This window comes from Streptomyces sp. NPDC050703 (assembly GCF_040654435.1).
Lineage (GTDB): Bacteria > Actinomycetota > Actinomycetes > Streptomycetales > Streptomycetaceae > Streptomyces.
Map to the genome: position 1 here is coordinate 1 of NZ_JBFAHX010000046.1, position 53,649 is coordinate 53,649.

General features: G+C 69.5%; 51 protein-coding genes and 6 pseudogenes. 35 read left to right on the forward strand and 22 right to left on the reverse strand.

All coding sequences use genetic code 11. From position 1 onward, the window contains the following. Positions 1-228 (forward strand): hypothetical protein (locus AB0I16_RS30195; RefSeq protein WP_363252804.1); only part of this gene is annotated, 228 nt, incomplete at its 5' end. Positions 229-564: 336 nt separating this feature from the next. Here AB0I16_RS30195 and AB0I16_RS30200 read toward each other — a convergent pair. Beyond that, positions 565-777, reverse strand: a complete 213-nt coding sequence (locus AB0I16_RS30200) for a hypothetical protein (RefSeq protein ID WP_363252806.1) — start codon at positions 775-777, stop codon at positions 565-567. Between the two features lie 61 nt (positions 778-838). After that, a complete protein-coding gene (locus AB0I16_RS30205) occupies positions 839-1,618 on the reverse strand; it encodes a hypothetical protein (protein ID WP_363252807.1) in 780 nt (259 codons plus the stop codon). 659 nt (positions 1,619-2,277) lie between these two features. Between AB0I16_RS30205 and AB0I16_RS30210 the strand changes: the two genes are divergently transcribed. Next, positions 2,278-2,937, forward strand: a complete 660-nt coding sequence (locus AB0I16_RS30210) for an RDD family protein (protein ID WP_363252808.1) — start codon at positions 2,278-2,280, stop codon at positions 2,935-2,937. A 263-nt stretch (positions 2,938-3,200) separates the two neighbouring features. Here AB0I16_RS30210 and AB0I16_RS30215 read toward each other — a convergent pair whose 3' ends face one another. Beyond that, on the reverse strand, positions 3,201-3,686 hold the full coding sequence (locus AB0I16_RS30215; RefSeq protein ID WP_363252809.1) for a hypothetical protein: 486 nt from the start codon (positions 3,684-3,686) through the stop codon (positions 3,201-3,203). 127 nt (positions 3,687-3,813) lie between these two features. Here AB0I16_RS30215 and AB0I16_RS30220 point away from each other — a divergent pair, with 127 nt between their 5' ends. Then, the gene (locus AB0I16_RS30220; RefSeq protein ID WP_363252810.1) at positions 3,814-5,007 is read left to right on the forward strand and encodes a DUF3500 domain-containing protein; all 1,194 of its coding nucleotides are present in this window, start codon (positions 3,814-3,816) and stop codon (positions 5,005-5,007) included. Positions 5,008-5,133: 126 nt separating this feature from the next. On the opposite strand, the gene AB0I16_RS30225 is transcribed toward AB0I16_RS30220, so the two are convergent. Further along, positions 5,134-5,517 carry a recombinase family protein gene (locus AB0I16_RS30225; RefSeq protein ID WP_363252857.1) on the reverse strand — a complete coding sequence of 128 codons (384 nt, stop codon included), beginning with the start codon at positions 5,515-5,517 and terminating at the stop codon, positions 5,134-5,136. Positions 5,518-5,711: 194 nt separating this feature from the next. After that, the gene (locus AB0I16_RS30230; protein WP_363252811.1) at positions 5,712-6,473 is read right to left on the reverse strand and encodes a GNAT family N-acetyltransferase; all 762 of its coding nucleotides are present in this window, start codon (positions 6,471-6,473) and stop codon (positions 5,712-5,714) included. A gap of 253 nt (positions 6,474-6,726) precedes the next feature. Here AB0I16_RS30230 and AB0I16_RS30235 point away from each other — a divergent pair, with 253 nt between their 5' ends. After that, the gene (locus tag AB0I16_RS30235) at positions 6,727-7,947 is read left to right on the forward strand and encodes an MFS transporter (protein WP_363252812.1); all 1,221 of its coding nucleotides are present in this window, start codon (positions 6,727-6,729) and stop codon (positions 7,945-7,947) included. A gap of 94 nt (positions 7,948-8,041) precedes the next feature. Here AB0I16_RS30235 and AB0I16_RS30240 read toward each other — a convergent pair whose 3' ends face one another. Continuing rightward, on the reverse strand, positions 8,042-8,185 hold the full coding sequence (locus tag AB0I16_RS30240; protein WP_363252813.1) for a hypothetical protein: 144 nt from the start codon (positions 8,183-8,185) through the stop codon (positions 8,042-8,044). A gap of 582 nt (positions 8,186-8,767) precedes the next feature. Here AB0I16_RS30240 and AB0I16_RS30245 point away from each other — a divergent pair. Continuing rightward, positions 8,768-9,487: a DUF6082 family protein gene (locus tag AB0I16_RS30245; RefSeq protein ID WP_363252814.1), complete on the forward strand. Its 720-nt coding sequence runs from the start codon at positions 8,768-8,770 to the stop codon at positions 9,485-9,487. Positions 9,488-9,901: 414 nt separating this feature from the next. Here the strand turns inward: AB0I16_RS30245 and AB0I16_RS30250 are convergent, their stop codons facing one another. Further along, positions 9,902-11,059 (reverse strand): alkene reductase, encoded by a 1,158-nt coding sequence (locus AB0I16_RS30250; protein ID WP_363252815.1) that lies wholly within the window; start codon positions 11,057-11,059, stop codon positions 9,902-9,904. Further along, on the reverse strand, positions 11,056-11,481 hold the full coding sequence (locus AB0I16_RS30255) for a RidA family protein (protein WP_363252816.1): 426 nt from the start codon (positions 11,479-11,481) through the stop codon (positions 11,056-11,058). The genes AB0I16_RS30250 and AB0I16_RS30255 overlap by 4 nt, the downstream gene beginning before the upstream one ends. A gap of 145 nt (positions 11,482-11,626) precedes the next feature. Between AB0I16_RS30255 and AB0I16_RS30260 the strand changes: the two genes are divergently transcribed. After that, positions 11,627-12,223, forward strand: a complete 597-nt coding sequence (locus tag AB0I16_RS30260) for a TetR/AcrR family transcriptional regulator (RefSeq protein WP_363252817.1) — start codon at positions 11,627-11,629, stop codon at positions 12,221-12,223. A gap of 216 nt (positions 12,224-12,439) precedes the next feature. Here AB0I16_RS30260 and AB0I16_RS30265 read toward each other — a convergent pair whose 3' ends face one another. Continuing rightward, entirely contained in the window at positions 12,440-13,048 is a 609-nt protein-coding gene (locus AB0I16_RS30265; RefSeq protein ID WP_363252818.1) for a CGNR zinc finger domain-containing protein, read from the reverse strand. 82 nt (positions 13,049-13,130) lie between these two features. Here AB0I16_RS30265 and AB0I16_RS30270 point away from each other — a divergent pair, with 82 nt between their 5' ends. From AB0I16_RS30270 to AB0I16_RS30315, 10 genes and pseudogenes are all read left to right on the forward strand, one after another. Then, positions 13,131-13,925, forward strand: a complete 795-nt coding sequence (locus AB0I16_RS30270) for an MBL fold metallo-hydrolase (protein ID WP_363252819.1) — start codon at positions 13,131-13,133, stop codon at positions 13,923-13,925. Between the two features lie 116 nt (positions 13,926-14,041). Further along, positions 14,042-15,127 carry an LLM class flavin-dependent oxidoreductase gene (locus AB0I16_RS30275; RefSeq protein ID WP_363252820.1) on the forward strand — a complete coding sequence of 362 codons (1,086 nt, stop codon included), beginning with the start codon at positions 14,042-14,044 and terminating at the stop codon, positions 15,125-15,127. A gap of 119 nt (positions 15,128-15,246) precedes the next feature. Continuing rightward, positions 15,247-15,795, forward strand: a complete 549-nt coding sequence (gene ssuE / locus AB0I16_RS30280; protein WP_363252821.1) for an NADPH-dependent FMN reductase — start codon at positions 15,247-15,249, stop codon at positions 15,793-15,795. Positions 15,796-15,858: 63 nt separating this feature from the next. Further along, on the forward strand, positions 15,859-17,133 hold the full coding sequence (locus tag AB0I16_RS30285) for an MFS transporter (protein ID WP_363252822.1): 1,275 nt from the start codon (positions 15,859-15,861) through the stop codon (positions 17,131-17,133). Positions 17,134-17,179: 46 nt separating this feature from the next. Then, positions 17,180-17,323, forward strand: a pseudogene (locus AB0I16_RS30290) (IS5/IS1182 family transposase); the annotation flags it as partial. Positions 17,324-18,101: 778 nt separating this feature from the next. After that, the gene (locus tag AB0I16_RS30295; RefSeq protein ID WP_363252823.1) at positions 18,102-19,844 is read left to right on the forward strand and encodes an endo-1,4-beta-xylanase; all 1,743 of its coding nucleotides are present in this window, start codon (positions 18,102-18,104) and stop codon (positions 19,842-19,844) included. A gap of 273 nt (positions 19,845-20,117) precedes the next feature. Next, entirely contained in the window at positions 20,118-21,194 is a 1,077-nt protein-coding gene (locus AB0I16_RS30300; protein WP_363252824.1) for a type III polyketide synthase, read from the forward strand. Beyond that, positions 21,191-21,757, forward strand: a complete 567-nt coding sequence (locus AB0I16_RS30305; protein WP_363252826.1) for a cupin domain-containing protein — start codon at positions 21,191-21,193, stop codon at positions 21,755-21,757. The genes AB0I16_RS30300 and AB0I16_RS30305 overlap by 4 nt, the downstream gene beginning before the upstream one ends. A 13-nt stretch (positions 21,758-21,770) precedes the next feature. Then, entirely contained in the window at positions 21,771-22,976 is a 1,206-nt protein-coding gene (locus tag AB0I16_RS30310; protein WP_363252827.1) for a cytochrome P450, read from the forward strand. Between the two features lie 161 nt (positions 22,977-23,137). Beyond that, on the forward strand, positions 23,138-23,386 hold the full coding sequence (locus AB0I16_RS30315; RefSeq protein ID WP_363252828.1) for an SCO4226 family nickel-binding protein: 249 nt from the start codon (positions 23,138-23,140) through the stop codon (positions 23,384-23,386). A gap of 30 nt (positions 23,387-23,416) precedes the next feature. On the opposite strand, the gene AB0I16_RS30320 is transcribed toward AB0I16_RS30315, so the two are convergent. Next, positions 23,417-24,418: a helix-turn-helix domain-containing protein gene (locus AB0I16_RS30320; RefSeq protein WP_363252829.1), complete on the reverse strand. Its 1,002-nt coding sequence runs from the start codon at positions 24,416-24,418 to the stop codon at positions 23,417-23,419. Positions 24,419-24,706: 288 nt separating this feature from the next. Here AB0I16_RS30320 and AB0I16_RS30325 point away from each other — a divergent pair, with 288 nt between their 5' ends. The 4 genes from AB0I16_RS30325 to AB0I16_RS30340 all read left to right on the forward strand — a co-directional run bounded on the left by AB0I16_RS30325 (position 24,707) and on the right by AB0I16_RS30340 (position 27,750). Continuing rightward, on the forward strand, positions 24,707-25,159 hold the full coding sequence (locus tag AB0I16_RS30325) for a hypothetical protein (RefSeq protein WP_363252830.1): 453 nt from the start codon (positions 24,707-24,709) through the stop codon (positions 25,157-25,159). A gap of 72 nt (positions 25,160-25,231) precedes the next feature. Beyond that, entirely contained in the window at positions 25,232-26,290 is a 1,059-nt protein-coding gene (locus AB0I16_RS30330; protein ID WP_363252831.1) for a hypothetical protein, read from the forward strand. Between the two features lie 294 nt (positions 26,291-26,584). After that, positions 26,585-27,352 carry an SDR family oxidoreductase gene (locus AB0I16_RS30335; RefSeq protein ID WP_363252832.1) on the forward strand — a complete coding sequence of 256 codons (768 nt, stop codon included), beginning with the start codon at positions 26,585-26,587 and terminating at the stop codon, positions 27,350-27,352. Between the two features lie 26 nt (positions 27,353-27,378). Then, complete coding sequence (locus AB0I16_RS30340) at positions 27,379-27,750, forward strand: MerR family transcriptional regulator (protein ID WP_363252833.1); 372 nt, start codon at positions 27,379-27,381, stop codon at positions 27,748-27,750. Between the two features lie 661 nt (positions 27,751-28,411). Here AB0I16_RS30340 and AB0I16_RS30345 read toward each other — a convergent pair. After that, entirely contained in the window at positions 28,412-28,732 is a 321-nt protein-coding gene (locus AB0I16_RS30345) for a transcriptional regulator (protein WP_363252835.1), read from the reverse strand. Next, positions 28,729-29,220: a hypothetical protein gene (locus AB0I16_RS30350; protein ID WP_363252836.1), complete on the reverse strand. Its 492-nt coding sequence runs from the start codon at positions 29,218-29,220 to the stop codon at positions 28,729-28,731. The genes AB0I16_RS30345 and AB0I16_RS30350 overlap by 4 nt, the downstream gene beginning before the upstream one ends. Before the next feature lie 443 nt (positions 29,221-29,663). On the opposite strand from AB0I16_RS30350, the gene AB0I16_RS30355 reads away from it, so the two are divergent. Together AB0I16_RS30355 and AB0I16_RS30360 are read left to right on the forward strand one after the other, a co-directional pair. Then, a complete protein-coding gene (locus AB0I16_RS30355) occupies positions 29,664-30,044 on the forward strand; it encodes a hypothetical protein (protein ID WP_363252837.1) in 381 nt (126 codons plus the stop codon). A 1,119-nt stretch (positions 30,045-31,163) separates the two neighbouring features. Then, positions 31,164-31,745 carry a hypothetical protein gene (locus tag AB0I16_RS30360; protein WP_363252838.1) on the forward strand — a complete coding sequence of 194 codons (582 nt, stop codon included), beginning with the start codon at positions 31,164-31,166 and terminating at the stop codon, positions 31,743-31,745. Positions 31,746-32,720: 975 nt separating this feature from the next. Here the strand turns inward: AB0I16_RS30360 and AB0I16_RS30365 are convergent. Then, positions 32,721-33,083 carry a helix-turn-helix domain-containing protein gene (locus AB0I16_RS30365; RefSeq protein WP_363252839.1) on the reverse strand — a complete coding sequence of 121 codons (363 nt, stop codon included), beginning with the start codon at positions 33,081-33,083 and terminating at the stop codon, positions 32,721-32,723. Positions 33,084-33,190: 107 nt separating this feature from the next. On the opposite strand from AB0I16_RS30365, the gene AB0I16_RS30370 reads away from it, so the two are divergent. The 4 genes and pseudogenes from AB0I16_RS30370 (at position 33,191) to AB0I16_RS30385 (ending at position 37,914) form a co-directional block, all read left to right on the forward strand. Further along, positions 33,191-33,595 (forward strand): STAS domain-containing protein, encoded by a 405-nt coding sequence (locus AB0I16_RS30370; protein ID WP_363252840.1) that lies wholly within the window; start codon positions 33,191-33,193, stop codon positions 33,593-33,595. 483 nt (positions 33,596-34,078) lie between these two features. Then, positions 34,079-35,791 carry a SpoIIE family protein phosphatase gene (locus AB0I16_RS30375; RefSeq protein WP_363252841.1) on the forward strand — a complete coding sequence of 571 codons (1,713 nt, stop codon included), beginning with the start codon at positions 34,079-34,081 and terminating at the stop codon, positions 35,789-35,791. Between the two features lie 68 nt (positions 35,792-35,859). Continuing rightward, positions 35,860-36,908 (forward strand): annotated as a pseudogene (locus AB0I16_RS30380) (transposase); the annotation flags it as partial. A 547-nt stretch (positions 36,909-37,455) separates the two neighbouring features. Next, a complete protein-coding gene (locus AB0I16_RS30385; RefSeq protein WP_363252858.1) occupies positions 37,456-37,914 on the forward strand; it encodes a CBM20 domain-containing protein in 459 nt (152 codons plus the stop codon). Here AB0I16_RS30385 and AB0I16_RS30390 read toward each other — a convergent pair. Then, positions 37,839-38,624 (reverse strand): annotated as a pseudogene (locus AB0I16_RS30390) (hypothetical protein); the annotation flags it as partial. The gene AB0I16_RS30385 and the pseudogene AB0I16_RS30390 overlap by 76 nt on opposite strands. 674 nt (positions 38,625-39,298) lie before the next feature. On the opposite strand from AB0I16_RS30390, the gene AB0I16_RS30395 reads away from it, so the two are divergent. The 6 genes and pseudogenes from AB0I16_RS30395 to AB0I16_RS30420 form a co-directional block, all read left to right on the forward strand. After that, complete coding sequence (locus AB0I16_RS30395) at positions 39,299-39,433, forward strand: hypothetical protein (protein WP_363252860.1); 135 nt, start codon at positions 39,299-39,301, stop codon at positions 39,431-39,433. A gap of 142 nt (positions 39,434-39,575) precedes the next feature. Beyond that, positions 39,576-39,950 (forward strand): hypothetical protein, encoded by a 375-nt coding sequence (locus AB0I16_RS30400; RefSeq protein ID WP_363252843.1) that lies wholly within the window; start codon positions 39,576-39,578, stop codon positions 39,948-39,950. Between the two features lie 362 nt (positions 39,951-40,312). Beyond that, entirely contained in the window at positions 40,313-41,245 is a 933-nt protein-coding gene (locus AB0I16_RS30405; RefSeq protein ID WP_363252845.1) for a hypothetical protein, read from the forward strand. Positions 41,246-41,565: 320 nt separating this feature from the next. Then, the gene (locus AB0I16_RS30410; RefSeq protein WP_363252846.1) at positions 41,566-42,174 is read left to right on the forward strand and encodes a transposase; all 609 of its coding nucleotides are present in this window, start codon (positions 41,566-41,568) and stop codon (positions 42,172-42,174) included. A gap of 54 nt (positions 42,175-42,228) precedes the next feature. Beyond that, positions 42,229-43,092, forward strand: coding sequence for a viomycin phosphotransferase (gene vph, locus AB0I16_RS30415; RefSeq protein ID WP_363252847.1), 864 nt, complete (start codon positions 42,229-42,231; stop codon positions 43,090-43,092). 188 nt (positions 43,093-43,280) lie between these two features. Further along, positions 43,281-43,924, forward strand: a pseudogene (locus tag AB0I16_RS30420) (leucine zipper domain-containing protein); the annotation flags it as partial. 2 nt (positions 43,925-43,926) lie between these two features. Here the strand turns inward: AB0I16_RS30420 and AB0I16_RS30425 are convergent. The 3 genes and pseudogenes from AB0I16_RS30425 to AB0I16_RS30435 form a co-directional block, all read right to left on the reverse strand. Then, positions 43,927-44,585, reverse strand: a pseudogene (locus AB0I16_RS30425) (transposase family protein); the annotation flags it as partial. A gap of 238 nt (positions 44,586-44,823) precedes the next feature. Beyond that, positions 44,824-45,153 carry a hypothetical protein gene (locus AB0I16_RS30430; protein ID WP_363252848.1) on the reverse strand — a complete coding sequence of 110 codons (330 nt, stop codon included), beginning with the start codon at positions 45,151-45,153 and terminating at the stop codon, positions 44,824-44,826. A 10-nt stretch (positions 45,154-45,163) separates the two neighbouring features. After that, on the reverse strand, positions 45,164-45,736 hold the full coding sequence (locus tag AB0I16_RS30435; RefSeq protein ID WP_363252849.1) for a hypothetical protein: 573 nt from the start codon (positions 45,734-45,736) through the stop codon (positions 45,164-45,166). A gap of 411 nt (positions 45,737-46,147) precedes the next feature. Here AB0I16_RS30435 and AB0I16_RS30440 point away from each other — a divergent pair, with 411 nt between their 5' ends. After that, positions 46,148-46,675: a hypothetical protein gene (locus AB0I16_RS30440; RefSeq protein ID WP_363252850.1), complete on the forward strand. Its 528-nt coding sequence runs from the start codon at positions 46,148-46,150 to the stop codon at positions 46,673-46,675. Positions 46,676-46,988: 313 nt separating this feature from the next. Then, the gene (locus tag AB0I16_RS30445) at positions 46,989-47,240 is read left to right on the forward strand and encodes a hypothetical protein (RefSeq protein WP_363252852.1); all 252 of its coding nucleotides are present in this window, start codon (positions 46,989-46,991) and stop codon (positions 47,238-47,240) included. A 134-nt stretch (positions 47,241-47,374) separates the two neighbouring features. Here AB0I16_RS30445 and AB0I16_RS30450 read toward each other — a convergent pair. The 3 genes and pseudogenes from AB0I16_RS30450 to AB0I16_RS30460 all read right to left on the reverse strand — a co-directional run. Then, positions 47,375-48,217 (reverse strand): annotated as a pseudogene (locus tag AB0I16_RS30450) (IS5 family transposase); the annotation flags it as partial. Positions 48,218-48,226: 9 nt separating this feature from the next. Next, on the reverse strand, positions 48,227-48,652 hold the full coding sequence (locus AB0I16_RS30455; RefSeq protein ID WP_363252853.1) for a hypothetical protein: 426 nt from the start codon (positions 48,650-48,652) through the stop codon (positions 48,227-48,229). 4 nt (positions 48,653-48,656) lie between these two features. Then, positions 48,657-49,646 (reverse strand): DUF6192 family protein, encoded by a 990-nt coding sequence (locus AB0I16_RS30460; RefSeq protein WP_363252854.1) that lies wholly within the window; start codon positions 49,644-49,646, stop codon positions 48,657-48,659. 1,068 nt (positions 49,647-50,714) lie between these two features. On the opposite strand from AB0I16_RS30460, the gene AB0I16_RS30465 reads away from it, so the two are divergent. Next, on the forward strand, positions 50,715-51,545 hold the full coding sequence (locus AB0I16_RS30465) for an endonuclease domain-containing protein (RefSeq protein ID WP_363252859.1): 831 nt from the start codon (positions 50,715-50,717) through the stop codon (positions 51,543-51,545). Positions 51,546-51,606: 61 nt separating this feature from the next. Here the strand turns inward: AB0I16_RS30465 and AB0I16_RS30470 are convergent, their stop codons facing one another. Next, positions 51,607-52,002: a hypothetical protein gene (locus AB0I16_RS30470; protein ID WP_363252855.1), complete on the reverse strand. Its 396-nt coding sequence runs from the start codon at positions 52,000-52,002 to the stop codon at positions 51,607-51,609. Next, entirely contained in the window at positions 51,996-52,616 is a 621-nt protein-coding gene (locus AB0I16_RS30475) for a helix-turn-helix domain-containing protein (RefSeq protein WP_363252856.1), read from the reverse strand. Before AB0I16_RS30475 ends, AB0I16_RS30470 begins: the two co-directional genes overlap by 7 nt. Positions 52,617-53,649: the final 1,033 nt, after the last annotated feature.

Genomic DNA, 53,649 nt, shown 5'->3' on the forward strand with positions numbered 1-53,649 from the left:
CCCCATCTCGGCGGCCCGGCGGCCCGGCGGCCCGGCGGCCCGGCGGCCCGGCGGCCCGGCGGCCCGGCGGCCCGGCGGCCCGGCGGCCCGGCGGTCCGGTGGTCCGGCGGCCCGGCGGTCCGGTGGGCCAGCGACGGGCGGCTCGGCGGTACGGTGGCGGTCCGGTGCGGGCCGCCGGAGACACCGGCGATCGCCGCGTCCCCCGTCCCCAACGTACGGGGGTCTTGATCCGGTCGCGCTGCCCGGCCGGTGCAGGCAGCGGCAGGCCCGCAGCCCTCGCCCCCGGACCGCATCCCTCAGCGGCCGGCGTCGCCGACCACCGCCCGGCATGGACGGCCGTCGCCGGCCGTGCACAAGCCTCCAGGGCACGGTCGGCGCACGCCGGGCGACCAGACCCGCCAGCCGGTGCCACCGCCACTCGGACGAGTTAGCGCCGTCCAATACCGCGCGGTCGAGCGGAACCACGGCTTGCTGCGGCTCCTTCGCCGCCTGGCCCACGGCTACAGGACCCATCCGTACCGCTCCGGCAGGAGCCGAATGCCTATCGCGGGGCGCAGCCCGGAGTCAGGGCACGCGGAGGTTGCCGTATCTGAGGTTCGGTTCCCCGCTGGCGTACACGCGCGGGGAGGTGAACACTCCGGCCAGCTCCATGTCGGCGATCGTCCTGCGGGGAAGACTCAGCCCATAGTGCTCGCCCACCAGCCGGTACACGTCCCGGATGTCCGGCACACGCAGCCCCCACTCGTCGAAGCAGGCCCTGACAGGAACCGAAATCAAGACAGGGCACGGGAGGTCGCGGCACTGCCCCCGCCGGGCATCGTGCCGTGCAATGGGTGCCCTACGCGGTCCCACCGGTTCCCCTGGAGACGATGGGGCGTCCGGTGTGCGCGTCCAGAAGCAGACGGTCGTCCACGGGGCGTTTCAGCTGCACGGTGACGTGTCGCATCCGGGCCTGCTTGGTGCAGTTCGCCTCTGCTCGGTGGCCTTTCACGGACGCCGACAGCACGACACTGCCGCTTGTCTCCAGCACCTTCACCACGGCTCCGTCGTCACAGGCTCCGTGCAGAGCGATGACCGTCACCGACCGGCCGTCAGCAGCTGTCTCCACCAGCCGGTCGACCGGATACCCGGGGACGTCAGCAGCCGGTTTGATCGGAGGGGTCGGAGGGGAGGGGAGCGTGGTGGCAGTGACAGCGGCCCGCTTGAGCGGCGAGGCATAGCCGGCCAGCTCGAAGGCCCAAGCCGGCACCGTCGCCGGCCCCCGGCTGGTTGCCATCCGCATCGTGCTGAGCTTCGCCCCGGTCACCGTCAGGTGTGGCCCGCCACCGCGGCGGTCACGGGCCAGGGCACGGTACGCGGTGCCGGCATCCATGAGCGGCCGAGTCGAAGCAGCGCCCGCGGACCAGGTGATCGCCCCTTCCCTCGGCCCGCTGCCGGCCAACGTGCCGCGCAGCACGAAGTTCCTGTCCTCAAAAGCCTTCCTGTCGGCAGGACTGCGCAGGCCACCCCGTGGCAGCTGTACTTCCTCCGCCACGGGGTCATAGCCCTCCCGCCACGCGGTGCTCGCGTTCGAGCCGTCCCAAGCGGCGGCAACGCGCCGGGCCCGCTCCGCGAGCACGTCCGTATCGCTGCTCCCGGCTGCTCCGTGCCCGCCGCACCCGGCAACGGCCAACAGGCTGACGGCGGACAAGACCGCCCCAGCACGCGGACCGACAGTAGGTGATGTCCTGATAGGCATGTGGCTTCCCGGTTGACCTGAGCGGCAGCAGACGTCTCGTTCCTTGGACGTGACCGGACCGGAGAACGTTCACCGCTCCCGGGGGGCGGCCGAAAAGCGTCAGCACACGGCGTGTAGACCCGAACGGTCAGCACACTTGCAGGCCCGAACGGATGGACCGTGACGACGAGCGGCTGCTGCGCGACCGGGTCTACGACACCGACAGGTCCTACCGCCCGACATGCCCAACTGCTGGAGAGGCGGTACGTCGAGGATGCGCTAACCACCGCGCCCGGGCATCGTCCGGGACGACGTCTGCGAAGGCGACCCGCCGGCAGCGGAAGTTCCGGCCCATGCTGGGGCGATACATCGCGATCACGCGGAGTCCGTGACCGGCTGTCCTCGCCGCACCGGGGCCGAGGAGGTCAAGGAGGTGAAGGAAGCCGAGGAGGTCAAGGAGACCGAGGGGCCCGCTGGAGTGCCACGGTGAACGCCTTTGTAGCCTGAGTGACCGACAGGTGACGTTGTGTCACGCGTGCGCGATGGCCAGGAGTTGTGACGTGAGCCACCCCTATCCCCAGCAGCCCCCGGAAGGCACGCCCCAAGTGCCGTACGGCTATCCGGCAGCACAACCGATACCCGGGGCCCCGCAGCAGTACCCCCACCCGCAGTACCTCCACCCCCAGTCCCCCCACCCCCAGTACCCCCAGTACTCCCAGTACCCCCACCCGCAGTACCCGCATCCCCAGAACCCGGAGTACATGCCGTATGCGGGGTGGTGGCAGCGGGCGGAAGCGTTCCTCCTGGACTGCCTGATCAACTTCGGGCCGATGTGGATCCTCGTGGGGATCGCGGAGCTGACCGGCGAGCGCAATTCCGGCGAGGGCCTGGACCTGTACCTGGGGTACGCGGCCGCGGCCTACGCGATCGGCGCCTGTATCGTGCAGGCGGTCCGCGAGGGCCGTACCGGGCAGAGCGTGGGCAAGACGGCCCTCGGCATCCGCGTCATGCGCACCTCCGACGGGCTTGCGCCCGGCGGCCCCCTGGCCTTCGCCCGCCGGCTCTGCCAGTTCCTCAACTACCCGGCGTTCTGCCTGGGCTGGCTGTGGGCGAGCTGGGACGACAAGTCCCAGACGTTCGCTGACAAGATCACCGGCACCGTGGTCATCAGTGCCGACGCCCCCGCGCCGCATCCCGCTCCCTGGAGCGGGGGTGCGTAGACGACCTCATCCGGGCGCCGGCGGAGATCATCACGACAGGGCCGTCGGACGCCGCGCACGGTCGGACAGCCGGGGCGACGAAGGCCGGGCCGCGGCTCCGGCGCCGGGCTGTCCGGTCCTCGCCCGGCGACTCGGGCCGGCGGGCCGGACCGGGACGGGCGAACAGCGAGTCGCGTCGCCGGCCGTCAGAATCCGCTGACGGAGCAGACATGCCAACGGAGAGATCGACGTGGAGTCGGTCCGAAGAAGACTCCCCTGATCGATCAGGGCCGGAGCAGGCTCCGGCCCGAGTCGGGTGGGAGGGCGGCGGCAGCTGCGGCATAGTCCTCCAGGATCTGCAGCAGGTGAGGGAGCGGGACCAGCTCGCGTTCGCGCCGCACGAACGGGCCAATCGCCTCCCACGTGCGGACGACTCTGTCATTGAGCGTCCGCAAGTAGCGGTCGTCGATGATGCCCAGCCTCTTCAGGATCACGAAGTTGTGCAGAAAGAAGGCGACGTCGTAGACGGCCTCCTGAGCCTCCGCGGGCAGGCCGGAAATACCAAGATCAGGGTCGTGTTCGGCCCCGAGCCGCTGGATGACGTACCTGTGGTGTTGATGGAACGTCGGCGACCGGAAGTCATTGAGCAACGCCAGGTACGCGGGCAGGTAGTTGGCGCGCTTCATGGACGACACCTGCTGGAAGGCGAAGTAGGTCGAACTCAGCAGCGCCAGTACGGATAGACCGATCGCCACGGTATTGAGAACCACCCGTTCGTCCCTTCGCCCGCGAACCCCTGCATCGATAGACAGACCGGGTGGACCCCCGGTTCCCCGAAGTGCGTATAAGGGCCACGATTTGCGGCGATACTGGACGTCGTCAAGGCTTGGAGCCCGCGTGACCAGTGACGACAGCCGTTCGGCGACCGGTGCCATGGCGCGGGCGCGGGAGAAGGCCGCAGCTGGCATGGCCAGTGCCGCCATGGCTTGGCTGAGCGCCCTGAACGACGACCAACTGCCCATCGCCGCGTATGCCTCCCCGCTCGATCCGGCCGTGGAGACGGAAAGGCTGCGGTGGTTCTTCACGCCGACGGAGCACGGCGGACTCGCTCTCCGCGACCAGAACGCCCACCAGCAGAGCCTGGCGATGCAGATGGTCGCCAGCGGGCTGTCCACCGAAGGGTTCGCCATCGTGTCCACGGTGATGGGCCTGGAGAACGTCCTGGACCAGGTCGAGGGATGGGGGTCCCACTGGGGCCGCCGGCGCGGGCGTGACCCCGGCCTGTACTGGCTCAGGCTCTTCGGCCGCCCTGGAAGGGACCGCATCTGGGCCTGGCGGTTCGGTGGCCACCACATCTCACTGAACTACCTGGTGATCGACGGTCGGCTCGCTGCGGCGACCCCCTCTTTCATGGGTGCCGACCCGGCAAGGGTCGAGCTACTGGGAAGCACCCTGTGCCCCCTCCAGGGCGCCGAGGACGCCGCACGCCAATTGATCCGGACATTCGACGCATACCAGTTCCGGCAGGCGCTGCTCCACCCGTCGGCCATGTCCAACATCGTCTCCGGCAACCGACCCCGAGTACGCCACGGCGACACGATGATGCACCTGCGGGACCTGTGGCGGGGACGCTTCTCCGACCCCACGCTGGACGAACTCGTCGATGACATCGACCGTCAGGCGGAGGCGAGCAGCGGCTACACCGATGCCGACCACGCGCTCGTGGCCATCACCATCCCTCCCAAGGGCATCAGCGCACGGGACCTGGGGGAGGAGCAACGCCATCTGCTGAGGCGGCTGCTCACCCGCTACACCGGCCGGGCCCCGCGGGACCTCTCCGCGGCACACGACGCCCACTATGCCCGTGACTCCGTGCTCGACGAGGTCCACGTCGGCTGGGCGGGCGATACCGACGAGGGCGAACCGCACTACTACCGAGTGCAAGGCCCCAGCATCCTCATCGAGTACAACAACACCCAGCGGAACGGCAACCATGCCCACTCGGTGTGGCGCGACCCTAGCTCGGACTTCGGCCTGAACGAGCTGGCCGCACACCGAGAGCGTCCTTTCCCCCACTCCGGGTGTGAGTAGTCGGCGTACAGGAAATCCCGGTGCGAACGATCGTGGTCACGAGCTGAGCGCCGCCGCGTTCGGGCGGGGCCGGGGAACGTCGCCGGCCTGGAAGGCGGCGAAGTCGGTGTGGGCCTGTTCGACGGTCTACGGGTACGCCTCCCGCTCGGCGTGTTCGGCGAGCGCCCGGCAGATGCCGGCGACGGAGGGGCTCTGCCCCTTGCGCTCGCCAGTGGGGATGATCAGGTCGGGTTGGATCTGCTCGACGGACTCGACGGACTCGACGGACTCGACGGACTCGACGGACTCGCCGCCTGTGCGGCGTCGCAGCACGGCGTGGAGCATGTCGTCGGTGATGACCGTGATGACCGTGATGACCGTGATGACCGGGGGCCGGCCGCCGTGCTTTCCCTTGCGGGCCGCGGTGTCGAGCCCTTCGAGCGTGGACTCGCGGACATTCTCCCGCTCGGTCTCCGCCATCGCGGCGAAGAACGCGAACAGCAGCTTCCCCGGCCCGGTCGGGTCGTGGATGCCGGGCCGCTGGCGTACGGCTACGGCCTGCGCGTCCGCTCTTGCGGGTCATGAGTGCGGCTCTTGACCCTCATGTGACGTCAGGCTGCATAGTCGGTGCGGTGGAAGATCACTGGACCGTGGGGCGCGTGGCCGAGCTGGCCGGCGTGTGCGGACTCGGCCTCCGCGGCATCGCATACGCGCGCTTCACCCGATCAGCCGCGTTCGAAGCAGTGCGTGTGACCGATGACGGAGAAGCCGCGGCGCTCGTACCAGCGGTGGGGCCAGTCCGCCGCATCGGCGGTCAGGAACCGCGTGCCGCAGTGTTCGTCGACAGCCGAGCGCAGAGCGGTGGCCAGGACCGCATCGGCATAGCCGCACCTGAGATGGTCCTGCGACGTGATCAGATCCTCGATCTGTGCCACGCCGGATGCCGGGTCCATATAGAGGTCGGCCCATGAGGCGACTTCCCCTCCCTCCGTGCGAGCACCGATGAAGCGAACGATGTCGGCCCCGTCCCGGCGGGCCTCGCGGCGGTCGACGAGGTGGCGTATGACCTCGTTGTCGACGTCCGGAAGAAGATCCCGCCATCGCCGGGCGAGCGGAGCACGTAGCGCGTCGAGGTCCACCTCATCCGCGGGTCTGCCGGTCGGCACCGGGCCGGTGTGCAGCATGACCAGATAGGCGGAGTGGGTGTATCCAGCCCGGGTCAGCCGCTCTGCGCACGCCGAGCCGGTCGCGTGGTCGAGGACCGAGATCAGTCGGTGCGGCAGATGGCCCAGTGCTTCCTCCGCGATCGCGGGCAGCGCCTCTGGATCTACGTCCGCATCGATGACCACCTGGTTGTTCGCACGGGAATGGGCGAAGGCGTCGTCATAGACGGCGAAGCCGCCCGGTACGTCGACGACGTGCCCGGCCTGGCGGCGGGCGAAGGCGGACAGGAAGGCGTTGATCCGCTGAAGTTCCGAACTCGGCATGCAGGGGAGCCTATGCAGCGGTGACCATGGCCGCCTTCGAATTGCCCGGCACGAGAGCGCTGCCTGGAGCCCGGCCGGCCACCCCGCTGCGGCGGGTATTGCCGGAAATTCGGTTGCGCCGGGACCGGTGGGCCCGATGAGGTGCCCCATGGTCGGTGCGAGGGAACAGGCGCAACACATGCGATCCGGCAACAAGCGTGTGGTCACGGCGCAGCCGGCTCCATGGCACAGGTGGGCGGTGCTCGTAGCCCTGATGCTGGCCGCCTTCACCTTCAACACCGCGGAGAACCTGCCGATCGGCCTTCTTGGGCTCATCTCCGAAAGCCTGCGGGTGCCGGTGTCAGCGGTCGGTCTCCTGGTCACTGGTTACGGCGTGACGGTGGCCGTCGCGTCCGTGCCGCTCGCCCACGTCATGCGCGCGGTGCCCCGACGCCATGTGCTCACGGGGGTGCTGGCCGTCCTGGTCGTGGCCAGTCTGGTTGCGGCCCTGGCGACTTCCTACTGGCTGCTCCTCGTGGCACGGCTGCTGACCGCGCTCGCCCAGGCGCTGTTCTGGGCCGTGATGGGGCCGGTCGCGGTGGGCCTGTTCGCCCCCGCGGTGCGGGGCCGCGTGGTCGGGGCGCTGTCCGTCGCTGGTTCCCTCGCCCTCGTGCTCGGCGTTCCGCTGGGGACCTGGCTGGGTCAGCGCAACGGCTGGCCGGTGCCCGTCGCCATGCCGGCGGCTCTGGGGCTCGGCTCCTTGCTGACGATCGCCCTGCTGCTGCCGACCTCGCGTCCGGAAGAGGAACCCGCCGCCTACGGGACAAGTCCCGACGCCCGCCGGTTCGGAATCGTGCTGGCGGCCGGGACCCTGTCCGCTGCCGGGGCGTTCACGGGATACACCTACCTCACGAAGTTCCTGGACGACGTGAGCGGGTTCTCCCCGAGCGCGGTCACCGCCCTGCTGTCGGTGTTCGGTGTCGCGTGCGTGGCGGGGGTGACTGTCACCGGCTTGCTGTTGGACCGTTTCCCGCGGGCCGTGCTGGCCGCTGCCGTGGCCTCCCAGACTGTGGGAATGCTCGGCCTGCACGCGGCCGGCACCGACCCTGTGGCGGCGGTGGGGTTCCTGGTGCTGATGGGCGGTGCCATCGGGCCGGTGTTCATGACGACCCAGAACGCGATGCTGCACTGCGCGCCGGGCCGCACCGATATGGCGCTGGCGGCCAACTCCGGCTCCTACAACGCCGGTATCGCGGCGGGCGCCGCACTCGGGGGACTCGTCCTGCCGCTCGCCGGCGTACGCGGCACGTTCCTCGCCGGCGGGCTGCTGACCCTCGGGGCCTGTGCGGTGTTGCTCGCCGGGCGACTGCTGGCCGGACAGCGGACCGGTGAGGCCAGCGCGGATCGCGCCGCGGCGGGTGCGGTGGGCGCGGCGGGTGCGTCGGGCGCGGTGGTCGTGGGCGAGGGCGGCGACGGCACGGAGCCTTCCGCGTAGGCGGCGCGGACGTCTTCGGCCTCGTCGGCGGAACGATGGGCCACGGCACACGGCCCGGCGGGGCGTTCGGAAATCGATCGGTTGCTGCACAAGGTCACCGCAGCAGGGTGTGCAGCAGGCCGACGACGGCCAGGCCCACGAGGAGCGCGGGCCCGACCGCGGGGTGCATGAAGGCGATGTACGTACCGCCGGCACCCGCCAGCAGCAGCACGGCGGTACGGGTGTCGAGACTGTTCACGTTGAACTCCAAGGCCGGGGAAGACACGGTCCGTCCGCGTCAGGACCGCACCTTGCGGTATAGGAGGGTCAGCCCCGCAACTCTCGCGAGAATCGGCACCGCGGCATGGAGAACCCCCAGCTCAGACGCCATGCTGCCCGGACAGGTCCGAATGACGCCCGGATGATTCCGCTTGCCGCCGATCCGGCACCGGCGGCCGGCCCGGCGGCCGGGACGAGGAAGGGCCGTCCGCCCGGCAGACCAGGGGAGCGGCTGCTGTGCGAGGTGGCCGAGTCCGTCGTGGTGGGCGCTCGGCTCGGCGCGGCGCCGAGGGACCCGCCCCGCCCGGCGAAGCGGGAGGCGCACCCGGTCCACGTTGAGGCGTCATCGGCCCGGCTGCCCGCTGCCCCGAGATGTCACGATCCGGCACTCGAACCTCCCGAGATCCACTCGGTCCCTCGGAACGTCCTCAAGTACGGATTAGGCTGCCCCAGGCTCGGCCTGTCACGGGGACGGGCCAGCCTGGGGGTGAGTGACCTGATACGTCGTCATCGATCCGCGACTGCGGTGTCGGAGGCCCGCCGGATTGGCAGGAAGGTGGGCGTGGCCGTAGCCGCGGCGACCGCGCTGACAGTGGTGCTGTTGTCACCTCTCGCCCTGGAGAAGATCGTCGGATCTAGGGAAGTGGACTGGAACAGGCTCAGTGACATCGGCGCGGCGTACGGGTTCACCTCGGCGATCGTCTCGGCCCTGGCGCTGGCCGGTGTGGCCGTTTCCCTGATCGTTCAGAACCGGCAGGCCAGGGCGGAGCAGGTCCAGGGAATCCGCAGCTACTACCTTGAGCTGGTCCGGCTGGAGCTCGACGACATGGCGCTCTACCAACCCGTCTGGGGCGACACGGACATCACCGATCCGCAGGAGCAGAAGCGGCATGTCTATGCCGACCTCATGATGAACTACGCGTGGATGGGCTTCGAGATCGGGACCATCCGCGAGAGCCTGCTGCGGGACATGCTGGGCGGAATGTTCACCGGAGAGGCGGGGCGGCACTACTGGAACAGGGCTCACGCCTCGTGGATCGCCGGCTCGTCCGGAAGCCGTGTCGGCCGCCGCTTCCTGGCCATCGTGGCCGAGGAACACGCTCGCGCCGTCGCTGCCGGACCACCGCCCCGCTCGACGGCCGCCCCCAGCCCACCGGCCGCCCCCAGCCCACCGGCCGCGCCCGTCGCGGGAGCGTCGCCGGCATGGCGGGCATCGGCCGGAGCCCTGATCGGTGTGGGCGCAGGTCTGCTCCTCGGCTCACTCCTACGCGGCCGACGCTAGCTGCGGTGCCGTGGCCCTTGAGCCGACTCACGATGAGCACCTGCGGGCCCCGGCCGTGCTACCTGCGGGCCCCGGCCGTGCCGAGTGCCGTCGTCCAGAAAGACGACGGCGCTCGGGGGCCCTGGTAGGCGGCGCGCAGGAGCGCCCACTGGCGGCCATGCGCGTCGCGTACGGGAAGCGCGCGCCGCAGCGCGTCCTGCTCGCCGCGTTCGGCACCGAGGCCCCCATGACCCGACACGGGACCGGCCAACGCGTCACGGAGCGCAACGGCTTCCCCATGGCGCGCATCGTCTTCCCAAAGTTGCCGAACTCGCCTTCTCGTGACACCCGGGCCCGCACCCGCACCCCGCACCGCACCAGCCCTCTGCCAGTACTTCGCCGCGTGTGTGGGAGGGCGTGCCGTACACCGGGCGACTACGCGACTGACGGGACCTCGGGGTGCGCCGCGGCCGGGTAATCGATGTACCCCTCCGCTCCTCCCCCGTACAGGTGCTCCGTCGGCGGCCCCGCGAGCGGGGTGCCGTTGGCAAGGCGGGCGGGCAGGTCCGGGTTGGTCATGAACAGGCGGCCGAGGGCGACCACGTCCGCGTGCCCGTCCCGCACCAGCCGCGCCCCCGCGGCGGGGCTGCTCGGCGCCGGGCCGTTCGTGTTGGCGACGAGCGTTCCCGACCAGCGCGTCCGCAGGTCCGCGATGGCTCCGTACGCGCCGTTCTCCAGCACGTGCAGATAGGCCAGGCCCAGCGGGTCCAGTGCGTCGACCAGCGCACGGTACGTGGTGGGTGCGTCGGTCTCGGCGAGCTGGTTCTCGGCGTTGTCCGGCGAGATGCGCAGGCCCACGCGGTCCGCGCCGACCTCGGTGACGACCGCCTCGACGACCTCCGTCGCGAACCGCAGACGACCGGTGACCGAGCCGCCGTACGCGTCCATGCGCAGGTTGGTGTTGTCGGCGATGAACTGCTGGATGAGGTAACCGTTCGCGCCGTGGATCTCCACGCCGTCGAAACCGGCCTCGATCGCACGCCGGGCCGCGGACGCGAAGTCCCGCACGGTTTCGGCAATCTCACTGACCGTCAGCTCCCGCGGGGTCACGTGGTCGAGCAGCCCCTCCCGGGTGAAGATCTGCTTTCCTTCGATGGCGACGGCCGACGGGGCTACCGGCAGCTCGCCGTCCGGCAGCGTCACCGGGTGGGTCATCCGGCCCACGTGCCACAGCTGGGCGAAGACCGTGCCGCCCTCGGCGTGCACCGCGTCCGTCACCTCTCGCCAGCCACGCGTCTGCGCGTCGGTCACCAGACCCGGGATGCCGGGGCCGCCCTTGGCGAGCGCGTTGACGTACACGCCCTCCGTGATCAGCAGCCCGGCTCCGGCGCGCTGGCGGTAGTACGTTGCCGCGTGCGGGCTCGGCACCCCCGTCACGTCGTCGGCCCGGCCCCGCGTCATCGGGGCCATCGCCACCCGGTTCGCCAGCTCCAGCCGCCCCGCCCGGTATGGCTCCAGCAACTCCCGCACTCCCGCCCCCTCTTCCGGCACTGCCGCGTACCGCGCCCGTCCCGTCACGACCCCGGCGCTCATGCGGCGCTCCGGTCCAGCGCGATGACCTCGACCTCGATCTGCCAGTCGGGCCGGGCCAGCGAGACGACCTCGACGAGGGTGTCGGCGGGGTAGGGCTCGGCCAGGAACTCGCCGCGCAACGTGATCACGTGCGGGAGGTTCGTCGCCATGTCCCGTACGAAGATGCCGACCTTGATCACGTCTGCGAAGTCCAGGCCGGCCGCCTCCAGCACCCGTCCGACGTTCCTGAACGCCTGCCGCCCCTGCGCCAGGAACCCGCCCCCGACGGTCGTCCCGTCCTCGTCGAAGCCGGCCTGCCCCGACACGTACACGAAGCCCCCGGCGCGGACGGCCTGCGATATCCGGTACGGCGCGTACCAGTCCGGCGTGGTGGCGATCTTCTCGATGCGCCCCGCGGTGGCCGCGCTCTCGTTGCTGGACATGTCTCTCCCTGTCTCGGCGGGGGACCGGCACCGGTCTCCGCACGGCTGCGTTACGAAACGTTCCGTAACGCCACCGGAAGCTAGGGCATCCCGAGCGTCTTGTCAAAACGGAACGTAACGTCACGCGAGCGGTAGAGTGAGCGCCATGACCCCCGACCCGAACCGTGAACGGCGCAGCGAGCGCGCCCGCCGGGCGATCCTCGACGCGGCGTTCGACCTGGTGCGCCGCAAGGGCTTCGCGAAGTTGACCATCGAGGCCATCGCCGCCCAGGCCGGCGTGGGCAAACCCACCATCTACCGCTGGTGGAGCTCCAAGGGCGCGGTGGTACTGGAGGCGATGAACGAGGAGCTCGGCGACGACTTCGACTACCCGGACACCGGTGACATCGCCGCCGACCTCACGACCCAGATCACCGCGGTGAGCCAGCGGCTGATCACCGGCAGGATGAGCGAGGCCTTCAAGGGCGTCCTGGGTGAGGCCCAGAACGACCCCGCGCTGATGAAGGCGTTCCGCGAAACGATCCTCGAACCCAGCATCGCGAAGTGCCGGGCCCGCCTGGATTCCGCGGTCGCCGCCGGGCAGCTCCGCTCCGACGTGCCCACCGACGTGATGGTCGACCTCTTCTACGCGCCGATCCACTACCGGCACTTCCTTGGCTTCGGCGACGACGCGGTCAGGCGCAGCGCCGATCTCGTCCAGGACGTCCTGCTCGGCCTGCGGCCCCGGCCGGACGCGGGGTGAACGACCGGGGGACGCCCACTCGATGAGACCACTGCCGGCCGCTCCGGGTCCGGTCGCTTCGCCCCGCCGCCATGGGGCGAGGCGAAGCGCTGTCAGAAGCAGAAGCAGAAGCAGGTGCGGGTGCGGGTGCGGGCCGGTCCCGCGGGCCGGCCAGGGGACCCGGCCTCCCGCGGGCCGGCCAGGGGACCCGGCCCTTCCACGCAGTGGTGTGCGGGCCTATTCCGCCGGGGCGTGGGTGCGGCGGGCGTAGGCGCGGGCGGCGCGGACGCGGTCGCCGCAGCGGGTGGAGCACCACTGCCGGCGGCCGTGCTTGAGCAGGAAGCGGTTGCAGGGCGGGGAGGCGCAGGCGGTCAGGCGGTCCGCGTCGGGGGACGTGAGCAGGTCGGCGGCGTCGGCGGCGATGACCGCGAGGGCGTGCTCGACGATCGCGGTGGTGGGGTGGGGTGCGGTGCGGTAGGGCCCGGTCTTCTCGTCCCACATCAGCAGGGACGCCGTGGGGACGCGGGTCATCGCGTCGTTGATGGCCGTGACGGCCGCGGGCAGGGCCGCGTGGCCGGCGACCCGGGAGGCCAGGAGCGACCTGATCTGCTCGCGCAGTGAGCGCAGCTGCGTCGCACATGTCTCGGCCATGCCGGTGTCTTCCGGGGCGAGGTCGCGCCGCATCAGCCACTGCTCGGCCCGCGCCGGGGCGCCCAGCAGGTCGGCCGTGTGCCCGCCGGGTAGTGCGATGGCGCTGTTGGCCAGGGCCAGGGCGGGGTGCTCCGCCTCGCCCGGTGCCGGGGGCAGGGGGTCCTCTTCGGTCACGAACTCTTCCATACCTCTCATGGTACGGCTTGCATCCATCCGTGATACCCCCGTACAGTCTCATCACGGTTATTGATTCATCTATCCGTGAGGAACTCTTTTCATGTCTTCCCCGACCCTGCCGACCGCTCCGTTCCCCGTCCGCGTCTTCGGCGGCCCGACCGCCCTCTTCGAGTACGGCGGCCTGCGCTTTCTCACCGACCCGACCTTCGACGGACCCGGCGACCAGCAGGCGCCGGCCGTGGTGCTGACCAAGACGGCGGCGGCCGACGGCAGCCCGGCCGATCTCGGCCGCGTCGACGTGGTGCTGCTCTCGCACGACGAGCACGCCGACAACCTCGACGTCTCCGGCCGGGCTCTGCTCGCCGACGTCCCGCTGACGCTCACCACGCCAGGCGGCGGGGAGCGTCTCGGCGAGGCGGCCACCGGCCTCGCGGACTGGCAGTCGGTCGAGCTCGAACGCCGGGACGGCGGTTCCGGCACGATCACCGTGACCGGTGTGCCCGCCATCCACGGTCCCGGAAAGCGCGAGGAGGTCGAGCCGATCTGCGGCGAGGTCGTCGGGTTCGTCCTGACCGGCGAGGGCCTGCCCACCGTCTACGTCAGCGGCGACAACGCCTCCCTCGACGCGGTCAAGGAGATCGCCGAGCGCTTCGCCCCCATCGACACCGCCCTCTTGTTCGCCGGAGCACCCCGCTTCACCGAGCTCTTCGACAACGAGCTGATCGTCCTCGACAGCGCGCAGGCCGCCGATGCCGCGCAGATCCTCGACGCCGGCCGCGTCGTCCCCGTGCACTACGACAGCTGGGCGCACTTCACCGAGGGCCGCGACCACCTCGTGGCCGCCTTCGCCGCCGCCGGTCTCAGCGACCGCGTCGACTTCGGCGTCCGCGGCTGACCCACACACATACGTAGGGCACACACTCCGGGCGCCGGCCGGCGCGGACCTGCCGCGACGGTCGGCCGGCGCCCGGCGCCGCCCCGCGCCCCTGGAGAACGAAGGACCGCACCACCATGACCGACCCGATCCGCGGTACCCGCCACGGCTCCGCCCCCGCGCCCCTGTCCGTACTGGACTCCGCCCTGACCGGCACCGGCAAGACCGCCGCCGAAGCGCTGGCGGGCAGCGTCGAACTCGCCCGGCTCGCCGACCGGCGCGGCTTCACCCGCTACTGGATGAACGAGCACCACGCCATGCCCGGCGTCTCCACCTCCAGCCCGCCCGTCCTGCTCGCCCGGCTCACCGCGGAGACCAGCAGACTGCGGCTCGGCGCGGGCGGCATCATGCTGCCGAACCATCCGCCGCTGGTCGTCGCCGAACAGTTCGGCATGCTGGACGCCCTCGCCCCCGGCCGCATCGACCTGGGGCTCGGCCGCGCCCCCGGCACCGACCACGCCACCGCCGCCGCCCTGCGCCGCGGCGCGAGCGACGCCGAGGACTTCCCCCAGCAGGTCGCCGAACTCCTGCACTTCCTCGGCGACGACTTCCCCACCGGGCATCCCTACGCCGACCGCGTCTACGCCGTCCCCGGCCCCGCCCAGGGCCGCCACAACGGCCTCACCCCGGCCGCAGGCCACCTGCCGGTGTGGCTGCTCGGCTCCTCCGGCTACTCGGCTCAGCTCGCCGCCAAGCTCGGCCTGCCGTTCGCCTTCGCCGCGCACTTCAACCCCCGCGACGTGGCGGCCGCCCTGCGCCTTTACCGCGAGCGGTTCACCCCGTCCAAGGCACTGGCCGAGCCGTACACGCTGGTCAGCTTCACCGTCGCCGCGTCCGACGACGCACGCGAGGCCCGCCGCCAGGCCGGCACCCTCGCGCACGCCATGCTCCGCATGTTCCAGCGCAAGTCCTACCTGCTGCCCTCCCCCGAGGAAGTCGACGCCTACGCCTACGACGCCGAGGAACGCCAGGCCGTCGACAGCTGGCTGACCCACGTCCCGCACGGCACCCCCGAGCAGGTCACCGCCCACCTCAACCAGGTCCAGCGGGACTCCGGCGCAGACGAACTCATGATCTGCAGCGTCGGCCACGACATCCAGGGCCGGCTGCGCTCCACCGAACTCATCGCGGACGCCTACGACATGCCCACCAGCCAGAGCTGACGCAGGGCGGACGACGGCCCAGCCCCGTCGGCCTTCCGCACCCGCACCCGCACCCTTCAAGTCCCCTTGTTCCTTCAGGGGTTTCCGAGGAGTCCCCGAGGAGTCCCCGCGGAGTCCCCGTGGCCACTGTCCTCGCCCTGTCCGGCAGCCCCTCCCGTACGTCCCGTACCACGTTCCTGGCCGAGCACACCGCCGCGACCCTGCGGGCCCGCGGCCACCAGGCCCACGTACTCGCCCCGCGCGGCCTGCCCGCGACACCAATGCTCGCCGCGGACACCCACCACGCGTCCCACGCACGCGCCGTGACCCTGGTCGACGAGGCAGATGCCCTCGTCGTGGCCACCCCCGTCTACCAGACCGCCTACTCCGGCCTGCTCAAGGTCTTCGTCGACCTGCTGCCCCAGCACGCGTTCGCCGGGAAACCGGTGCTTCCCCTGGCCACCGGCGGCAGCCCGGCCCATGTCCTCGCCCTCGACCACGTCCTGCGCCCGGTCCTCACCGCCCTCGGCGCCGAGGTCTCCCGGGGACGGTTCGTCCTGGACCGGCACCTCACCGCCTCCCCGGACGGCGCGATGGCCCTCGACCACGACGACGAGCGCCAACCGGACCGTGTCACGGATCAATCCGCCCGCCCACTCCCCTCAAGCGCCTACCTTCCGGTCGCCTGACGGTCATCGCCCCGCCGGGGGCCCTGCCGCCAGGCCTTCCGGCACACCGAAAGCGAGGACCCCATGCGCCACGCGCACCCCGCCACTTCCACCGACACGCCGCTCACCACCGCCCCGACCGTCTCCATATCCACGGTGCAGAAGCGCACTCTGACCGTGCTCCTCGTCTCCCAGGTCCTCAGCGGCGCCGGACTCGCGGCCGGTGTCACCGTCGCCGGGCTCCTGGCGGGGCAGATGCTGCACACCACCTCGCTGTCCGGTCTGCCCATCGCCCTGCTCACCGCGGGCTCCGCGGTCGCCGCCGTCGTCATCGGACGCGTCTCCCAACGCCACGGCCGCCGCCCCGGCCTTGTCACCGGCTACCTCACCGGTGCCCTCGGCGGCGCGGGTGTCGTCGTCGCGGCCGCACTCGGAAACCCGGTGCTGCTGTTCGTCTCCCTCTTCCTGTACGGCGCCGGCACCACCTCCAACCTCCAGGCCCGGTACGCGGGAGCCGACCTCGCCGCGCCCCACCAGCGCGCCCGCGCCACCTCCACCGTCATCGTCGCCACCACCGCCGGCGGCATCGCAGGACCTCTGCTCGCAGCCCCCACCGGGCACCTCGCGACCGCGCTCCACCTTCCCGAACCGACCGGCCTTTTCCTGCTCTCCACGGCCGCCTTCACACTGGCCGCACTCACCCTCCTGATCCGGCTGCGACCGGACCCGCTGACACTCGCCCGCAGCCTGCCCGCGGCCTCGGTCGAGAGCGCTCCGGCGGACTCCCTCTCCCGGTCGGGCCCCGGCCTGCTCGTCGGCGTCGTGGTCCTCGTCCTCAGCCAGCTCGTCATGGTCGCCGTGATGACCATGACGCCCATCCACATGCACGCCCACGGATTCGGCACCGCCGCGTCCGGCCTCGTCATCGCCCTGCACACCGGTTCCATGTACCTGCCCTCGCCACTCGCCGGCCGCCTCGTCGACCGCTTCGGCGCCAGCGCGATGAGCGTCGTCACGGCCGGCACCCTGCTCACCGCGGGCGTGGTCGCCGCCCTCGCACCCGGCCACTCCCTGCCCCTGATCACCCTCGCCCTGATCCTGCTGGGCATCGGCTGGAGCTTCGGCCTGGTCACCGGGACCACGATCGTCACCAGCAGCACACCCCTGGCCACCCGCGCCAAGGTCCAGGGACTCGTCGACGTGGCGATCGCCCTCGCGGGCGCCGTCGCCGGCCTCGCCTCCGGCATCGTCGTCGCCGCCACCAGCTACCCGATCCTCGCCGCCCTCTGCGGCACCCTCGCCCTCGCGGCCGCACCCGCGGCCATCGTCGCTGCCCGCAGGAGCGTCAAGCGCGCCTGACCGACGTGGACGTGCACGACCAGGCTTGCGCTCAACTGGGCCGTCGGTGGACTCCACGAGCGTGCGCGCCCACCGGCACGCCGCCGGGGCCCGCAAGAAGGGGCTCCGCCCGGCGAAGTGGCCGACCATGCCATCGGCCCGCTCCCGCGGCGGACCGACCACAAAGATCCACCTGACCTCGGACGGCCGCTGCCGGCTCCTGGACGGCCCCGCACCAGGCCCGACATGGTCCTGGCCACCCGCTACGAGAAGACAGCCACCCCCCTGCTTCGGCTCTCCCCGTCCCCCTCGTCCAGCTCGGGGGAAGGCCAGCACCCCGTGCCGCTCGGCCCCCATGGGAGCGACGCAAGCGACCGAAGCGACTGAGTCCTTGTCTTGGTCGGACGTGACGTGTGCTTACGCGAGCACGCGGCAAAGAAGTGGCGAGGATGCCAACCCGCTCCTTGCCGTTCGTGCTTCTCGGCACTTCCCCCCGGTCGCTCCGCCACCGCTGAGCGGAAGAGGCGGTCACGGCGACGACCGGCTCACGGCCGCAGCGCCGCACGCCGTGGGCGGTCACAGCCACCCGAACGCCTCCGACGAAGCCTTCGGTGACCTCGCCGGAGTTGCCGGTCGCTCTCCGCGACAGCGGCATCGTCTCTCCGCCCGCCGAGTCCGGCACGCACAGGCACTGAGGCCACGGAGCACATGAGTTCCGAGCGCGACTCCAGTGACCTGCTCGGAGTCGGCCGTCTAGCGGTCGACCCTCGCGAAGCCCGTTCACGGAGTGCTCCAAGGCCCTGGTCCGGGCCGAGCCGCACCGTCTGGTGCTGGATGAACTCCGTAGCGCCCGCAAGGCATAGAGACCGGCCGAATCAGGCGGCGTCCTGGCGCGGTTTCGCCGCGACCTGTCCCGGCCTCCGGTGTGATGAACTGTGCTCCGGTTCCGAGATGTTGATCTCGTCTCGGACGAGGGAGTGGGAGGGACCGTGGCCCTTGGTGGGGGGACGTGGCAGCGGCTGACCGCCGTGGTGCTCGTCATGGCGGTGGCGGCCGGGTGCACGGGGCGGGGCGAAGGCGCGGGCGGCGGAAACGGCGAAGACCTGCTGCGGAACCACGACTGGACGCAGATGCCGGGCACCACCGCGCGGAACGACACCCTGCGGGTCAGCGCAACGGATCGGCGCATCGTGGAGCAGGACTCCTCCGGCGGCCGGCCCAACCCCCCGCTGAACCTGGCCGGCCCGCATCTCAGGTCCGACGGCGACTTCACCGTCACCGCGCGGATGTCCGGTGTGGGTGACGATGTCGGCGGTTCATGGCTGCGGCTGTACGGACGGGTACCGGTCATCTACGACGAGTGGCGGCAGGAGCGGCCCTCACTCCGCTTCGGCGTGACCGCCGACGGGCGCGTGAAAGTACAGATATGGGACGGTGAGGGCGATGAGCCGGCCACCTCCAAGACTTTCGACTGCGGCTGCTCCGGGACGGTGACGCTCGCCGTGTCGAGCATCGGCGACACCTTCCGCGTGGAAGCCGACGGGCGGCGGCTGGGAACCGTGCAGGACCCGGGGGTGTTCGCCGAGGGCACTGTCTGGTTCGGTCTGGAGGCGGACGCGGGCGACGACGAGCGCCGCGAGGGATGGCGTCTGACGCAGCTGGCCGCGCGGGCAGAGAGCGGTGACTCGCTTCGCGTGATCAAGGCGCCGCAGCTGCGCCAGGAGCAGTCCGACGACTCGCTGCGTGCGCGGGCCGCAGACGTGGGGCGGCCGTTCGACGTCGGCGCAGCCCTCGCCGAGAACCCGCTGCTCACCGACTCACGCTACCGGGCGCTCGCGGGGAGCCAGTTCTCCATGCTCACTCCGGAGAACGCGTTCAAGCCGCAGTTCCTCCACCCGCGCCGGGGCGTCTACGACTTCCGGGACGCGGACCTACTCGTACGCTTCGCCCGCGCGAACGACATGAAGGTGCACGCGCACACCCTCGTCTGGCACGAGGCTCTGCCCCACTGGATGCGGGAGAGCGACGATCCCGAGGAGGTGCGCCGGACCATGCTCCGGCACATCGCCACGGTCGCCGGGCACTTCAAGGGGAAGGTCGCGGAGTGGGATGTGGTCAACGAGCCCATGTCCGACGACGAGAGGAGCTACACCGACGGGGATCTCGGTCTGCGCTCCGAGCAGAGCCCGTGGTTCGAGGCCATGGGTGAGGAGTACATCGATGAGGCGTTCAGGGCCGCCCACCGGGCCGATCCGAAGGCACGGCTGTTCCTCAACGAGTACGGGGTCGAGGAGGAAGGCGAGCGGTGGGACGCCCTTTACGATCTGGTCAAGCGGCTCAAGGAACGCGGCGTACCGATCGACGGCGTGGGTTTCCAGAACCATGAGTACGCACCCGGCGACCGCATCGACCCGGAGACCTTCCGCGGCCATGTGCGGGATCTGGCGGAGCTGGGGGTTCAGGCGCGGGTGTCGGAGATGGACGTCCCCATAGGTGAGGACGAGGAGGACGGGCGGCAGACCCAGGCTGATGAGATGGCGGGCAAGCTGCGGGTCTGCCTGGAGGAGCCGAACTGCACATCGTTCTCCACATGGGGATTCACCGACAGGTACGGTTCCACCGCCGACACCGAGATCTATCCTCCGCGCACGGCCGATTCCCTGCCGTGGGACGCGGCCCTGCGGCCGAAGCCGGCGTACGAGCGCCTGCTCGAAACCTTTGACGAGGCGTGAGGAAAGCGCTGCTTCCACCACCGGACCGTCGGTCTGCCCGCGGCTCCTCATCGACCATATGAGCGAGGAAGGGCCGGAGACCCTGAGCGGCTTGCTCGCTGCGGTCGGCAGGAACCAGGGGATTCCCGCCCACTCAGCCATCAGCAGGGCCTGTACTGGCGGCGGCTACCGTCAGCACTTCGGAGAAACCGGGTGACCCGACAGGTTTGTGCTCGTTTAAGACATGTCGGGTCAATGAAGGCACTCACGTGCCCGCTGGAGTAAGGGTGTCGGATGGCGACCTTGTGTCGGCCGGCCGTATCAGTTCCGGAACACGTCATCACCATGGAGGACACACTTGAGCTGGCATGCTCGCGGCATGCGGACCACCCCCAGCTGGCCCTGGCGTTGCGCCTGATCGAGAACACCGGAGTCCGGACCCGGCACCTCGTGCAGCCGATCGCCGAGACGCTCGCGCACCCGGGCTTCGAGGAGCGCAACCGGCGCTACGCGGCCGAGGCGAAGGCCCGTGTGCCGCTGGTCGTGCGGCGCGCGCTGGAGGACGGCGAGCTGCGGGCCGAGGACATCGACATCATCATCTATGTGTCCTGCACCGGGTTCATGATGCCGTCGCTGACCGCCTGGCTGATCAACTCGATGGGCTTCCGGTCCACCACGCGGCAGCTGCCGATCGCGCAGCTGGGCTGCGCGGCGGGCGGAGCGGCGATCAACCGGGCGCACGACTTCTGCACGGCCCACCCGGGGGCGAACGCGCTGATCGTGGCCTGCGAGTTCTGTTCGCTGTGCTACCAGCCCACCGACCTCGGTGTCGGATCGCTGCTGTCCAACGGCCTGTTCGGCGACGGGGTGGCCGCCGCCGTCGTGCGTGGGACGGGCGGCCACGGCATCCAGCTGGAGCGCAACGGTTCGTACCTCATCCCGGAGACGGAGGACTGGATCGCGTACGACGTACGGGCGACCGGCTTCCACTTCCTGTTGGACAAGCGCGTACCGGGCACCATGGAGCCGCTGGCGCCCGCGCTGTGCGCCCTCGCCGACGAGCACGGCTGGGACGCCGCCGACCTCGACTTCTACATCGTGCATGCCGGCGGGCCGCGCATCCTGGACGACCTGAGCACCTTCCTGGGCGTGCGGCCGGAGGCATTCCGCCACAGCCGGGCCACCCTCACCGAGTACGGGAACATCGCAAGCGCCGTCGTACTGGACGCGCTGCGGCGGCTCTTCGACGAAGGGGGCGCCGCGGACCAGGCGCGCGGCCTCCTCGCCGGGTTCGGCCCCGGCATCACCGCCGAGATGGCACTGGGCCGGTGGAACCTGCCGCTGTGCCCCGCGCCCGCGGAGACCCGATGACGGCCCACCCGCTGGTCGCGGCGGCTCCGGGCAGCGGTCTGGTCGTTCCGCCCGGCGAAGGCCGTACGCTGCGTGCCGCCGCCCAGGACGTGACGTTCAAGGTGACCGGTGGGCAGTCGCGCTTCTCTTCGAGCTTCGAGGTGCTCGTACCGCCGGGTTTCGACGTCGGCGCCCACGTGCACGCCCGCAGCGAGGAACTGTTCTACGTCCTTGAGGGCGAACTGGACGTTCTCGCCTTCGAGCCGCGCGTACGCACCGCGGACAGCTGGCAGGGATGGCGGTCACCGAGGGGCGAACGTGTGGTCCGCGCCACACCCGGCACCGTCATCCTGGTCCCGCCCGGCTGCCCGCACGCCTTCGCCAACCCCACCGGCGCCCCGGCGCGGATGTTCTTCCAGTCGTCCCCGCCCCCGGCCCACGAACGCTACTTCGAGGAACTCCTGGAGATCCTCTCCGCCGACGGGCCCGTGGACCGCGAGGCCATCGCCTTGCTGCGCCGCCGCTACGACATCGAGCAGCTCACCCCGCTGCGCCACGACCCGCCGTCGCCGAGCCGGCCATGACGAGGAGCCAGTGATGCAGGACGGGACCGCCCCGCTGTACGACGTGTCGGACCTGCCGGTCCTCGACTTCGACCCCTTCCTGCGCCAGGCGTTGCGGACCGCCCCGGTCATCCGGGTCCGGCTGCCCCACGGAGCCCCCGGCGAGTGCTGGCTGGCGACACGGCACGACACCGTCCGGTTCGTCACCTCCGATCCGAGGTTCAGCCGTGACATCGTCGGCCGGCCGCTGCCGACCATGAACAGGTACCTCATCCCGCTGGACCGTGCGGTCAGCTTCGTCGACCCGCCCGACCACACCCGGGTCCGCTCCGTGGTCGCCTCGGCGTTCAACCGTTCCGGCATGGCGGCCCTTCGCCCCCGCACCCAAGCCGTGCTCGACCGGCTCGTCGCCTCCATGGTCGCGGCCGGACCACCCGCCGACCTCATCCAGCACGTCACCTCTCCCTTTCCCATGCACGTCATCGGAGTGGTGCTCGGCGTGCCGGAGGCCGACCGGCCGCGTCTGCGCACGTGGGCGAGTTCCGTCCTGACCCGGGCGAGGGACGAGGCGGAGGTCGAGCGCGCCCGGCTGGCCAAGGAAGAGGCCCGTGCCTACTTCCTCGAACTGGCCCGCGAACGCCGGCGCCGGCCGCAGGACGACCTCATCAGTGAACTGGTGGCCGCTGTCGACAGCGGCAGGATCGAGGAAGAGGAACTCCTCGCCCTGACCACGCTGATGGCCCTGAACGGCTGGCACGCGGTACGCAACCACACCTCGAACATGGTCTACCTCCTCCTGACCGACGACAGCCTGAGGAGCCGCCTGCGGTCCGACCCGCAGGCAGTACCGGCGACCGTGGAAGAACTGCTGCGCTGGATTCCCCACAAGCACGGCGTGGGGCAGGCCCGCGTCGCCACCGAGGACGTGGAGGTGGGAGGCGTCCTGGTCCGCCGCGGCGAGGCCGTCTACGTCTCCTACGTGGCAGCCAACTGGGACGACCGGTGCTATCCGGAACCGCACCGCATCGACATCGACCGCAAGGGCCCACCCCACCTTGCCTTCGGCTACGGCCCCCACCACTGCGTGGCACCGCTGCTGGCCCGCCTGGAGGCCGAACTGCTCCTGACCACGCTGCTCGCACGCCTCCCCGACCTGCGCCTGGCCGTCGACCCCGCGAACGTTCCCTGGCAGAAGGACGTACTCATCCGAGGACCGGTGACACTGCCCGTCACGTGGTAGTCGAGTACGTCACCGGGCGCAGGCGCTGCCGCCCGCGCGGCAGCGGCACGGGCTCCGCGTGCGCGGCGGTGGCGGAGCCCGGGCGTGAGCCGAGTGGAGGCGGCGCCCCGTGGGGGGCACCATGGAAGAGGGGCACGTCCGCCCGCCGAGGAGTGAGTGCGATGGCCAAGTTCATGGACGTCCATCACGGCATGAAGGACATCACCGCCGATCAGCTCAAGGAGGCCCACGCCGCTGACCTGGCCATTCAGGACCAGGAAGGCGTCACCTTCGAGCGCGCATGGGCCGACCCCGCGTCCGGGGACGTCTTCTGCCTGTCCGAGGCGCCGTCCGCGGACGCCGTCCGCCGCATCCACGAGCGGGCCGGTCACGCCGCGGACGAGGTCCACCCCGTACCGCTGATGGTCTGACCGGTGGTGAACCGTTGTGACGGTCCCGGATCACGGTGTACGCGCTTGCGACCGAGCAGGGCGGGAACAGGGCGGTGCGTAGCGCGCCCGGTAGTGGGTGGGCGGCACCCCCACGGCGTCACGGAAGGCGCGGGTGAAGTCGGCGGGGCGCGGGAACCCCCAGCGGCTGCCGATGGAGTGGACGGTGAGGTGGCTCAGGCCCGGGTCGGCCAGGTCGCGTCGGCACCGCTCCAGGCGCCGTCGCTTGATGTACGCGCTGACCGAAACGCCGTTCTTCTGGAAGATCCGGTGCAGATAGCGCAGTGAGATCCCGTGGACCGCCGCGATGGTGGCGGGCTGCAGGTCGGGGGCGTGCAAATGCTGTTCGATGTGGGACGTGATCCGCAGGAACAGGACGCCCGGCGCGGACAGCGAGGGCGCCTGGTCTCCGTCGAGCCGGTGCGCCAGGACAGCCGTGGCAAGGTCCAGCGCGGTGTTCCCGAGGCGCGCGGCGTCTCGCTGGGTGTACGTCATGTGGTCGTCGGCCAGAGTGGACAGGAACTGGGCGAAGAGGCGGCCGACGCCATGCGTGCCGGGCAGTGTCTCCGCGAGGAGTCCGGCGACCTTCGCCGCGGGCAGGGGCAGCAGCTGTTTGGGGAACTGCAGCAGTACCGACCGGGCCACTCCCTGCCCGGCTCCGACGGTGGCGTCGAAGGGGTGCGAACTGTCGTAGAGCACCAGTTCGCCGGGGCTCAGAAGGGCCTGCCGCCGAATCTGCTCGATGCCCTGGAAGCCCCGGCGTATGTAGGCGATCTGATACTGCTCGGGGTCCGACTGCCGGATCAGCCGGGGCGTCCGGCGGGAGTGCAGTGGACCGTACGACATCTCCGTCACCTGCACGGCTCCCAGCGCCGCCGCGTTCAGCCGGGCGCCGAAGGTGTCCGGGTCCAGCAGGATGAAGTCCGTTCTGACGAGAGCGAGGGCCGCCGTCTCGATCCATGCCTCGACACGGTCGGGGCCGGGTAAGTGCGCGGTGTCGAAAACCGTCTCCATGTCTTCCCCCACTCCTGGACACGCTGGTCGTGCGTGTCCTTCGGCCGTCGTGCGATCGGCGGCAAGCCTGCCGCAGGGGAGGGGGGAGAGGAAGACGTGTGCGCCGAGCACGTACAAGAGTGCGTCGAGTGCTAACGACTCGCGCGGGACGCGGCGGCAGCATGATGGCCGGCCCTCCCGCCGAGCCGGCACCGCGCCGGCGGCCCGCGGAGGCCGCCCGTCGCTCACGACGCGCCTGCACGACGTGCTCGTACAACGCGCGCTCACACAACGGAGGAACCCATGACCATGAGACTCACTCGTGCCCTGAAACGGGCGTCCGTGGTGACCACCACCATGGCCGCACTCGGGGCGGGCGCCCTCACGCTCGCCCCCACGGCGGGCGCCACCTCGTGGAACATCGACAAGTGGCCCTCGTTCTGGCAGCCGTGCGGCACCTACATGTGCCTGTACTACAGCCCGAACCTCGACAACGCGAGCTGGACGCCGACGTCGACCTCCGACAAGGACCTCGGAGGGAACAAGTTCGGGAACCACGGCACGGGTTCGGCGGGCGCCGGACAGGTGGTGCGCAACAACGCGGCCTCCATGGGCAACAACACCACCAACTGCCACGTCGCCACGTTCGTCTCACCGAACTTCCAGGGCGACGCCAACTGGCTCCACGCCGGGCACGGGGGCAACCTCAACAGCACGCTGCGCAACAACGAGGCGTCGATCCGCGTGGACTCCTGCACCTGAGCCGCACGCTGAAGCGGTCCGCCCTCGAACGGGGGCGGACCGACCTCTGCACGAAGGAACCGGAGACCCTCCATGGGTGAAGAACCCGCCGCGGAGCAACCCAGGCCGCACCACGCACCCCCGGCCCGCCCGGCCCGCCCGGCCCGCCCGGGGCGCTCGGGGCGCTCGGGGCGCTCGGGGCGCCGCAGGGTGCGGCACGCCGCCCTCTGCCTGGGCGCCGCCCTCCTCGCGCTTCCGCTCACCGGCTGCGACACCGCACCGAAGCCCTCGGCCGCTGTCACCCCGGTCCCGACACCGACGCCCACGAGCATGACCCAACTGCGGTTGCCGATCGACACCTTCACCCTGCGCCCCAAGGAGCAGGCCACCAGCGAATACCTCGTCTACCGGGCCCAGCAGGACTGCATGCGCAGGTTCGGATTCCGCTACCTTCCGCATCTGACCGAGGGGTACATCGCCGAGGCGGCGGCGACCCAACGCGAGTACGCATCCCGGCGCTACGGAGTCAGCGACCGCGCCATCGCAGCCAAGTCCGGATATCACCTGAGCGACGCGTCCACGGGAAGCCGTGCGCCGCAGGCCGTCAACTCCCTTTCGGAAGCGGAACGCACGGCGCTGTCCGGCCGTACGAAGAGCGGGGGCGATGCGGGAACCGTCCGGGGCGAACCCGTTCCTGAGGGCGGGTGCGCCGGGGAGGCAGCCCGTACCGTTCAGGGCGACACCTCGATGGCGGCCCGCAAGGGCGACGCGCTGGTCGCCCGGCTGCGCCGCGAACTCTTCGTACGCTCACGCTCCGACCCACGCGTCACCGCGGTGAACAAGAAGTGGGCGGAGTGCATGCGCGAGCGGGGATTCACGTACCGCGATCCCGCCGCCGCGGTCGACGACCCCCGATGGGACCTCCAGAACACCGCCCCCACCCGCGGGGAGAGGGCCGTCGCCAGGACCGACGTCGACTGCAAACTGCGGACGAACGTTCTCGGCGTCAACTTCGTCGTCGAGTCGGAGCTCCAGAACGCCGCCGTCGCCGAGCACACGGACGAGCTGAACTCCCTGCGCGCGCAACGGGACGCGGAGTCGCGACGGCTTCCCGGACTCCTGCGCCGGTATGCTCACCGCCACACCGACTGACCTCTGCCGACGGGCAGGCAGCACCTCTCAGAGGATCGCAACGACGCGCGCCGCTGCGACAGCTCGTCACCCGAGACGACATCCCGCTCCGAGACCGTGTGGCCGCTGTCCTCCGACCCGGACAACCCATGACGCCGGAAACTCCGCCACCTCGGCTCCGCCACCGCGGCTTCCCGACGAGGCCAGGACCCACAGCGGCGATCCGCCGACTCGTCCGCCGGGCCCCGGCACCGGTGATCGCCAGGATGCTCGGCTGACGCTGCTTGACCTTGCCGCTGGCGACAGGGTTGCACGATGACCGGCATGAACAGCATCGCACCGCAGAGCAGCAGGATCGTCGCCGTCACCGGAGCCGGCACCGGGATCGGCCGGGCCACCGCCCGTGCCTTCGCCGCCGAAGGCGCCCACGTGCTCGCGATCGGGCGGCGGGTCGAGCCCCTTGAGGAGACCGCGGCCGGGCACGACCGGATCACGCCACTGGCCGCCGACATCACCGCCGAGGGCGAGCCGGATCGGATCATCCAGGCCGTACTGGAGACACACGGCAGGCTGGACGTCCTCGTCAACAACGCAGGCATCGTGCGCAGCGGCGCCCTCGGCACGCTGACGCCGGAGGTGATCGCGGCTCAGCTTGCCACCAACCTCGTCGCCCCCATACTGCTGGCCCAGGCCGCGCTGCCGATCCTGGAGAAGTCGGGCGGGGTGATCGTCAATGTCAGTACGTCGGTGGGGCAGCGGGCCTGGCCCGGCAGCTCGGTCTACGCGGCTACCAAGACCGCTCTGGAACTGCTGACCCGTAGCTGGGCGGTCGAGCTGGCACCCCGCGGCATCCGGGTGGTGGCGGTCGCCCCCGGCGCGATCGACACCCCCATCGGCGAGCACCAGGGCCTGACGCCGGAGCGGATGGCAGCGGTGCGGGAGTGGCAGCTGGCGCACACCCCCCTGGCCCGGATCGGTCGCCCCGAGGAGGTGGCCTGGGCAATTACCCAGCTCGCCGCACCGGCCGCGTCGTTTGTCACCGGAGTGGTGCTCCCGGTGGACGGCGGAGCGGTCGTGGCGTGATAGGAGTGGCCCGGGAGGTGGGACAGGTGCGGATCGGTGAACTGGCCAAGGCCACCGGGACGACCGCCCGTGCGCTGCGGCACTACGAGCAGGCCGGACTGATCTCCTCGCAGCGGGCCCCCAACGGCTACCGCATCTACGAGGAGCGGGCGGTGGTGCGGGTCCGCAATATCCGGTACCTGCTGGCCGCCGGGCTCACCCTGGACGACGTGCGGGTGTTCCTGCCGTGTCTGGACGGCGATGTGGCCGCCGCACCGCCCTCGGGCAAGGGCCTTCGGGTCGCGTTGGAACGGCTGACGGTCCTCAACGAACGGATCGCTGCCCAGACCGAGGCCCGCGACCGTCTGGAAGCCGCGTTGCGCCAGGCAACCGGTGGCCGCATCCGCCCAGCGGCCTGAACGCCTGCCGCGCCGCAGAAGCCGAAGAAACACCGTGACGGGCACGGTGGTGGTCGGCAGAAGTGGCCGCTGCAGCGGGGCGCTGGCGACGGGGGTCTACCGGGAGTGGGCGGGAACGCCGGCGGCGCACACGGGGGCGCGACAAGGTCCGGGGGACGGCTGGCAGCACACCAGGAGGACGAACACCTGCTCCGGCTGGCCACCCGGTACTACGCTGACGCTCCACCAGGCCGCCTACGCGTGCTGGGGCGGCCGGATCGAGGCCGCTTGGCGGTGGGTGCGGCTGACGACCGAGGCCAGGCTGCTGCTGCGCAGCGCGGAAGTGCGCTGGGCGCCGACGGTCGCATGGCCCACCGCGCGCGGCGGCCGGAGCGCCGGCACCGGATTGGACGCCCCACGGCCGCCGGGCGAGCGGCTGCTGCTGCGTAGCCCGCCGCAAGGGCCGCGACGGCATCGCCGTCGCCGACCAGGGCACACTGGGCCCGTCAATCCCGCTCCACGCTCGGCCACATGCAGCGCCTCGACGGAAGGGACGACAACGCCCCCGTCGGCCTCGCCTCACCGCGCACGACTCGGCCCCGGACGGACCCGTTGGTTCTCACAGGTCCGCCCGGGGCTGAACCGCCTGGCGGTGCAGTGTCACGCGGCACCGACAGCCGCGTCAGGGTGTCTGATCCGATGGTTCCACGATCGCGCGCAGTGCCGCGAGGTGCCCCTGGTACGCGGCCCGGCCCTCTCGGGTCAGCCGGAGCCACACGCGCCGGCGGGTGTCGCGGACGGCCTTGCGCTGGTCGACGTAGCCGGCGTCCATCAGGACGGTGACGTGTTTGCTCAACGCGGAGGCGGAGAGGGCGAGGTTCTTCTGGACCAGGCCGAACTCCGCCTCTCCCGCCGCCTCCAGCAGGGCGCAGATACGCAGGCGGTGCGGGGCGTGGATGGTGGTGTCGAAGCCCTCCAGCGGATCGCCGTTTCCGGCGCTCACGCGGTCCTCCGGTGCAGGCGTACGAAGGTGAGGTGGAAGCCGACGGACACGGCCGCGCCGAGGAGTGTGGCCGCGATCAGCCACGCAGGCTGTCCCGTGGCGCGGAAGGCGTACGGTCCGCCGACCAGCAGCAGGGGCATGCCGACCATGAGCGGCAGGGTCGCCCGTTTCGGAAGGACGTCCAGCCGCAGCGCCACGCCGGTCTTGTCGCGCCACGCCTTCGCCGCGATGGAGAAGAGCGCCGCGTAGAGCGCGGTGATCGTCAGCATGGTGGCCATCCAGGCGGGGCGCGGCAGCAGCCAGTCGCGGTCGGCCATGAGGCCGCCGAAGATGATCGGAAGTGCCGCGGTGTAGAGCGTCAGGGTGATGAAGAACCAGGTCGGCCACGGCGTGGCCGACAGCGCCGTGGCCGAGACCCGGACGCGGTCGGTGTCGGCCAGGGCGGCGCGGGCCTGTTCCGACGTGAGTGATACCCCGTTGGTTTCCATGTCGGAAACAGTAGCAGTCTGTTTCCGGCATGGAAAGTCTCGTGTTTCCGGGGTCGCAAGTGAGGAGTCTCCGGCCACGGCGTCGGAGATCGGCTGGTCGGACGGGTACTCGGGCCGGATTCGGGCCACGCCGTCAGTGCAGTCGGCCGGTGTGGCCGGGAGGAGCGGGTTCCGCGGCGGGCGGTGGCGGGCCTGGCGGCGCATGCGAGCGAACGGCAGTTCGCGGCGAGGGCGTCGCAGATCGACAGCCAGGTTCGGCCGTGGGGGTTGCAGGTCACTCCTTCACCTTGCCGGGTTCGCGTAGGGGTGCTGGATGCCAACTCGCCGCAACAGGACTGAGTTTGCTGGTGCCAGGATCTGGCTTGATCTTGTCTCGGCCCCGGTGCGAGAGTGTTCCCGTATCTCTTGCACCCCGCATGTTTTCGCAGACAGGAACATTTGTCATGAGCACTCTCGGGATCGCCGGAAAGTCATCCGTCGCCGTGGCACTGGCCTGCGCAGCCACGCTGTTGATGCCGGCCACTCCGGCCGCCGCCTCGGACTGGGACCGGAACTGCTACAGCGTCTCGGCCCCCTACAAGGGCATCAGCGAGATCATCGGCAAGGCCGGCAAGACCCGCAGCGGCTGCACGGATGCCACCATCTCCCTGCAGCGTCACCGCTGGTACGGCTGGGAGGAAGTGGACTGGACCCCACTTGAGAGCGGCACCAAGATGGCGTGGTGGACCTGCACGGGTTCCGGCACCTACACCTACAAGACCGTCGTGAGCGTCGACTACAACCTCGCCACCTACGAAAGCGCCGAACGTCGGCTGACCTGCTAAGCCGCCATTCCATTCGGCCATTCGGCGGCGGCATATGAGGGTTGCTGCGATGGCGGTGAGTGTGCCTGGTCCACCCTCCGCCACCGCCGCTGCCTGCACCGACTTGAGCAGAGCACCGCGGCCGCCGCCATCGTCGCCGGCAGCGGACCACCGCACTCCCGGCAGTAGCGCCGAACCGTCCCGCCAACCCCCACGCAACTGATCATCTTGTGTTGCGGTGTACCCGGGTTCGTGACCTTGGTCCATTCATCGGCGGCGAGGAAGCGGCAGACAGGGGCGGGACGGGCAGGGAGTCGTACAGGACTGGCGGAACGTGGCCTGGCGGGCGGCAGATAGACCCTTCAGTGGTTTCTCTGCGGGCAGCGACTCGACCGCTGCGGTTCCATCTGCCCACATTGCCCGCGGTGTTCCACGCGGATAATTCTCCATGACCACGAGAAGTCCGTTCTCAGATCCTCAAGATCCGGTGTCTCGTGCGTCCGGGACCAAGGGTCAAGGCCCGCACACCAGCCCAGCCACCCCACCGACTGGACACCCGCCGTGAAACCTCCAGCACAAGCGTGCAGCCTGCACTGGCACCCGCCAGCCGGTGCCAGAAAGGGCAGATCGGTAGGTGCTGGACAGCTCAGCTGGTCCTTCCGTTCCGGTGCGGGCACGCCGGTCATTCGCAGGCCCGGTGAGCCGAGGACACGGCCCCGGTGCAGCCGGGAAGTTGCGGCGACACATCCTCGCCCAGCACCCCGAATACTGCCGGGCACTCCCTCACCAGCTGACGCCGCCAGCTGAAGCCCAGACCACAGGCACCGGGTGGTGCCGATATGCTCAGCCGTCGCGCGGAGGGAGCCTCGCGACGGGAGACGCCGATGCAGGGGTCTTCCGGTGAACTACCCCCGGGGGGATTCCGTGCGTCAGTACCTGCACCTGCCTACCGCCACGATCACTGCGGTCTGTCTCGCTGCCGCCTTGACAGGGTGCGGTGCCGGGACCGGGGACACCAGGGCCGGAGGCGAGGCCTTGGCAGAAGGCAAGCGCAAGCAAACGGATACTTTCGCCGGACAGTCCGGTGCCGCAATCGCCGCTAAAGCCATTTCGACGACCACGGGTACGTATTCACTGCGAATGAAGGGAACGACTTCGGAAACGGTCAGCGGCCTCAACACCCTCGACATGGTTTTCACCACCGCAGGTACGTGCACGGGCACGATGGGCAAGTCACATACGGGTTCGATGCGTCTGATCATCACTGACGACACTGTCTACAGGAAGTACGACGAGGGGCTTCTGCGCGCCGCCGGCGACAAGCAGGGGGCCAGCGACGTCGAGACTGCGGTCGACCTGCTCGCGGGCCGCTGGGCGCAGACGAGCAGGATGAGCGAAGAGGGCAGAGCCTACGCCAGGTTCTGCGACCTTGACGTTCAGATGTCCGACTACGAGGACATCGACACCTCTACGACGCGCAGGGAGGGCCGAGCCACAGTTGACGGCACTCCCGCGATCAAGCTGTCCGGCATCGACGGCAAATACAGATTCACCCTGTACGTCGCCACGGAGGGCAAGCCCTACCTCTTGAGGATGGTGCAGAGGACCGGAGGCGGGAAGCCGATAGCACTCACCTACAGTGACTTCGACAAGCCCCTCAAGGCCAAACCACCCACCGGTGACATCCTCAACCTGGACCGTCCTCCCGCCGGTCATTCGTAGGATCGGTGAGCCCGTAGGACTCCGGGTAAGGCGAGTTTGTCGTCGCTTGACGGCTGAAGTGACTCGGCCGCCGGAGCCCGTGACGGTCACAACCGCTCATTGGGATACGCGACTCGATCGCTGTGTAGGACAACGCCGGTGAGGCCGTCCGCGGGACCGCAGAACGAACAGCGGACTGAGGCGGACATGTTCAAACCGCTACACCGCGGCCCGCTGCGGCCCCGCTACCTCGCCGCAATGGCCAGCTTTCGCTGCTGTCCCGTCTCCCAGCGCTACCACCAGCGCACACGCAACGAGGGGAAGACTCACGTCCAGGCCGTGCTGGCACTGGCCCGCCAAAGTCTCAACGCCCTCTGAGCCATGACCCGCGACAACACGCCCTACGAATTCCGTCCGTCCCCCCCGGGATCTCCGCGGCTGCTTGACGCGCACTATTGGGAAGTCGTTCAACCTCAGCGCTCGACGAGACTGTCGAGTGATTCCGTGGGCCAGTAGAGGCACTGCAGGAGTGGGTCGATGACGGCGACAAGGACGGCCAGGGGGACCAGAACCGCAACGACCCTGAGGTTGGCTCTCTCCTCATAGCGCATGCGCTCAGTGCGCTGGTCCTCTGTGTCGCTCGTCAGCCTGGTCTGCGGGGCTCGGTGCCCACCTTGTGATGGGCGGGAAGGTTGTGTGCCTCGCCGGTGGCGAGGGCGCGTCCCACGTCGTGACGGGTAGCCGGGTAGCGGTTCTTCGACCTGGTCCCGAAGTCGCCGCACCCCCTGGCGGAACGGTCCGGCCCATCCGGCAGCGACAGGCCCCCAGAGGTCCTACCCAGGCCCCATGGCCCCGCTCAGTGCCCTGGGACGGGCCGCGGGAATGTCAGAGCATGTCTTTGAACCCTCGCCTGCGCAGCGACGCCCGGCACGCCCGCGCTCCGCGCGGACGACGGGGGTTCAAAGACAGGCTCTGAGCCCGGGGGAAGGGGCTGTGCTACCTCGCGGCGGTGGTGTCCACCAGGTGCTGCGTAGGGGCGGCCGGTGCGCCGGTGCGTTCGGTTTCGTCCTGTACGAGCAGGGAGAGCAGCGAGGCCACGGGCAGGCCGGCCTCGGCGGGATGGCGCAGCACCTTGTCCGGATCGATGCGGTAGGTGTTCGTGCGCCCTTCACGGGTGTGCGAGAGGTAACCGTCCTGCTTCAGGTCGGAGATGATCCTCGACACGGCACGCTCGGTGAGCCGGCAGTGGGCGGCGATCTCGCGGATGCGGATGTTCGGGTTGTCGGCGATGGCTGCCAGCACGCGCGCGTGGCTGGTGATGAACGTCCATCCGGTGTGGGACTCAGGTACTGCGGCCATGCCCAGCATTTTAGGGGACGCCTGTTGCCGGAAGTCTTTTACATGACATACTTTTCCGGTAACTGTTGACGTGCTCCCGCACGGGAGAAGCACAGAAGGAGCCCGAGGTGCCCGGGAACGAGGCTGCCTTCCCCACGCTCGCGAGCAGCACCAGAGCAACGCCGGCGCCGGAGCGGATCGCTGCGCGCACCTCGTACGGCTTCGAGGTGCGGTGGTACGAGTACCGCGGGGCCTGCGTGATCGTCGCTTCCGGCGAGTACGACATGGGCTCGATCACTGCGCTGCAGAAGGCGCTGCACACGGCGGCGAAGCGGTACGCGAAAGTCGTCCTGGACGCCTCCGGCGTCGCCTTCGCCGACTCATCGTTCCTGGACCTGCTTCTCCTCACCCACCAGATGGGGACGCTGCGCCTCGTCGCCCCCTCAGCACAGGTACGACGCCTGTGCGAGATCACTGGCGGCGACAGCGTCCTGGCGATCAGGCAGACGATTGAAGATGCGACCGCCGTGTGACGACCCCGCGCGGCAGTGTGCCGTGTGACGACCCCCGCGCGGCAGTATGACGCCGGGCCGCTTACCGGAGCCGGGACGAACCCGGCCGAGCACGACGCATCACCTCCCTGCGAGCGCGTACGTACCGAAAGCGAACTGCCAGGGGGTGGCGGAGGCGGAGGCGGGCCGGGTGAGGATCTCCTTCGGATCATCTGAGCACTGACGGCGAGATGCCGCATGTGGTCCCGGTACCTCGACCCGTACGGCTGCAACCGGGTGGGCGCGCACTACGTGGTAGCCGGTATCCACCGTGTACGGTTCCTGTGGTACCCAGCCGTCCCTGAGCAGCGGCAGCGCCGTGTCCCTTGTACGGTTGCCGGTGCCGTGACCAGCGCCGTCCTGCGGTCTGGGGCCGGAGTGCCGGGCGCACTGGTCCTTCCGGAGCGTGGAGGTGCGGGGATGAAGGACACGGCGGGTTCGGTGAGCCCTCGTGAGCGGTTGGTCATGCTGCAGCGTCTGCTGGGTGAGGCGCTGGACCGGCTGGGCGCCGGGGCCTACGCCGTGGATGCCGACTGGGCTCTGGTCGCGATGAACGCGCAGGCCGAGATGATGTTGGGCCTCAGCGCGGACGAAGCGTTGGGGCAGGACGCGCACGAGCTCCTTCACCGGCAGGCCAACGGAATGCGCATGCCGCGCAGCCAGTGCATGATCATGGAAGCCTTCATCGGCGGCCAGGCACGCCAGGAAGAACAGGGCTCCTTCTTACGCGGGGACGGCACACTGCTGACAGCGTCCTGGCTGGTGACCCCCATGCGCTTCACCCCCCAGGAGACCGGGGCCCTGGTGGTCTTCCACGAGTACGACCCGGCCGGTGTCTCCCTGCCGTCTTCCACCCTCCATACAGGGCTGCTGCCCGAGCTGGAGCGGCTGGCGCTGCTGGCCGAGACCACCACGCAGCTGACGGCCACTCTCGACGTCAACGAGGCACTGGACCGGCTGGTCGGGCTGGTCATCCCCATGCTGGCCGACTGGATGGTGGTCGACCTGATCACGGAGAGCGGCCACGTCCAGCGCACCCTCGTCGCCCACGGCGACGACCGGGGCGTCACCCGCAGACAGGACCTGCAAGGAACCCTGCTCTCCGTCCCCGAGACCTCACCGTTGCCGCTGTCACGCGCGCTGCGCGGCGCCGGCTCCACCTTGGCGACCCCCCAGACGTATCAAGGCCCGCCCGACACCCACATCGCCATCGAACAGCGCAGACTCTTCGAGGCCACCGGCATGCACTCCGCGGTCATCGCCCCCATCCGGGGCCTGCGCGAAGTCCTCGGCGCACTCACCCTGGGCCGGTCCGGGCAGCCCGATGCGTTCACCACCGCCGAGATCCCGCTCCTTGAGGACATCACCCGCCGGGCCGGCCTGGCGCTGGACAACGCCCGCCTCTACCAGCGTCAGCGCAAGGTCGCCGACACCATGCAACGCCACCTGCTGCCGCAACTGCCGAGCGTGCCCGGCCTGGAGATGAACGCCCGCTACCTCTCCGCCCCCTACGCCTCCCAAGTGGGCGGAGACTGGTACGACGTCTTCCACCTGCCCGACCAGGCCCTCGCCCTGGTGATCGGCGATGTCGCCGGACACGATCTGGACGCCGCGGCCGGCATGGCCCAGCTGCGCAACATCCTGCGCGCCTACGCCTGGTCCCAGCAAGAACCGCCGAGCGTCATCGTCGACCGCTTCGACCAGTCCCTGCCCCACATCACCGATGTCGGCATGGCGACGATGATCCTGGGCCGGCTCCAGCCCCAGACCGACGGGCAGTGGCAACTCCACTGGACGAACGCCGGCCACCCTCCTCCCCTGCTGGTCACCGACGACGGCCGCGCCCGCTACCTCACCGGCGGGCACGGCATCCTGCTCGGCGCCCAGGCCGGCCTCCACCGCACCGACACCACCAGCACACTGCCACCCCGCTCGACACTGGTGCTCTACACCGACGGGCTGATCGAGTCCCCCAGCCACCCGATCGACGACGGACTGGAACGACTCCGCCGCCGCGCCGCCCGCCTCGCCCACCACCCGCTGGAGGGTTTCATCGACGCTCTGATGCAGGCCCGCCCCTTGGACAACGACGACGACGTAGCTGTGCTCACCATCCGTGTACCTGCGGCCGAGGCCCCCTCACCTCCTACAGTGGCGCGCTCCACCTGGACGCCATGAACCAGGCCCGCTCCACATGCCTATGGGGCGACGGCGGACGGGATGGAAGCTGGGGAGAGTGGTGCGTGAGCAAATGGACGGCGGTGCTGGACGCCGTCCGACTGGAGCCCGGTGCCGACGTAGCCGCGGTGACCACGATGCAGATCCGCGAGGTCGTCGAGCGGCTCATCATCGCCGGTCAGTGGCGACCGGACGATCCAGAGGTCCTGGTTGTGCCGGACGCGGGATACGACGCCCCGCGCATCGCCCACCTGCTGGGTGACCTGCCCGTCGAGATCCTCGGCCGGCTGCGTTCAGACCGGGTGATGCGGCGTCCGACACCCTCCCGCAAGGAGTTCAGCCTGGCCAACCCCGAGGGCGGCCGACCGCCCGGGCACGGCGGCGAGTTCGTCTTCGGCGACCCCGCAACCTGGGGCACCGGGCAGGCTACAACTGTCACGGGACACCCGGCTCTTCGGGAAGGCGACCGCGCAGGCATGGGACCGGCTGCACCCGCGGCTGACCCGCCGGGCCGCATGGCTCGACCACGATGGGCTGCCCATCATCGAGGGCACTGTCATCCGCCTGGTCGTGGAGAAGCTGCCCAGCGGCGGGGTCAACAAGCCGGTCTGGCTGTGGTGGTCGCGCACCGGCGCCACCGAAGCGGATTGTGGACCGCTGCTGGCAGTCCTTCCCCCGCCGTTTCGACATCGAGCACACATTTCGCCTGTTCAAGCAGACCCTTGGCTGGACCAGGCCACGGCTCCGCAGCTCGGAAGCGGCCGACCGATGGACCTGGCTGGCGATCGCCGCCTATGCCCAGCTCCGGCTCGCCCGACCGCTGGCCGCCGACCTCCGCAGGCCCTGGGAGAAGCCGACCGAGGCGAGCAGACTGACACCTGCCCGCGTCCGCAGAGGGCTCAGGAACCTGTGCACGAAGGCCGGCTCGCCGGCCGGCGCACCGAAACCCTCCCGTCCCGGACCTGGACGGCCACCGGGTTCGAGAAACCGCCGCCCTGCCACCCGTCACGACGTGGGCAGAAAAGACAAGCTGAGTGAGTGCTCCACCTCCGCTCGCGCGGAGAGCACACACCAAGTGCGACCGCGCAGAGCAGGACGCCTACAGCATCATCTCTGAAAGAACTTGCGCACGGTTGCGAGATGTACAGGCGAGGCCAGTTCCACGCATGTCCCGCCTCCCGTCTACCGCCTCCCGCGTCCCTGGACCGCCAGCGCACACACACCGGGCGCCCAAAAGCGCACATACAGCCCTTGCGGGCGGGCAACTCGTGAAAGACTTTGCGTCATCTTGCGCAAGGCCGAGACATCGCTCGCGAGGTCCGTATCGCATACCTGAGGTGACGCCCCGATGAACCGCCAGAGGTCCCGGCCGACCCGGCACCCTCATCAACCAGCTAGAAGTGATCCATCACCACAACGTCCGTCATGCGTATAGGACTTGAAGTGATGCCCTACAGGCATCCGTGCTACGTGGCCGAATGACTCACCCCCTTGAACATAAAGAGCACGCGTGACCACCTCCATTCTCCAACTTGTGTTGGGATGTGCGCGGATGGCGGGCATGATCCGCCTCCCCCGCGGCGGTACCAACCGCCTCGTGCACAGAAGGGAATGACGTGCTCTCCATACGCAACAGCGCACCGGCTGCCTGGCGGTCGACGCTCATGCTCGTCGCACTGCTCGCGGCACTGCTCGTCGGCACGGCCCCCCATGCCCGGGCAGCCACGACGCAGGACGTCTCCATCAGCTTCCGGGTGCAGGCCACCACGGAAGGCGAGACCCTGTTCATCACCGGCGACGCTCCGGAACTGGGCTCCTGGGACCCGGCCAAGGCTGTCCCTCTCGGCACCACCGCGAGTTCCTATCCTCGCTGGTCGACCAGTGTCCGACTGCCCGTTGGTGCCACTGTGCAGTACAAGTACATCAAGCGCTCACCCACCGGCACGGTGACATGGGAAAGCACTCCCAACCGCACCCTGACCGTCGTCCAGGACTCACCGGGCACCTACGACAGCTGGAACGTCAACCCGGCCGCCCTCACCCTCCGCGCCGAGGCGAGGCGAGGCGAAGTGACATCTGACGACAACTCCTGGCGGAGGCGGACCATCGGTCCGGCGTCGTAGCCGCGCTGGGTGGCACTGAGAAGGGCGTTGGAGGCGTCACCGGCTTGCTGGGCCTCGATGACGTCCCGGGTGAATTCCTGGAGCGAGATCTCGGGGGCGGGCTCGGGCCGGTGAATGCTGAGACATCGGGGCGCAGTACGCCGGGCGGGACGGCGGCCGGGAGCAGCTTCCCGGCCTCGTACTCGTTGGCGTAGTGCCCGATCACCTGCCAGCTCGCGGCATCCGGGTCGCCTCGCAGCGCGACCACGGTGGAGTCGTCGTCCTCGACCAGGTGGACGAGGGTGATCGGCTGCCCGTCGGCGGCGTACCACGACTCGGTCCGATCCAGCTCGCCGCGCTGCTGCCCGGCCTGGGCCCGCTCGGTCCACATCTGCTGTTCTTCGTCACTCAGCGGGGCCTCGTGGTGCTGGCCATCGCGCTGGTTGGCGAGGTTGCTGGCGATGAGGCTGTGATCTGCCCAGGCGGTGAGGTGCGGCCACAGGGCTGCTTGCTGGGTGTGTTCGGCCCGGGAGCCGGGAGCGGTCGGCCGGCCCGGCCAGGTGCCGGGCCGGCGGCAGCTCGTCGAGTCCACGGCGGGCGGCACCGAGGAGAGCTTCGGCACGCGGGGCGAGATGGGTGGCCTATGCCTCCACCGCGGCCTTGTCGCGGTGGGCGCGTGCGGCTGCGGCGGCGCCGGCGTGGACGGTACGGCCGTAGCGGTCGCGTGTCATGTCGAGCGCGGCCTCTGGCTTTGTTCACGGGTAGCGGTTCTGGCACGACCTCCGTGAAGCGCGCACGCCGAGTGACGGCCGCAGCTCCAATCAGGCTCCGGGAAGTTGCCTCAAAACGACCGGGGGCTACCTTGGTGTGGTCGACAGTGCGGCGTCGTGGAAGAGATATCGCCTCTCGTGGGGGCCTGCTGTCACCGTCCATCGCGGCCGTGTCGGTGCAGTTGCTGGAAGTGAGCCCCGAGGTGATGTGGAAGTGAGCCCCGAGGCGATACACGTCAGCATCAGCAGTACGTCGGCCGCGGCGGCATGCCAGGACTGTGGAAGCGAGTCGACCCGGGTGCACAGCTCTTTACCTGCGGTTTCCCGCAGACGTGGCGAGCGGGGCACGTCTGGTGGTCCTGCAACTGCGAGTTCGGCGGCTCTTCTGCCCGCAGTCTTCGTGTACTCGGCAGACGTTCGCTGAGCAGTTGCCCGGGCCGACCCGGCGGTACAGCCGGTGGACGGAGCGGGCTGCTCGGTGCCTTGCCCGAACCCGAAGTCCCGGCCCCGCGGGCAGCCGGTGTCGATGAGTACGCCACTCGCAAGGGACGGGTCTACGGCACGGTGCTCGCCGACGTCGAGTCCCGTCGGCCGGTGGATCTGCTGCCTGACCGAGAGTCGTCCAGCCTGGCCGCATGGCTGGCGAAGCGACGCGGGATCGCTCCGGCGTCGTCGAAGGACACGTCAACCGGATCAAGATGCTCAGGCACCAGATGTTCGGCCGCGCCGGCTTCGCCCTCCTCCGCAAGCGCGTCCTGCTGGCGGAGTGAGAGCTTCGCTGGCCTGCCGACGGCAGAGAGCATGGTCGGTATGAATAGCCGGTCCGAGCAGGACACAACTGACGACAGCGACGCTCCTCGGCCGAAGTGGACCGAGGAGATAGACCTTCAGACCGTTGACGCTGCTGGCCTGGTGCGTCACGTCACCATCTGCCTCAGTGATCCCTCCACCGCCCGCATCGCGCTCCTCGATGCTCACTCACGCATGGAGTTCAGCGGGACCGACTATCTCGACTGCCTTTCCCAGGCCCGGCAACAGCTCGAACGTGACGGTCGCCTCCTGTGCTGCCAGGGAGCCCGCCCCAACGTCCACCCCTCCGGACAACTGCGACAGTTCACCAACGGCCGACAGGCATACGTCCGCCACTCGGAACGGCAGAGCGAGGGCTCCGAGACAGTCGACATCTTCGCCCCGGCACCGACCGGAGACGTCGTGAATCTCGCCGACCAGCGAGCAGCAATAATCAGCTCCTGGAACGCCAGGCACCCGGGAGGACACCAGATCTGACCCCCTCACAGCCGCAGTCACTCTGCGTGGGCCATCACACAACTCGTGCCAGAACCACCTGAAGTGAACGAAGCCAGTCGGGTCTCTACCGTGTAGGTGGAGGAGGCGACGCTGACGGGGATGTTGATCGGTAGGTTGGAGGCGCGGGCGGCGACGGCCCGGGCCCGGGCACGGCTCCTTCACCCCGTAGGGCCGGAAGTCGCGACCTGGACGAGTGACGGAACCACCGGGGCCGCACCGTGCCGGGGGCCGAGCGGGGCGGGGGGCCGAGCGGGGCGGGCCGCCCACCGACTAGCATCGCCGAGTTCGTGCCACCCACCGGCCCGGGCATCGCGGCACGGCGTACAGGGAGCTGACACGGCATGAGAACGAAGAGCGCAGCGGCGTGGGCGGCAGCGGTGCTGATGCTCGGCACAGCCGTCGGCGGCTGCGCCGAGCAATCGGACAAGGGGCCGTCCGGCAGCACCGCGAAGCACACGAAGTCCCACCGCGAACCCGAGGACAAGCCTGATTCACGGGTCGTCGAGGACGACGACGACCACACCGTCCTCGAACTGTCCGACGGCCGGCAGGTGTCCCTGCGCTTCACTCGCCGCGGCCTGGAGGCACAGCATCGCGACACCTCTGACGACGCCTGGTCCGCCCGGAAGACGGTCTATGAGACCGGCACCGAACCGTGCCAGGGCATCAGGGCGAAGGCGTACCGGGACACCGTGTGGCTCGCGGCCGGCTTCGGCAAGTACTGCAGGGACGGCGAAGAACCGCAAGAGGTGATCGCGGCCGTCGCCACCGGGGACCTCTCCTCCTGGACCACCGACCCGACCAAGAACAACATCGCCTGGCCGAAGGCCCGCATCCGCGACGGTGGCGCCCGAGTGGACTTCGTCGATTCCAGCATGCTGGAAACCACCACGCTGACCTGGCGCAAAGGCTCCGGATTCGCCGAGGTGGCCACGGAGTACAAGCCCATCCACCCCTGGTTCGTGGGCCGGTGGCGAGCCACGGACGGCAGCCAGCAGCTGACCATCCACCAGGTCGAGCCGGGCAGATGGGCACGCGTGGTCATCGAGACCCGCACCGGCACGCGATGCAAGGGCAGCGCCATTGTCACCGGCATCACCCAGCACGACCTGTCCATGAGCAACTTCAAGCTCGAACAGGGCACCAGGACCGTCAACTGCCCGCCGGCGGAGTTGGAGTACGACTTCGACGTGAAGTCCTCGGACGGCCCGCTGCGCCTACGCAAGATCGGCAACCACCCGAAGACCGTCCTCACCTATGAGCGGGCGGGCTGACGTACGACTGCGCGCTGTGCCGGCACGCGCATGGGGCCATGACATTGTCCGGCCGGTCACGGCGGTGTCCGTGACCAAGGCCGCGGTCCTCCTGCCGCCGGGAGGCCCGGGTTGAGGCTGCGCTGCCTCGGCCGGGACGGGTCCCGAGCCGGGTGGGGTAGCCCCGCGTCGGGGCTCGGCGCGGCACTGCCCACGGTGGGCCTTGTGCGCCTCTCGCGTCGCCGGCCCTCACCCTGGTGCTGTGACCGAATAGGTTGGCCGGATTGCCAGTTGGAGCGGTTGGATGGGCGGTGACGTCCGTTCCGATCGCTGGAGGTGTGGTGGCCGAGCCTGTGCGAGTGCGCAGACTGACCGACCAGGAAGGGCAGAGACTGCAGCAGATCGTGCGCCGGGACAGCACCAACTCGGCGCGCTGTCGCCGCGCGATGATGCTGCCGGCGACCTATCGCCACACCCACGGTGTGACCTACTTCCACGGCTGCTACTCCGTCGATGACGACCGTCTGCGGGACGTGAACCGTCGCCGCAAGGGCACTGCCAACACCCTGGCCGCGCTCAAGTCGATCCATGCCGCCCGGCCCGGCGGCGCCCCGATCTACATCATTCTGGACAACCTCTCCGCCCACACCGGCGCAGACATCCGTCGCTGGACGAAGAAGAACAGGGTCGAGCTGTGCTTCACCCCGGCCTATGCTTCCTGGGCCAACCCGATCGAGGCCCACTTCGGCCCGCTGCGGCAGTTCACCCTGGCCAACTCAAACCACCGCAACCACCCCACGCAGACCCAAGCCCCGCACGCCTATCTGCGCTGGCGCAACGCCAACGCCCGCCATCCCGATGTCCTGGCCGCTCAACACCGAGAACGGGCCCGCATTCGCAGCGAGAAGGGCATTCGCCGGGGCGGAAGCCCGCTCGCCGGCGCGGCCTGACAGCACTTCTTGCCCATCGCCTCCGACCCATCGAAGGATCCAGAGGTCACACTTGTGAGCGTCCGTACGACTCATCGTGCTCTGCTGAGCCGTCTGCTGCCCGATGACAAACCAGAAGACCTTGCAGTACGTCAGGGGCAATTCCACACCGTGGTGATTGGCACAGACCGCGTCGTGTGCCTGCCCCGCACCTGGGCAGCGGCCGCCCGGTTGCCCGAACGGGTGGCCGCACTGCACGCACTCGCGGGCCTCGACCTCGGCTTTCGCACACCTGAGCCGCTGCTCCAGGGCGGGGCCCACGGCACCGACGAGGCGCCGTTTCTGGTACTCAGCCGCATTCCCGGGGAACCGCTGGAGACCGACGCCCTCAACGATGCCCACGTGGCCGACGCCGTGGCGGCGCAGTACGCCACTCTGCTGTCCGCTCTGGCCCGTGCCGGCACCGATGAGACGGTACGAGGATTTCTCCCTCACGCAGCAGAAGGCCAGTGGCGGCGGTTCGCGGAGAACGTGCGCGCGGAGCTGTTCCAGCTCATGTCCGACAGCGGGCGCCTACGGGCCGAGCGGGAACTCGCAGCGCTCGACAGCCTTCCCCGCATCACCCGAGCAGTGGTGCATGGCGACCTCGGTGCCGAAAACGTCCTCTGGGAGTGGACGCACGGCCTGCCGCACCTCTCCGGAGTACTCGACTGGGACGATGTCACGCTCAGCGACCCGGCCGAGGACCTCGCAGCCATCGACGCCAGCTACGGCCCTGAACTCCTGGAACAGGTGCTCGCCCTGGGCAACTGGTCAAACCACGAACTCCATACCCGCATCGCCGCGATCCGCGGCACATTCGCCCTGCAGCAAGCCCTCTACGCAATGCGCGACGGCGACGAAGAAGAACTCGCGAGCGGCCTGGCCGACTACCGATGAGGCACATCCGCTACATCGAGCACTTCATATCAACAACACCCCGGCGAACCTGTGCGGTCACAGCGCCAGGTGTTCTGTCCGGAGAGGTTGTGGACGGGTGAGGCAGGTCTCGGCTGAGGGATCTCGAACAGGTGAGGGCCTTCCGGTTCGGTGTGGATTGCGACGTCTACACCAACAGAAAGGCCCTCGTGGCCCACCGTAATGCACCCCTGACCGAGACCGGACGGCTGCGTCTGGCCCGCTGCGTGGTCGAGGACCGCCGGCCGCTGCGGCGGGCCACCGAACGCTTCCAGGTCTCACCCACCACGGCCAAGCGCTGGGCTGCCGAGCGCTACCGGCAGTTCGGCGAAGCCGGGATGACCGACCGTTCCTCCCGCCCGCGCACAAGCCCGCGCCAGACACCGACCCGCACCGAACGCCGGTCATCAAGGTCAGGATCCTGCGCAGATGGGGACCGGCCCGCATCGCACACCTGCTCGGCCTGGTGCCCTCCACCGTCCACCGAGTGCTGACCCGCTACCGGCCGGCCCGCCTCACCCACCTGGACCGCGCCACCGGCCGGGTCATACGCCGCTACGAACGCGAACGGCCCGGCGAACTCGTGCATGTGGACATCAAGAAACTCGGCAACATCCCCGACGGCGGCGGACACAAAACCCTGGGCCGCCAGGCGGGCCGCAAGACCCGCAACAACGCCGGCTACAGCTACATCCACACCGCCGTCGACGACCACTCCCGCCTCGCCTACAGCGAGATCCACACCGACGAGAAGAAGGACACAGCGACCGGCTTCTGGCAGCGGGCCCACGCCTACTTCACCGACGCGGGCGTCCCCTGGTTGACCGTCTGCTGTGTTGGGGACAGCTGACCGCCGGGTGGCCGTCTGAGCCCGGTGGTGACCCAGGGACCGGCGCCCTGGTAGGCGCGGTCGGCCAGGACGGGGACGCCTTGGCGTTCGCAGATCCGGATGATCCGGTGGGTGCGGGCCGCGGTCAGGTCGTGGCACCGGCCTGGCAAGGCCGGCGAGATCCACAGCACCTGCCCAGTCGGGTCGGTCACGACCTGCACGCTTACACCGTGACGTCGATGCTTGTGCGTTAGTCGGCCCGGCCGTCGCCCACACGGTCGCATTCGGCGAGCGTCCCGTCGAGCAATACGTACTCCGGTTCGTGCTCGCACAGGACCTTGAGCAGGCCGGGCGCCCGGGCGGCCAGGAGGTCGATCACCGCGACGGTGTAGGCGTGGGCGGTGCTGACCGAGAGACCGAAGCCTGCGGAGATCTGAGCCAAGGTGTCGTGCTTGCGCAGGTTCACCAGTCCGACGAGCGCGCGTTGGTGCGGCGGGAGCTTGCAGCGGCGGTCACCCTCGCGGGTGACGATGAGCATGGTGACCCACTCCACCAGCGCATGAGGCAGGTCGAGTGCGGCAGGATAGGAACCAACGAGGCACCTGTGCTGACGAGTTGAGACTTCGAACACCTCCCTCAACGGCATGGGTGCCTCGTGCGTTTCGTCCTCGCCGCCGTCACCCCATCGGTGACCACTCTGAAAATGCTCAGTGAGTCCACGACTGTCGGAGCTACTGGGGCCATGTCTCCAGGGTGCAGCAGGCGCGACCGCCGGACATGTCGATCTCTCCCCAGGAGGGCAAGCTCGCCCTTTACACGTGGACGGAAGAGCGGGCGACAGAGGGCGGTACCACCCATCGCCCGCGCTTATCCCTCGGCTGCTGCTAGTTCAGCTTGCGCCCCATGCGCTTGGACGCCCTCTCTCTGTCCTTCGTATGCCACCACTCGAAAAGATGGGTACGCGCGAGCATCGCGAGGTAGCTGGCAACTCCATCATCGAGATCGCCGCTGACCATGCTCGCCTCCTGTCTGGAAAAGGACAGAGAGACCCGCCAGCGGTCGCCTTTGACCTGCACGTCAACTTCGATGACCAAAGACGGACGGATTTCAGCAACGCGCAGTTCAACGATCTCAATAGAAGTTCCAGCGCCCTGACTTTGGACCCCGAGAAGCTCGCTTTGGAGTTTCTCTTGGACTATCTCCACCGTGGCCATGCTTCCCCTTTTAGCAAGCAGCGTGCGCGCGGGGAGTGTACTCAACGCTGGCCGTGATGATCCCCTGAGGCGTCAGCCCGCCGGGCCTTCCCCCGAGCGGGCCCGGGTTGTAGACCACCTTGAAGTTCTTCCTGGGGTTGGGGGAGCACCCCGTGCCTGGCTTATACCGGTAGACCACGCCAGGAGAGGTCGTATGGCCCTTCCAAAGAGTGTCGCTGATCTTGGTCTTGAAGGAGCTGCTCCACCTGCCGCGCGCGACTATGTGCTTGTATCCCCACGTTCCCGTGCCGCAGCGGAGCGGGATCTTCGAAGGGCCGCGATAGAAGTTGTAAGCGACCTTCGAGTAGTGCCGATTCGTGCACCTATCCGCTCGCACCTCTACGACCTGGGACGCACGATGATGGACATCCGCTTGAGCGCTCGAAGCAGGCGCCGGCATAAGAGATCCAAGCGCCCCGACAGAGACGACAAAGGGCATGGCTATTCTCTCAAAGACGAAGACGAGCCGGTCGGTTGCGCGGACGCCCAGCAGGAGCGGCTCCCGGATCCCGTCCCTGGGGATCGAGGCCCGCAGTTTCTCCATCACCCGGCGGTCCCGGCCGTGCCGCTCGTGATACCGGCGGGCACCGGCCCACGTGGGGCAGGCCGGACCAGGCCCCGCCGGAGCGCTGCGGTGCGCATGCGCCCGGTCCAGGGCCTGCCGTCGACCACGCGGGCCGTCATGAGCGCACCGTCCGGCGGTACAGCCGGGCCCGGATCCGGTAGCGGAGCAAGGCGCGTTCCTCGCGCTCCTTGATGGCGTCGGCGAGCAGTTCCTTGAGCTCGGTCATCCGCTCTTCGGCGAACCACTGGGGCTGGTAGTCCTCGCCGCGATCAGACCGGGCACACGTGATCGTGCCCGGCGAACTCCAACCACCGCGCGCAGCCGACCTCACCGCAGGTCGGCTGGGTGGGGTCCTCACCGATGCCGGAGCAGTACGGGCCGCGGGGGAGGGTGCCTCTGCCGCCGCAGGATCTGCGGGCCGTCCTGGCTCCGGTCGACCTGGTCTGGGCTCGGCTGGACCGTACGGCTGCCCGCCGCCTGGTGGAGGCCGCCGCCCGCAGTGAGCTCAAGCAGGTGGAGGGCTTCGCGGGCCGTACGGACGCTTCGAAGCTGCTCGCCGACCGGCTCGTACGGCGCCTGGACGAGCAGATGCGCACCGGTGGCCCGATCAGCGACCCGGTGGGTTGGCTGCTGGCCCGGGGCCTGCCCCAGCGTCAGCAGTGCGGCGATGTCCGGTGCGACGACCGGGTGCTGCTTGACACGGGCCGGGAGTGCCCGCGCTGCGAGGACCGGCAGGCCGACCGCCGCGCCCAGCGCCACGCGGTCGCAGCTGCCGTGGACACCGCGATGCCCGGGGCCTCCAAGGAGGAGCGCCGCGCGGCCGCCGACCGGCAGCTGCACGAGCGGGTGACCGCCCAGGGGTGGGCTCGCGAGCACGAGTGGGAGCAGGTCCGCTCCCGTCAGGCCGCCGCTAAGTGAGTGTTTGAGATCCCGGCCTGTCCTCAGATAGGGCGGGCGAGATAGACACACGGATGCGTGGTAGAGACGCCGGAGACGGCTCCACCACGCATCCGGTCGTGGGTCGACCGGACGACGCGCGGGCCCTGCTTCAGGCCATCAAAGAGGTACTCCGTTGCCCACTGACGCAGGTTTTCCCACCAGGGCCAATCGTGTGGACTCCGTGTAGCAGCCACATTTGGGGTCCGGTCGGCGGGCACGTTGGCAGTGCCGACGTGTGAGCGTCGCAATCACCGCAGAGTGCTGAGCACCCTGTCAACCATTGGAGACCGCCATGACCGACTCCCTCGGAGAAGCGTTTTCGCCCCTTCAAAACCTGCTGGACATGCTGGATCCGGACAAGAAGCAGTGGCTCCAGAGCCAGACTCCGGAGAAGCAGGAACAGCTGGCCAAGGACTTCATGAACAGCGGTGGCGGTGTCACGGCAGTGGACACCGACAAGCAAAACTTTCTCCAAAACGACGTTATGGGTGGCGGGGATGCCAGGGCCAACCAGTTCATTCGGTTGGCGCAGATGTCCCGGTAGACACCAACGAGCGCGGTGGAGGCGCCGAGGCGGCTCCACCGCGCCAGGTTGAGTTCGCAGGTCAGGGACCCACATTGGCGTCACATCGATGCCGAAGAGTTTCGACTCGGCTCGGGGAGTTATCTGTCTGTGGGCGGCTTCCTCGTCCAACTGGTGCGTGGCGCCCTGCGGGTGAGCCGTCGCGTCATGAGCGTGATAAGTGCCCAGGTCAGGTGCGATTCCGAGTGTTGAGGAAGGCGTTCGTAGTCCCTGACGTTGTGCCGGGATTTCATGATCCAGCCCAGGGTTCGTTCGACTTTCCAGCGTCTGGGCAGGACGACGAATCCCTTCGTTCCGCGGGGGCGGGAGACAGTTTTGAGGGTGATGTTAAGGAAGTCGTCCGACCAGGTGGTGAGCTGTCCGGCGTAGGCGGAGTCGGCCCAGATCTGGGTGATCTGCGGCTGCATGACGCGCAAGCGCCAGAGGAGTTCGCGGGCGGCGTCCCGGTCGGTGGTGTCGGCGGGCGTCACGGTGATCATCACGGGCAGGCCGAGGGTGTCGACGGCGATGTGTCTCTTGCGTCCGTTGATCTTCTTCCCGGCGTCGAAGCCGCGGGTGGCCTTGGAGACGGTCTCGGCTCCTTTGACGGACTGGCTGTCGACGATGAGCGTGACCGGCCAGGGGCATCGCCCCTGGCCGGTACGGATCTGACGGCGGAGCTGGTCGCGCAGAAAGGCGACCACGCCCGCCCGGTGCCAGTGCGCGAAGTGGTAGTAGACCGTCTGCCAGGGCGGATAGTCCGCGGGCAGAGCGCGCCACTTCACGCCGTTGTCGACGAGATAGCGGATGGCGTCGACGATCTCGCGGCGGTGCCACTTCTCCGGCCTTCCGCCTGATTTGGTGCGGCAGGCCGGAGTGGGCAGCAGCGGTTCGAGCAGTGCCCACTCCGCTGTCGTGGTGTCGGAGGGGTAGCGCCGCCGGCGAGAGGTCAGGGGCATCGGGGAGACTCAGGGTTTGGCGAGTTGGGCGAGGGTGGCGCGGACGCCGGTGAGCTGGGCGACGGCGACCTGGGCCCATTCGTCGTCCGGGTGGCGGGCCAGGTGGGGGTCGAGCGTCCCCGTGATCAACCGGGTGAGCCGTCCCAGGACGAGCTTGAACTGCTTCTTCTCGTACTCAATCCAGTCCGCGGGTTCGTCGGAGAAGAGGTAGCCGTCCTTGCGGCGCCAGATGATGGGTGTGAGGTGTTCTGCCGCTCCGACGTCCCGCAGATGGCGCACTCCCCGGGCGACCTGCGAGGGGGTGAGACGGGTGGCGGCGACCAGCTGCTTGGTCTGCAGTCCGGCCGGTCTGGCTTCGATCAGCGCGACGCGGACCAGGTCGCCGTAGTGCTCGCTCAGCGGCTGGGTCTGGCCGCGGCGGCGCCGGACGGGCACTGGTTCACTCTCCCTTGAGCAGCTGGGCGAGCTGCTCGTCCAGGGTGAAGCGGCCGGTTTCGAGCGCGGCTTCCAGCCAGTCCGCGGCGCCGCGGACCTTCGCGATCCCCCGCCGGATCGTCTCGCGCTCGTCCTCGCTGAACTCCTGGTCCCGCAGGCGCGGAACCAGCCGGCCCAGGGTGGCGACGTAACTGTGGCAGGAGCCGACCAGGTCCAGATACTCGAGGGTGTGCTCGATCTGGCGGACCGCGGGGACACGGTCGCGGATCTTCTCGCGGGTCTCTTCGGAGTTGTCGAACTGGGCCCGGTTGACGGTGAAGCGGGCGGTGTCATGGCGCATGGTCTGCCGTGCGACACGTGGCCGCTGCAGGAGCTCCGAGGTGACGGTGGTGGCGACCTCGTCATCGCGGGTCAGCTCCTGGACAACGCGGACGCGGTCGGCAGGCGGCAGGGCCCTCGCCGTGTCCGGCCGCCGCAGCAGACTCGCCGTCACCTGCGCAGCGACGTCGTCGTCGCGGGTCAGGTCCGTGACCGCCCGCACCTTCTCCTCGACCGTAACCGGTCGGTCGACCTGTTGTCCGACCAGGCGTTTGGCCCCGTCAGAGGTCCACTGCTTGCGGCCCGAGCGGGAGTTGAACGGGGCATCCTCGATCGCCGCCCACCGCTCTTCCTCCACCTGGATGGAGGCCAAGATCTTGTGGACGGTGTAGGAGACGCCGTCCTTGCGTTTGCCGGCCGGCCAGCGCGAGGCGGTCCACCGCCAGTCCTCCACCGTGCCCAGGGCCACCCCGATATCGTCGGCGAACACCTGCAGCGACTCCTGGACGGTGAACAGGTCATCGGCGCCCTTGGCCACCGACCCGCCCACCGGCCTCAACGGCTCGATCTCCAAGGCCTTGTCCCCGAGCGCGAACTGGGCCCGGGCAACCTGCGCAACCAGCTCCTTCGCCTCGGCGACGAGCTGTTCGTAACGGGTCCGCGAGACGTTCCCCACCCGATCCGACATACCGCTTCACCACCTTGCCCGGGCAGGGCCAGCCACCGGACAGTGACAGCACGACGTCGAATCAGCCCAGGTCAAACCCAGAATGACGCTGCCGGATAGCGCGGCGGCAGGCGTGCACCGGGAGTGTCCGAGGCGCGTCAGCCGCCGACTGCACCCCTGTGCAGAGCAGAAGGGGCACCCGTGCCATCTGCGGCGTTCGGCTATTGCGTCACCGTGACGGAAGCACGCGACACCTTCTGCCGCCAGGCCCGGGTGCGACAGCGCGACGAACAGAACACCGCCGACCGGCGATGCTCCACCCCCACCGTCCATCCACGGCCACAGACCGGACACGTGGCGCCCTCCCCGCGCTGGATCGCCGCCACCCGCCGACGGGTCTGCTCCAGGGCTCTCCACCTCCGCGACCTGCACCTACCCGAACAGAACACCGCTGCCGCCGACTTCGTCGGCGGCAGCGGCACCCCACACTCTGGGCAATACCGCCGGTCCGTCCTGCCAGAGGCCATAACCCCCAGCATCCAACCCACCAAGCCCGACGAACAGAGATCTCAAACACTCACTGAGCCAGCTGGCGAAGCTCACGGCGAACGAGACGCACCGCCTGGACCGCGCGATCGTCGCGATCAGCGTCAACCCTGAACTGGGCACCCCGGTGCCCGACACCCTGCTGCGCGACTACGCCGACGACGTCGACGGGGTCCGCGTCATCTACTACGTCACGGCCCTTCGACAGATCACCATCGTCGCCTACGTTGAGGCGTAGGAGCCTCCCGAGCACCCGTGCAGTGCCCTGGACCACCACTTGGTCCGGGGCACTGCTGTGTGCAGTGAGGGGCGGTTGGTGGTGCTGTCTCGGTGGTCGGGTGCATCCGGCCCGGTGCCGGAGAGCGATGACATTCCAAGGTCGGCGCCCAGGCCGTCGACCTTGTTGCCAGGACTGACCGATGCGCCCCGGCAGGGCACTACGGTGCGGGCATGACGCTCACCTCGCCTTGGCCAGCGGGCCGGCATTTATCGACCGGCTCGAAGTCAGCAGGCGTCTCAATGGCTGCCTCCATGACACCTCTGCTGGTCAAACGAGTCCTTGCAGCCCAACGGCTCGTCGATCGGAAGTACTGGGGCCGCTGCCGAGGAAGCGGGAAGTACCCCTGCCGGAACGGGACCCTTGACGGGGTCCCTGCCTGCCTACGGCATCTAACGCCAGAGGAACGGGCGGCTGTAGACGAGCTTCTGAAGGAAGCCCGTCGTCTAGTCGACCGATGGCTTCCTCACCTGGCGCCTGCATGCTGGTTTTGGCCGCTTCCTACCGGCCTTGATCGGGCGGGAAACACCGAGGATCTGCTCTTCGCGTGGCAGCAGGCCCGGTGCGCGATCTGCAGCAGCTCGGGACGGCGAGGGCGGGGGACCGGTTCCGACCTGCTCGTGCTGGACCACGATCACAGGAACGGTCTCGCGCGGGGCTTCTTATGCCACAAATGCAACAAGAGGGAAGGTCTCCAGCGGCCTGGAGAAGACGGACGCTACGGCAACTACCGATCTCGCCCGCCAGCGGTCCTGCTCGGGTTGTCCACGCCGTACAGCCAAGCGGTGCGGCTGCGGGTGCCAGCACCACGGCATGAATCAACGCCAGCCTTCGACCCTGGCTTGCCTCGGGCGCTGTGGAAGATCCGCAAGCTGGCGCCTCAGCTGGAGGAGCAGCTGCGTTTGGCAGCCCAGGATCCCAAGAGGCACAAGTACACGGGCGAAGAGATCTGGCGAACACTCCAGATCTTGGTGCCAGTGCTCTTGGCTGCCGTGGAGCGGGCGGATCGGGATGTCCTCCACACCGAGCTACCGGAGCTTGTCAGCTGGCTGAAGCAGTTTCCGCCTTCACCAGCACCACACTGAAGCGGCGCCACACCGTGGGGTGCGGCGCCGCTGATGTCGTGTCACCCGGCCGGGCGGCCGGTCAAGCGCTGCGACGTGTGGGCACGGCGGACAGATGACGCTGCGGGGCGGGGGGAGCCGAGGCAGCCAGGGCGCCGGCCTTGATGGCCTCGGTCGCCTCGCGCAGCGCATCCTCCATCTCCTCCTGGGAGGCGTACCCGGCGAAGTACGGGTGGATGAAGTAGCTGCGGTAGCGGCCCTCGGGCCGCAGGACGATGTTCCGCTCGACCAGGTGGCTCATCGCGATGGACGTGCGGTTCTTGCTGAGGCCCACGCGCGCCCGCAGTTCGGACTGTGAGGCGTTCACCTCGCCGCCGGGGCGCTGGACCTCCATCATCGCGCTCAGCAGGTCGTAGTCAGCCTTGGAGAGCTCCAGACGGTGCAGCTGGGCGAACCCGAGGTGAGCTTGGATCAGCATGCCTGCTCCTCCACGTCGTTGTCGCCAAACGCCAGCTGCCGCGTCCGCGGGGCCGGCGCGGCCGGGGCCGTGAACTCCGGGAAGCTCTCGCTCGCCGCCTTCTCCAGCGCCACTACATCTTCCCTCATCATCTCCGGGAAGTGCTTCCTGAGCGCAGCCCTGGCGTCCTGGCGCAGCTGCTCCAGGGCTTCCTGCTGGAGGTCGCCGTTGCCCTTGAAGCAGATCAGCGGGTTGACCACGATCAGCGAGTTGGCGCGGCGCTGGATCATGTGCCAGTTCTCCAGGTTACCCAGCGCCCGGGTGACGTTCGCACGCTCGACTCCGAGGTGCCGGGCGACCTTGATGTGGGTGATCTTCAGACGGCCCTCGACTTGGCGGCCCATGCAGAACAGCAGGACCGCCGACTGCACGGGCGACATCCCGTACCGGGCAATCAGCACGGCCAGGACGTCGGAGAGGAACGCGTTGCTGACCATGCTGTAGCCGCTGCGCCCCCACGCGTTGTGGGGCGCCCGGTACGTGTACTCGACGTTCGCGGACCGCACCGGCCGACCGGGCTTCGGCGGCGTACGATCCAGCGCCTGGGCGAAGCTGTCCGTCAGCGGCGACGTCACGGGCTCACCGCGGTCCACCGACCGCCGGCCCCTGTTGGTGGAGCGACTCGCGTCCCCGGGCACCCTGGCTCCTGCTCCTCGATCTCGTGTGGTCCCGGGAACGCTAGCCGAGATTGTCCCCGTACAGAGGGACCTTTGTCCCTGTCGGCGTGGCCCCTGGTGTCAACGCCGACACACCGCCTCCCATGCGCAGAGGGCCGAATGCGGGCCTGACCAGGCAGAACGCTTTTTGTCCCTCTTCCCGGGGCCAAATCAGGTGCGGTTGTGTCGGAGGAGGCACAAAACCGCAGGTCGATGACTCACCGGGCCGCCCGCTATCGACGGCTCCGATCAGCCGTATCCCGCCGTGCGCATCTCTCATCACCACCCGCACTCGAACGCCACCCGGCCCGTTTCTGTAATCACCAGCGAGCGCACCCAATCGAATTCCGCGCCGTTTTTTGCCCTGCTATTCTGGGGCCACCATTCACTAATCGTGAGCCCTTTCTCTATTTCTCGTGTGCTGTACACATGAAGTAATCTGCAACCCTCATTTTCCTGGTCAAGGGTGGTGCGGACCATTCCAGTCCTAAGTAGCTGCTACCTTTGAAGCATAAGCCCGGATCCCCCACCCCTGTTCGGCTCATTACCCGCCCGACTGCCTGTCACCTCCCCTTCCTCTTGCTGCTGCTCGGGCCGCAGGCCCGTGGGTGGGCCGCGCGGAGCGTGGCGCACCTGGCCGGTCCGGGTGTTGCTGCTGCGTCTTGGAGTGGCTTGGAGCGCAGCGGAGGCCACGGGGCGGCCGGAGGCCGGCCGCAGCGCGCGAAGCGCGCTGCCTGGTACTGCAGTTGGTGGTTCGCGCGCAGCGCGTGCCACCTGGCGGTGAGCGAAGCGAGCCGCTCCGCTCACGCGGAGCGTGAGCGGCCGGGGAGCGCAGCGACCCGGTTCGCTTGCTCCGGGCTGCGCCCGGAGCACCGCGCCCTGCGTGAGTGGCTGCTGCCCGGCGGTCACGTCGAGGAGAGCGACACAACCCTGCTCGACGCCGCCCTGCGGG

Excerpts from the sequence above, each read along its gene's own strand:
- AB0I16_RS30375 (WP_363252841.1), top strand. The coding sequence starts at position 34,079 with ATGCTGCAGCGTCTGCTGGGTGAGGCGCTGGACCGGCTGGGCGCCGGG.
- AB0I16_RS30270 (WP_363252819.1), top strand. The coding sequence starts at position 13,131 with ATGTCTTCCCCGACCCTGCCGACCGCTCCGTTCCCCGTCCGCGTCTTC.
- AB0I16_RS30350 (WP_363252836.1), bottom strand. The coding sequence starts at position 29,220 with ATGGAAACCAACGGGGTATCACTCACGTCGGAACAGGCCCGCGCCGCC.
- AB0I16_RS30330 (WP_363252831.1), top strand. The coding sequence starts at position 25,232 with ATGGGTGAAGAACCCGCCGCGGAGCAACCCAGGCCGCACCACGCACCC.
- AB0I16_RS30445 (WP_363252852.1), top strand. The coding sequence starts at position 46,989 with ATGACCGACTCCCTCGGAGAAGCGTTTTCGCCCCTTCAAAACCTGCTG.
- AB0I16_RS30360 (WP_363252838.1), top strand. The coding sequence starts at position 31,164 with ATGAAGGGAACGACTTCGGAAACGGTCAGCGGCCTCAACACCCTCGAC.
- AB0I16_RS30235 (WP_363252812.1), top strand. The coding sequence starts at position 6,727 with ATGCTGGCCGCCTTCACCTTCAACACCGCGGAGAACCTGCCGATCGGC.
- AB0I16_RS30470 (WP_363252855.1), bottom strand. The coding sequence starts at position 52,002 with ATGCTGATCCAAGCTCACCTCGGGTTCGCCCAGCTGCACCGTCTGGAG.
- AB0I16_RS30260 (WP_363252817.1), top strand. The coding sequence starts at position 11,627 with ATGACCCCCGACCCGAACCGTGAACGGCGCAGCGAGCGCGCCCGCCGG.
- AB0I16_RS30315 (WP_363252828.1), top strand. The coding sequence starts at position 23,138 with ATGGCCAAGTTCATGGACGTCCATCACGGCATGAAGGACATCACCGCC.
- AB0I16_RS30230 (WP_363252811.1), bottom strand. The coding sequence starts at position 6,473 with ATGCCGAGTTCGGAACTTCAGCGGATCAACGCCTTCCTGTCCGCCTTC.
- AB0I16_RS30300 (WP_363252824.1), top strand. The coding sequence starts at position 20,118 with ATGGCGACCTTGTGTCGGCCGGCCGTATCAGTTCCGGAACACGTCATC.
- AB0I16_RS30405 (WP_363252845.1), top strand. The coding sequence starts at position 40,313 with ATGAGAACGAAGAGCGCAGCGGCGTGGGCGGCAGCGGTGCTGATGCTC.
- AB0I16_RS30320 (WP_363252829.1), bottom strand. The coding sequence starts at position 24,418 with ATGGAGACGGTTTTCGACACCGCGCACTTACCCGGCCCCGACCGTGTC.
- AB0I16_RS30395 (WP_363252860.1), top strand. The coding sequence starts at position 39,299 with ATGGCTGGCGAAGCGACGCGGGATCGCTCCGGCGTCGTCGAAGGACAC.
- AB0I16_RS30250 (WP_363252815.1), bottom strand. The coding sequence starts at position 11,059 with ATGAGCGCCGGGGTCGTGACGGGACGGGCGCGGTACGCGGCAGTGCCG.
- AB0I16_RS30435 (WP_363252849.1), bottom strand. The coding sequence starts at position 45,736 with ATGGAGAAACTGCGGGCCTCGATCCCCAGGGACGGGATCCGGGAGCCG.
- AB0I16_RS30385 (WP_363252858.1), top strand. The coding sequence starts at position 37,456 with ATGCTCGTCGCACTGCTCGCGGCACTGCTCGTCGGCACGGCCCCCCAT.
- AB0I16_RS30265 (WP_363252818.1), bottom strand. The coding sequence starts at position 13,048 with ATGAGAGGTATGGAAGAGTTCGTGACCGAAGAGGACCCCCTGCCCCCG.
- AB0I16_RS30255 (WP_363252816.1), bottom strand. The coding sequence starts at position 11,481 with ATGTCCAGCAACGAGAGCGCGGCCACCGCGGGGCGCATCGAGAAGATC.
- AB0I16_RS30365 (WP_363252839.1), bottom strand. The coding sequence starts at position 33,083 with ATGGCCGCAGTACCTGAGTCCCACACCGGATGGACGTTCATCACCAGC.
- AB0I16_RS30275 (WP_363252820.1), top strand. The coding sequence starts at position 14,042 with ATGACCGACCCGATCCGCGGTACCCGCCACGGCTCCGCCCCCGCGCCC.
- AB0I16_RS30305 (WP_363252826.1), top strand. The coding sequence starts at position 21,191 with ATGACGGCCCACCCGCTGGTCGCGGCGGCTCCGGGCAGCGGTCTGGTC.
- AB0I16_RS30285 (WP_363252822.1), top strand. The coding sequence starts at position 15,859 with ATGCGCCACGCGCACCCCGCCACTTCCACCGACACGCCGCTCACCACC.
- AB0I16_RS30355 (WP_363252837.1), top strand. The coding sequence starts at position 29,664 with ATGAGCACTCTCGGGATCGCCGGAAAGTCATCCGTCGCCGTGGCACTG.
- AB0I16_RS30325 (WP_363252830.1), top strand. The coding sequence starts at position 24,707 with ATGAGACTCACTCGTGCCCTGAAACGGGCGTCCGTGGTGACCACCACC.
- AB0I16_RS30465 (WP_363252859.1), top strand. The coding sequence starts at position 50,715 with ATGACACCTCTGCTGGTCAAACGAGTCCTTGCAGCCCAACGGCTCGTC.
- AB0I16_RS30430 (WP_363252848.1), bottom strand. The coding sequence starts at position 45,153 with ATGGCCACGGTGGAGATAGTCCAAGAGAAACTCCAAAGCGAGCTTCTC.
- AB0I16_RS30335 (WP_363252832.1), top strand. The coding sequence starts at position 26,585 with ATGACCGGCATGAACAGCATCGCACCGCAGAGCAGCAGGATCGTCGCC.
- AB0I16_RS30310 (WP_363252827.1), top strand. The coding sequence starts at position 21,771 with ATGCAGGACGGGACCGCCCCGCTGTACGACGTGTCGGACCTGCCGGTC.